The sequence below is a fragment of the Amycolatopsis sp. NPDC003676 genome, assembly GCF_053587275.1.
On record NZ_JBSFNS010000075.1, the window covers coordinates 1 to 42,020 of the forward strand.

Below are 42,020 nucleotides of genomic sequence, written 5' to 3' on the forward strand. Positions count from 1 at the left end.
ACCCAGACCACGATCCGCTACCCGGCCCGAGGCAGCGGTGCATTGTGGACAGCCCCCAAACGCCGGCATAAAAGCGATCCCGCACGCGGCGGCGGAGCCGACGCCAAAAAACCCAGCTGGTGAGCTACCCTGCCAACTCAAACACCACGGGCCGCCCCGTACGGAGCGGCCCGTGAAACGTCTTGCAGCAGAAGGTAAATCAGGCAGCAACCACACTCTGCGGCCCACGAACCACCTGACTAACAAACGCCCCCCGATCAGAAATCCAAGACAGCGCAGCGTCAGCCCGCTCCCCACGCACCCCCAACCGGAACCGAGCAATCGGCGTATCCCCAATACGGGTGAGCCCACCACCAATAGTGGCAAGTTCGACGTCGAAGCGACTAGCCGCCTCAGGCAGCAACGCACCCACCGACGCGAACCCGATCAGCACGACGTCGACCGCGCGGTCGTACTTCGCGGACTGGGCGCGCGAGGTCTCGATCGACGGCAGCACTGCCTGCGCGGTCCAGCTGTCCGGCGTCGAGATGAGGTCGAGCACCGTGCCGCGCTCGACGATCGCGCCGTTGTCGAGCACCGCGACGTCGTCGCAGACTCGGCGGACGACGTCGGCGTCCGGCGTGGTGACGACGACCGTCACGCCAAGCTCGGCGCGCGCCCGGTCGAGCACGGCGAGCACCGCGCCGGCGTCTTCCGCTGAAACTCCGGCGGTCGGGTCGTCGGCGAGCAGCACGGCCGGTCCGGCGGCGAGCGCCTTGGCGACCGCGACCCGGCGGAGCTGGCCGTCGGTGAGTTCGTCCGGCTTCTGCGCGGCGCGCGGGGTGAGGCCGACCAGGTCGAGCAGCGAGCCGACCCGGCTGCGCCGCTGTGGGCCGTCGACGCCGAGTTGCTCCAGCGGGCTGGCGATGTTGCCCGCGATGGTGCGCTCGGCGAGCAGCTCCGGCTTGGTCCCGACGACCCCGAGCTGGCGGCGGATCTCCCGCAGCCGCTTGCCGTCGAGGGTCGCGGTGTTGAGGCCGTCGAGCCGCACGACGCCGCGGTCGGGGCGCTCCTGCAGCGCGATGCAGCGGGCGAGGGTGGACTTGCCGGAGCCGGACGGACCCACGATTCCGAACAGCGAGCCGGCTTGCACGTCAACGCTCACGTCGCGCAGTGCGGCGACACGATTTCCGTGGAAGGGAAAGGACTTGGACACGTTTTCGACAGTGATCACGAAAGGGCTCCAGGCAAACGAGGCGCGGCGCCGGATCCGGGCGCGCCAAGGCGTCATCGAATTACCGTCCACAGTGGACGGCGCAAGAAACTGCGGAAAAAACGATCAGGCGATGACCATGGAGCGTTGACACGCGGATACCGTGCGGCGACCTTCGTCGACTACGCGCCGGCGGGTCAGCAGGAGCGGGCGGGTGACCCTCTTCATCGAAAACAGCCTCCATCGGTCCTGGCGGTAGCACCTGCCCTGCGGAGGGTGGTTGCTGCGACTTCGGCGAGCCAGGTCTCTCAGTCGCTCGGGATGGACGCTTTCGAGTAAAGCCGATCCCATTGGCTGAACGCAAGCGCGTTGGTGCAGATCACACGTCTGGTGGTGCCCGCATACCGGAACAGCCCGTCCAGGACCCGGAAACCCGGAACCTCGGTTCCCGAACATTGCCTCGACCTGTGGAACCCTCGCGACGGCCCCCGGCCACGAACGAGTTCGTTCCACTGTGGACGATCAAGAATCTTTGTGGAACAAGAGTTTTCCCGTTGTCAAGTGATGCGCACTCCCGGGCCTCGACGCCCGGGGCGCCGGGTCCGCGATCGGGTCGAGATAGGTCACCGAAGCGAAGCACCTCGAACCGGCGGCACTGAACAATCCGGGCCGGGGAGCAATCAGACTCCCCCGAATGCCACGGCCTTGACGAGCCGCCCGTCACAGGTAGCGGGCCATTTCGGCCGCACTCGCGCGATGACCGAGAGTAGCTGCGAGGCCCGGAATGCCCCACGATCAGCGACGACGCAAGATCATCAGGCAACGCACCGAAATCAACGCCCCGCACCCGGAATACCCGCCGCGCCGCCGCGGTTGGACGTCACAAGCGAGCGCCGTGGGAGGGGGGTCAGTTTCCGGCTGCCGCGATCCGCGCGAACGCGTGCACGTCCAGCTGCTCCCCGCGCGTCTTCGGGTCGATCCCCGCTTCGGCTAGCAACTCGCCAGCCCGCTCGGCGGAACCAGCCCACCCCGCCAGCGCGGCCCGCAAAGTCTTGCGCCGCTGCGAAAACGCCGCGTCGACCACCGCGAACAACCGCGCGCGATCCACCCCGGACACCGGGTCAGTCCGGGTGAACGAGACCAGCGCGGAGTCGACGTTCGGCACCGGCCAGAACACCGCGCGCGGCACCGCGGCGACCTTTCGCGCCGGTCCGTACCAAGCGAGCTTCACGCTCGGCACGCCGTAAGTCCGGCTGCCCGGCCCGGCCGCCATCCGATCGGCGACCTCGGTCTGGACCATCACGAGCCCGCTGCGCAGCGACGGCAGCTCGGCCAGCAGATGCAGCACCACCGGCACCGCGACGTTGTACGGCAGGTTCGCCACGATCGACACCGGCTCAGCCGGGAGATCGGCGGCCCGCACGCGCAGCGCGTCGGCGCCGACGACGGTCAGCCGCTCCGCCGCCTCCGGGGCGCGCTCGGCGACTGTCTGCGGCAGCCGGGCGGCCAGCACCGGATCGATCTCCACGGCGACGACCTGAGCGCCTGCGGCGAGCAGGCCCAGCGTCAGCGACCCGAGACCGGGTCCGACCTCCAGCACGACGTCCCCCGGCCGCACGCCGCCGAGTTCGACGATGCGGCGGACCGTGTTGGGGTCGTGCACGAAGTTCTGCCCGAGCTTCTTCGTGGGCCGGACGTCGAGTTCGTCGGCCAGCCCGCGGATTTCGGCAGGCCCCAGCAGTTCCACCACCGGACGAGCCTACCCAGCGCCGTCGCGGCTACGACAACGCGGCGGACAAAAGCAGGCGGCCGTGAGCGCGAAGCTCACGGCCGCCTGCCGGAAAAACCGAGGGTGCTCAGGCCTTGTAGCCGCAGCCCCAGGCGCTGTAGCCGCCGCGCGCGTCGCGCACCTTCTCGGCGGTCGCGATCTGCTGCTCGCGGGTGGCCTTGTCGGCCGTCGGGGCGTACTGCGTGCCGCCGTAGGCCGCCCAGGTCTGCTTGTCGAACTGGAGGCCGCCGTAGTAGCCGTTGCCGGTGTTGATCGACCAGTTGCCGCCCGACTCGCACTGCGCGATGCGGTCCCACACGCCGGTGTCGCCGATGGCCGGGGCCGGCGGCTTCTTGGTGCCGACCTTGATGATCTTGGCCTTGGCCTCGACCAGGGTCTTCTCCGAGATCTGCTCGCGCGAGACCTCTTCGCCGTTCTTCTTCGTGACCTTGTAGGTCACCAGCTTCTTGCCCGGCGTGCCCGGGTCCTCGACGCTCTGCTGGCCCTGCAGCTGCGTCGGGTCGTCGACCTTCTGCACCTCGGGGTCGATGGTCTCTTCCTGGTTGACCATCGACACGCCCATGCGGCTGACGTGGACCTCGGCGCCGTTCTTGAGGCTGACGTCGAGGCCGCCGTCGATCGCGTCGTCCGGGCCGAGGTTCAGCTTCAGGTCGGAGACGAGCTCCTTGGTGGTCACCGCGTTGGTGCTCACCTGGCGGGGCGCGTTGGTGCCGTCGAAAAGCGTGATGTGCTTGAGGGTCTTGACCTGGACGGTCGACCCCTCGAGCGGGAGGTCGCCGGACGACGGCATCGACGTCCACGCGCCCTGGGAAAGCATGCTGCCCATGCCGAGCTGGTTCATGGCCTCGCCGAGCGTGGTCGCCCGGACCCAGGAGGGCCGCGACACGCCGTCCACGACGAGGTTCAGCTGACGGCCGCGCTCGAGCTTGATGACGCCGCCGTCGCCGACCGCCGCCTGCGGCGAGGGCGAAAGCGCGTCGTGCTCGCCGACGGACAGGCCCGCGTCCTTGAGGACGTCGCCGACGGTGCCGCCGAAGCTGTGCACGGTCTGCTGGTGGCCGTCGACGTCGACGGTGATGCTCTTGTTCATCGCGAGCGCCGCCGCGCCGCCACCGCCGACGGTGACCAGCAGCGAAAGCACCGCGCCCTTGAGGAAGCGGCGCTTCCAGGTCTTGGTCGCCTCGCGCAGGCCTTCCTCGACCGCGGCCTTCTTGGCCTGCGGGGAGGCGGTGCGGTCTTCCTCGACCTCGTCCGGGAGGACGAGCGGGGGAAGCATCGTGGTTTCCGCGTTGATGAGGCGGATCAGCTCGTCGACGTCGACGTCGATTTCCGACATCAGCATGTCGGCGTCCGGGCCGAGCGCGGCGAGCACGTCCTGCTCGGTCACGCGGAGCTCGTCGGAGAAGTCAAGCTGCCCGTACGCGGTGTCCTCGAGCTCGCGGTCGAGCACGGCCACCGAGGACGGGGCGGAGGAGAAATACGCCGTACCCGCGTCAAGACGCGAGTCATCCTGCCGACTACCAGTCACCGGGTCGTTCCCTTTCCCAAGACATCGCGCGTGTTTCGCGCGTCGTCCTTCGTTCGCGACGCACCCTCGGGCGCGCCTCTCAAGTCCGACACCCCCAGCCAGCGCCATCGTCACGGTCCCAGGTCGTACCAACCCCGGTTCCGCTTCCCCGACGTGCACTGACGTGACTGGTGGGCGTATCAGCCGGGTCCGCTGCGCGGAACCGACCGGCACGATCACGGGACAGTAACGGGTGTTGGCAGGTTGCGCAAACACCCCCCGGAGTGTCGTGACTTGCGTCACTCATCAGGTGGACGAATGCACGGTCTCGAATGTCGCAATCCGTGCAACCCGTTGTGACACTGAGGAATCAGGCAGGCAGCTGATATGCGCGTTCGGCAGTGGTCCGGACCGCTTCGGCCACCTCGTGGACCGCTTCGCCGCGCAGCTGAGCGAGGAAGCGAACGGTGTAGGCGGTGCAGTACGGCTCGTTCGGCCGCCCACGGTAGGGATGAGGCGTCAGAAACGGCGCGTCTGTCTCAGCGAGGAACTGCCCACGCGGCACGATCCGCGCGGCCTCGTGCAGCCCGCGCGCGTTCTTAAAGGTGACCGTGCCCGCGAAGGACAAGATGTAGCCCTTGTCGATGCAGCGGCGCGCGATGTGTTCGTCGCCAGAGAAGCAGTGGAAGACGACCGTCTCGGGCGCGCCTTCCTCGTCGAGGATGCGAAGCACGTCCTCGTGCGCGTCGCGATCGTGGATCATCAGCGCCTTGCCGAGCCGCTTCGCGAGATCGATGTGCCAGCGAAACGCAGCCTGCTGCGCATCGTGCGGCGAGTAGTCCCAGTAGTAATCGAGCCCCGTCTCGCCAACCGCGACCACGCGCTCCCCCCGCGCCAACCGCTCCACTTCGGACTGTTCAGCGGTGCCGAATTCCTTGGTACGCGTGGGATGAATAGCCACCGCAGCAAACACCCGCGAGTCCCACGTGGACGCTTCAGCGGCCCAACGCGCAGCCGCAAGATCGTCGGCAACCGTGACAACCCGCGCGACCCCAGCCCGCTCGGCACGGTCGGCCATCTCGGCAACGTCAGCCGCAGTCTCCGCCCCGCACGCGTCGAGATGAGTGTGCGCGTCCACCACCGTCACCGGCAGCCGATCAGGAATCGGGGGAAGTTCGCGCTTCTCGTCACCCATGGCACCCAAGCTACTGCGCGGTGCCCCCAATGTGGCATTGGGTGCATGCCACGCACCGAACGCCACATTGGGTGCGTCTGACGCACCCAATGCCACATTGGGGCGCTAGCCCCGCCCCCAACCGCACCGACGCACCCAACGATCGAAGCACCCACACCGCCCCCAACCCCGATCCAACGCCGCCCTGCGGTTCGGGGGTGCTTGTCAAGGCATCTTTCCCGCCTTGACAAGCACCCCCGCGCCGTAGTCACACTCAGCTTCGGGGTGCCCCACGCAACCACTCACGGCAATGTCGCCGCCAGGCGACGAGCCGAACCCGAGAATCAATCCTCAGCCCGACGCCTCCGCCGAGGACTCCCCTCGGTCTTCCCATTAGCCGCAAGCAATTCCGTCACAGACCGCCCAGACGCATGGTGGCCGGTATCCGCAGCCCGCCGCCCATGCGAACCCTCTTCGCTCTCCTCCGCAGCAGCAGCCTCCCAAGCAGGAGGCTCCCCCTCAGGCCGCCGCCGACGCCCACCCGAAACCGGAGCAGGAGCCGAAGCAGCCTCAGCCTCCGGACGACGCCGCCGCCCCCCAGACCCACTCCCGACCGAACTCCGAACCGACTCCGGCAACGTCGGATTGACCGCATCCGCCCCCGGCGCCCCATGCCGCCCAGTAGGCGTGTCCTCAGCCAACGGCGACAAATCCGACCGGGAGAACTGCTCCAGCCGAGACGGCGCACGAGTCTGCGGCTCAGCCGCGGGCTCCTTCTCCACCACCGGTTTCTCCACCTTCTTCGGGGCAGGCTCAGCACGCCGATGCGCGACCGGCTCAGCAGGCCGGGAAATCGCAGTCTGCTCAGCAGCTTCCGGCCGCTCCTCAGCCCGCTGCGGAGCAGGCCGAGCCGCCAACCGAGGCACCGGCCGCTCTTCCTTGACCGGCGGCTCCGGCTTGCTCACCGGCGCGACAGTCCGAGTCGGCTGCGCCTCGGCAGCGGGCCGACGAGGCGGCTCCGGCGCGTCGTTCTGCGGCCGAGCGGCCCGCGGCGCCTGGCTGAACGAACCACGAGCCCGCTCAGCCTCCCGCGGCAACGGCTCAGTCACATTCCGCTGCCCACGCTCAGCAACGTCCTGCTCAAACGCTTCCGGAATCACATGCGAACCGGAATCACCAGCCGAACGACGCTCGGCTTCATACGGCTCCGGCGCACGATCGCCACGCGGCTTCGGCGCACTCCCACGAGGACCGGCCTCCGGCGCACCACCGCGACCAGGCCGCTCAGCATGCGCTTCCGGCGCGCCATTCCGCGGCTCACGCGCGGCGAACGCGTCCGCCACGCTGGCACGCCCCGCATGCGGGCCCGCGTCGGCACGAGGCACGAACGCCTCCGCCAAGTTGGCCCGAGGATCGCGGCCACCGCGCGGAGCCGGGCTCTCCGATTCGACGTCGTCCTCGAACGGCTCCGGCTCGGCAGGCGGTTCCGGGCGCTTCGGCTTCAACCGCGGCATCTGCTGGGTACGCAGCTGCGTCGACCGGTCGCCACTCGGACCGGAACCGTTCAATCCAGCGGCGATCGAGCCATTCGCGCCGGAAGTCCCATTGGCGCCATTGGTCTTCGCGGCCCCGTTGGCACCGCCGTTCACCGGCGGACGGCGCCGCTCCGCGGGCTTCGCGTCGAGCACCCGGTCCATGAATTCGGTCGGCCGCTCCGGAACATCGACCACCTGCTTCTTCGGAGCGAGCAGCTGAGCCGGTTTCTTGCCATTGCCGTTCTTGGTCTCGGAACCGGCGGAAACGAGCCGCTGCTCGTCGTTCAGCGAGCGCATCCGGGTCGCCTGCGCGGTGAGCGCGACGCGTTCCAGCAGCACCTCTCCGCCGAACAGCGAATGCAGGCTTTCGCGCAGCGCAGCCACTTCGGCACGCAGCGCATCCAATTCTTCGCGTGACTGTGCCTGCGCGGCCTCGCGCGTTTCCGTTTCGAGCTCGAGTTCGTACTCCCGCCGGGCCGCGATTTCGCGTTCCAGCTCCAGTTCGTACACCGCCTGCGCCTCGGCGGCCGCGTCCTCGCTGTGCGCCGCGTTCTTGCGGGCGCGAACAGCCAGGAAGGCGCCGATCAGGGCAGCCCAGAGCGCCGCGACGATCCCGAGCCGGAGGTACCGGAGGTCGTCGCTCAGCACCAAAACCACGGTGGCGCCGACGGCGAGGAGCAGTCCGGCGACAAGCCACGGCCTGCCAGCGCGGCGGCCGTGCGAGTCGTCACCCACGCCAGTCATGCCTGACACCGTACCTTCCGGTGATCCGAATGAGACCTAGTCGGTACTTCGAGCGGCGCCATCGACGCGTTAACCGGTCGGGGACCGACGGTCCTCCGGCGGCGTCCGGCAGCAGTGCTCGAGCCACAAAGCGGCAGCTACGAGCAGCGCCGACGACACCGCCCCGACGACCGCCGACTTGCTGTCCGAGACCGCGGCGACGAGTTCGTCACGTCGCGGGAAAACATAGAGGAAGGCGGCGATCCAGCCGCCGCCGAGAAACGCCCCGGCCAGCGAAGACGCCTTCGCCAGCGCGACCGCCCGGGCGATCCCGACCGCGTCGCCGTGGACCCGGCCCGACTTGATCCGCGACCGGGTCGACAGCGCCAGTCCGGCCTCGGCGATCGCGAGCACCGCGAAGGTCACCCCGGCGAGCAAGGGCAGCTGCGGCAGATCGCCGTAAGCGGCCTGGAACAGCACGTAGACCGCGGCGAGGCCGAGGACCGCGGCCACGATCAGGTCCCGGGACCGCGTGAAGTGCATGACTCCACCGTACCGAGCCCCTTCTGGCAGGCTTGACTCTCCAGCGACTGGAGACTCCACGATGCCTGACATGCCTGCCACCACGGTCTTCACGATCGGCGAACTGTCCCGGCGCACCGGGCTGCCGGTGAAGACCATCCGGTTCTACTCCGACGAGGGCCTGCTCCCGCCCACGCAGCGGACCGGCGCAGGCTACCGGCTGTACGACGCGCACGCGCTCGCCCGGCTGGAGCTGGTCCGGACGCTGCGCGAGCTGGGCATCGGCCTGCCCGAGGTGTCCCGCGCGCTGGCGCGCGAGACGACGGTGCGCGACCTGGCGACGAGCCACGTCGACGCGCTCGACGAGCAGATCCGGCGGTTGCGGCTGCGCCGCGCGGTATTGCGCGCGGTGCTGAAACGGGATTCCGAGCTGGAGGAAGTGAAACTGATGAATCGCATCGCCCAAATGCCGGACGAGGAACGCCGCCGTCTGGTGGACGAGTTCTGGTCCGAAATGATGGAGGGGCTCGACGTCGATCCCGAGTTCTACGCGCGAATGCAGTCGGCGAAACCGGATCTTCCGGATGATCCGGCTCCGGAACAACTGGAGGCCTGGATCGAGTTCGCCGAACTCGTGCGGGACCCCGAGTTCCGGCAGTCCATCCGCACGATGAGCGAGCGGCATTCGGCCACGCGGGAAGCGGGCGAGTACGAGCAGCCGACGAAGGCCCAGCAGGAAAACTGGGCCGCCTGGATGGCCGACGCCCGGTCCGCGCTCGACGCGGGCCACGCGCCGGACTCCCCGGCCGGACGGGCGCTGGCGGACGCGATCGCGACCGCCTCGGCCCGGCCGGACCAGGACCCGGCCGACCCGGCGGTCCGTTACAAGATGGCCGACGGAATCGCCGTGGGCGCGGATCCGCGCGCCGAGCGGTACTGGCAGCTGCTCGCGACGATCAACGGCTGGCCCGCCATCCCGAGCAGGCAGGAAGAGATCCAGTTCCTGCTGGCGGCGCTGCGGGCCTCGTAAGCGGCTGACGCCTCGTGAGTGGCAACCCCGGTTCTAACCGGGATTGCCACTCACGACAGGGTGAGGTCGGGCCGCAGGACGACGCCCGCCCGGTCTGCTTCCGGCAGCCGGGCGAGCAGGTCGGCGGCCCGGCCGTGCCCGGGAACCTCGGCGTCCGGGTCGATCTCGAGCCACGGGATCAGCACGCTCGCCCGGTCCGGGGTCCCGGGGTGCGGCAGGAGCAGCTCCGGATCGTCGGAGAGCACACCCTGCACTGTCACTATGTCGACATCCAGCGTCCGCGGGCCCCAGCGCAGTTCGCGCACCCGGCCCGCCGCCTGTTCGGCAGCCTGCCCGGCGCGCAGCCACGCCCAGTGGTCGCGCGCCGGGTCGTCGACGATGCACAGCGCGTTCAGGAAATCCGGCTGGTCCTCGACGCCCCAGGCTTTCGTCTCGTACACCCCGGACACCGCGACGAGCGCCGGGCGCACCGCATCGACCGCGCTACGCAGGTAGCCGAGCCGGTCGCCGAGGTTGGAGCCAAGCGACAGGACCGCGCGGCTCACCGCTCCCGCCGGATCGTGACCGCGACGTCGTCGAAGGTCAGCGGAATCGGCGCGGCAGGCTTGTGCACGGTGACCTCGACGGCGGTCAGCCGGTCGTCGCGCATGACCTCGTCGGCGATCTTCCCGGCGACGCTCTCGATCAGGTCGTACGGCTCCCCGGCGACGATCCCCGCCGCCAGCTCGGCCAACTCGCCGTAGTGCAGCGTCTTGGTCAGGTCGTCCGACGCCGCGGCGGGCCCGAGGTCGAGCCACGCGACGATGTCGATGCCGAATTCCTGCCCGTCGCGCTTCTCGTGGTCGAAGACGCCATGTCGGCCGAACACGCGCAACCCCGTGAGCGTGATGCGGTCAGCCATCGGCCCGTCCTTGCTGCCAGGCCGCGGCCACCGCCACGGCGTCCAGTGAAGCCCCCACCTCGTGCACCCGCACACCCCAAGCACCCGCCGCGGCGGCCAGCGCCGAGATCGACGCGGTGGCGACCTCGCGGCCGTCCGGCGGCCTCGGCACTCCGTCCTTTCCGGACAGCAGCCGACCGAGGAAACGTTTGCGCGAAGCGCCCACCAAGACCGGGAAACCCAAGTCCAGCAACGAATTCAGCCCGTGCAGCAACGCCCAGTCGTGTTCGGCGTGCTTGGCGAACCCGAGGCCGGGGTCGAGCACGATCTCGCTCTCGGCAACCCCGGCCGCGATCGCCTCTTCGACCCGCTCCAGCAGCTCGCCGCGCACTTCGGCGACGACGTCCGCGTACGTGGCCAACGCGTTCATGTCCTTGCTGTGCCCACGCCAGTGCATCAACACCCACGGCACCTTGGTCTCCGCCGCGACCCGTCCCATCGCCGGATCGGCGAGCCCGCCGGACACGTCGTTGATCACCTTCGCACCCGCCGCCACCGCGGCTTCGGCGACCGCGGCCCGCGTGGTGTCGACCGACAGCACGACGCCTTCGGAAGACAGCTGCCGGATCACCGGCAGGATGCGCGCGGCCTCGGTCTCCGCGTCGACCCGCGACGCGCCCGGCCGCGTCGACTCGCCGCCGACGTCGATCAGGTCCGCGCCGCGCGCCCACATCTCGCGCGCGTGCTCCAGCGCCTGGTCGAGGTCGAGGTACCGGCCGCCGTCGGAGAACGAATCCGGCGTCACGTTCAGCACACCCATCACGGCGCACCGCCCCGGCCGGGGGATCACCGGCGCCCCCGGATCAGCTCGATCGCCTCGGCACGCGACGTCGCCGACGACCGCAGCATCCCGCGCACCGCCGACGTGGTTGTGCGCGAACCCGGCTTGCGGATCCCGCGCACCGACATGCACAGATGCTCCGCCTCGACGACCACGATCACCCCGCGCGGCTCCAACCTCCGCACGAGCGCGTCGGCGATCTGCGAGGTGAGCCGCTCCTGCACCTGCGGACGCTTGGCATACAGGTCGACGAGCCGAGCCAGCTTCGACAGACCGGTGACCTTGCCCTCGCCGTTCGGGATGTAGCCGACGTGGGCTACACCGTGGAAGGCCAGCAGATGATGTTCGCAGGTCGAATACATCGGGATGTCCGTGACGAGCACGAGCTCCTCGTGCGATTCGTCGAACGTCCGCGCCAGCACCTCGTCCGGATCGGTGTAGAGGCCGGCGAACATCTCCCGGTAAGCGCGAGCGACCCGGGCCGGGGTGTCCTGGAGACCGTCCCGATCCGGGTCTTCGCCGCAGGCGAGCAGCAGCTCGCGAACGGCGCGCTCCGCCCGGTCCTGATCGAAGACCGGGCGGATGCCGTCTTTACTGCTTGTCTGATCCGTCGACGTCACGCCGATGCTGCCCCTCGTCCGGCTGCTGGCCGTTCGCGCCGTCGGCGAACCAGCCCTGCTCACGCGGACGGTCTTCGGCGGGGCGCCACGGCTGCTGGCCGCCCGGGGACGTCGCCGGGGTCCAGCCCGGAGGCGCCCCGTAGTTCGGCGGTCCGCTCTGCGCACCGCCAGGGCCACCGGGCTGGTAGCCGCCGCCTGCCGGACCGCCCGGCTGCTGCTGACCACCATACGGCTGGCCCCAGCGGCCGGCGCCGTTCGGCCCGCCGGTCGGACGGCCGCCGTTGGCCGGCGGGGCGTACGGGTTCGCGTTCGGGTCCGGAGCCTGGTACGGCGGGCCGCCAGGCAGCTCGCCCGCGCCCGGAGCCGTGCCGACCGGGGTCGGGGCGGGCTGCAGCGCGGGCTTTTCCTTCTCCGGAGCAGGCGGCGGCCACGGCTCGCCGCGCTCCATCGCCAGCTCGCCCGGGGTCTTGATCGGCGGCTTGTCCGACGGCGTGCGCTCGCCGAACTCGTTGAAGACGGTGATGTGCGGGCGCTTCTCGACGGTCGCGAAGATCCGCTCGAGGTCCTTGCGCTGCAGCGTTTCCTTCTCCAGCAGCTCCATGACCAGGTTGTCGAGCACGTCGCGGTAGGTGTTGAGCACGTGCCACGCCTCGGTGTGCGCGGTCTCGATGAGCTTGCGCACCTCCTCGTCGATCTCGTGCGCCACCTCGAGCGAGTAGTCGGCCTGCCGTCCGGCGGACCGGCCGAGGAACGGGTCGCCCTGCTCCTGGCCGTACTTCACCGCGCCCAGCCGCGCGCTCATGCCGTATTCGGTGACCATCGCGCGGGCGATCTTCGTCGCCTGCTCGATGTCCGAAGAAGCACCGGTGGTGGGCTCGTGGAAGACGAGCTCCTCGGCCGTGCGGCCGCCCATCGCGAAGACCAGCCGGCCGATCATCTCCGACCGGGTCATCAGCTGCTTGTCGTCCTCGGGCACCAGCAGCGCGTGCCCGCCGGTACGCCCGCGAGGCAGGATCGTCAGCTTGTACACCGGCTCGATGTCCGGCATCGCCCACGCGGCGAGCGCGTGCCCGCCCTCGTGGTAGGCCGTGATCTTCTTCTCCTTCTCGGAGATGATCCGGCTCTTGCGCGCGGGACCGCCGACCACCCGGTCGACCGATTCCTCGAGCGCGACGTCGGTGATCACGTGCCCGTTCTCGCGGGCGGTGAGCAGCGCGGCCTCGTTCAGCACGTTGGCCAGGTCCGCACCGGACATGCCGACGGTGCGCTTGGCCAGCCCGGTCAGGTCGGTGCCCTGCGCGATCGGCTTGCCCTTGGCGTGCACCTCGAGGATCGCCTTGCGGCCGAGCAGGTCCGGCGCGGACACCGGGATCTGCCGGTCGAACCGGCCAGGGCGCAGCAGCGCCGGGTCGAGGATGTCCGGGCGGTTGGTGGCCGCGATCAGGATGATGCCGCCGCGGGCGTCGAAGCCGTCCATCTCGACCAGCAGCTGGTTCAGCGTCTGCTCGCGCTCGTCGTGGCCGCCGCCGAGGCCGGCGCCGCGCTGGCGGCCGACCGCGTCGATCTCGTCCACGAAGATGATGCACGGCGCGTTCTGCTTCGCCTGCTCGAACAGGTCGCGGACTCGCGACGCGCCGACACCGACGAACATCTCGACGAAGTCCGAACCGGAGATCGTGTAGAACGGCACGCCCGCCTCGCCCGCGACAGCACGCGCGAGCAGCGTCTTGCCGGTACCCGGCGGCCCGTAGAGCAGGACGCCCTTCGGGATCTTCGCGCCGAGCGCCTGGTAGCGCGCCGGGTTCTGCAGGAAGTCCTTGATCTCGTACAGCTCTTCGACCGCTTCGTCAGCGCCCGCGACGTCGCCGAAGGTCGTCTTCGGCATGTCCTTGTTGAGCTGCTTCGCCTTCGACTTGCCGAAGTTCAGGACGCGGTTCCCGCCGCCCTGGGCGTTGTTCATCATCCACATCAGCAGGCCGAGCACCAGCGCCAGCGGGATCGCGAAGATCAGGATCTGGGTCAGCAGGCTCTGCTGGGTGACCTTGGTGGAGAACTTGATCGGATGGTTCGCCTGGTTGTCGACGTTCGCACCGAGGAGCTCTTTGTAGATGTCGTCGGTCGCGCCGCCGGGGAACTGCGCGACGACCTTGTCGGCCTGCTGGCCGTCGATGTCGATCGGCTGCGTGAGCAGCAGTTTGAGCTGCTGCTCCTTGTCCTCGAGGCTCGCTTCCTTGACGTGGCCGGCCTTGACCTGCTGCATCGCCGTGGAGATAGGAGCCTGGGTGTAGCCACGATCGCTGTCGAAGATCGTGTTGTAGGCGAACAACGCCAGCAACCCCGCGACGATCCACAGCAGTGGGTTCCTGAGCACGCTCTTCCGGTTCATACGACTCGGCCCTTGCGGCCTCGACCCTCCCTGGTTGGGCGGCTCTTGTGATACCCGCCATCGCGATCTTGACAACCCGCGGGCGCCGCAGGGCACCCGTCCCACCAGGGTACCGTCCGGTCGGGCGGGGAAGCCTGGCGAGCCTCTCGCAGGTCAACGGCCAATCCCGCGCGAGGGTTCCCGTTCCGGGACGACACGTCACCCGGCTACCAGGTGTCGACCGCCACTGAAGCCACCATTTCACCCAGCCTGCTCCGCAGCGTCGCCGGGTCCGCCGGGGCCACGGTGACCCATTCGCGGCCGTCCGAACCCGCCCTCGACAAGCTCAAATACCGTCCGGTGGAGGTGTCGAACCAGCCGAGAACCCGGGACCGCTGCCGGTGTCCCAGCTGGGATCGGCTGTTCGCTGCGAGCTGACCGCCGCGCAGCCGCGGCTGGCCCGCGATGAGCCCGTACGTCTCGCGCGGGTCGACAGTGGCGCGCTCGCTGAGCGACTGGCGTTTCGCCCGCCGTCCGCCCTTTTCCTCGGGCTGACCGCCGCCCGCGGCCACCGGCACCCGGATCGGCTGGGTGTGCAACGCCTCGTCCAGCGGAAGCGTGACCGACGCCTCACTGCCGCGCGGGCCGCCAGGCAGCAGTTCGACGATCGTGGACACCAGCGCGTCCGGCTGAGTCTCGCGCAGCCAGATGCCGTCCGCGTCCTGGATCGCGACCACGCCGGTGCGCTCGTCGCCCGCGGCGAGCAGCGCGACCGGATGCGCCTCGAACTGCGGGATGTGCAGCGCGTCGATGGAGTGCGGGGCGCGCGCGAGCAGCGTCAGCCAGTCTTCGACGTCCGGCTCGAGCCTGCCGCGGGAATCGCGGACGCCGCGGGCTTTCAGCTCGGTGTCGACCCGGTGCCGCAGCGACACGCGCTCGTTCTCGGTCGCGCCGTGCGAGCGCACGCGCAGCGGGTAGGGCAGCTCGCCCAGCTCGGCCGACTCCCACAGGAAGTCGAATGCCAGCGGCGAGAAGAACTCTTGGTGCATCCGGTGCTGCTCACCCTCCGGTCAACGATTTCCCCGGCCCAGCGTAGCGCCGGATCGGCAGTGTTCAAGCGCCCCAATGCCGCTTTGGGTGCATCCCGCGCACCGAAAGCGGCGTTCGGTGCGTCCCGCGCACCGAATGTGGCGTTCGGTGCGTTCAGCGCACCGAATGTGGCGTTGGTTGCGTCGGATGCACCCAATGCCGCATTGGGGCGGTTTCAGCCGAGCGGGAGCCGGGGCTGGTCAGCGCGGGTCAGTCAAAGCGAGTCAGGCGGTGCGGGTCAGAACGCGCCCGCGCTGGCCTGGTCGGCCACCCCGGCGAGCATTTCGCCGAGCCGGTGCCGCAAGGTCGCCGGGTCGGCGGGGGCGATGGTGATCCAGTCGCGTCCGTCGTGGCCCTGGCTGGCCTGCGTGAAGTACCGGCCGGTTTCGGTGTCGAACCAGCTCAGCACCGTCGACCGGCTGCGCCCGCCGAGCCGGTTGCGGGCGTTCGCGCCGATCTGGCCGCCGCGCAGGCGCTGCTGGGCGTGCAGCCGGGCGAGAGCCTTGCGGTCCTCGTCGACGCTCGCGCGGCCGGAGGCGTCGACCTGGTTGCCGCGCCGCTGCATGAAGTCCACTCCGGACGCGCCGACCAGCTGCTCCAGCGGCACGGTGATCGACTTTTCCGTTCCGCGCGGAGCGCCCGGCAGAAGCGAAATGATCGCCGTGGCCAGTCCGTCCGGCGCGCACGGGTGCAGGTGCAGCCCGCGCTGGTCCTGGACGGCGAACAGGCCGTCGCCGTTCGCGCTGCCCGCGACCGCGAGCAGCGGTTCGCCGTTCGGGTCGAGCAGCTGGACGGTGTCGAGGCTGACGTCCGGCGAGGCGAGGATGCCGAAGTAGTCCTCGACGTGCGGGGCGGGCCTGCCGCGATCGTCGGCGAGCCCCCGGTCAGCGAGCGCGCCGAGCGTGCGCGTGCGCAGCGCCGAGCGCTCGTCCATCGTCGCGCCGTGCGAACGGATCCGCAGCGGATACGGCAGCTCGCCCATCCCGGCCGACTCCCACAGGAAGTCCACCTCGATCGGCGCGAGCAGCTCCGCGTTCGGCATCGACCAACCCCCTACCCCGAGTGTTTGCGAACGCTCGCGGGCGCGTGACCGGTCCGGTCACGCGCCCGCGAGCACTGCGTCAGTTGTCGTCGTCCGACCACGCGCCGATGACCGGCGGCGGGGTGGCTTCGTTGGCCCCGAACGCGTCGTCCGGGTCCGGCTCGATGAGGAACGAGGCGTGCGTGTGCTCCTCGTCCTCCTGGCCCGCGCCGCCGTGCGCGCCCGCACCGCCCATGCCGCCCATCGGGCTCATGCCGCCCTGGGACTGGCCGATGGTGCCGCCCGCCGGGACCACGCCCTGCTGCTGCGGAGCCGCCGACGCGGCGCTCTGCCCGCTCTGGTGCTCGGACGCCGCGGAGGTCTTGCCTTCCTCCTCCTTGCGCGAACCGCTGCGGTTGCCCTCGCCGAGCTTGCCGCCGGCGAGACCGGCGCCCGCGCCGATGGCGCCGAGGCCGAGCGCGGAACCGAGGCCGCTGCCGCCCGTGCTCGCGGGAGCGGCCGGGGCTGGGGCCGCGCCGACGCCGGAACCGGCGCCAACGCCCGTGCCCACGCCGGTGCCGCCGGCGAGCGCGCCGCCCTCGAGACCGGAGGTGCCGTACTTGCCCGAGTCGGCCGAGACGTGCGCCGGAGCGCCGTGCCCGGCGACACCCGCACCGCCGACCGCGCCGTGCGCGCCGACCGTGCCGAAGCTGCCCGGGGAGCCGAGCGCGCCCGGACCGTCCGTGTGGCCGATGTTGTTGACGTTGGTGAACGAGTTGCCGTTGAAGTGGTTCGCGGTCGGCTTCATGCCGAGCGAGTCCGGGCCGAAGCTCGGGGTCGAGCCGTCGACCTCGGTCATCGCCTGGGTGTAGGCGTTGAAGAACGCGACCTGCTGCGCCTTGACGTCGTTCGCGGCGTCCGCCTGCGCCTTCTGGTCCGCGGCCAGCGCGGCCGGGCCGCCCGCGAGCGCGGCCGTCATGGCCTGCTTCGGGTCGTAGTCGCGCGGGGCCGGCATCTTCTTGACCTCGGCGGCCGCGGCAGCCTGCCGGGCGAGCTTGTCGGCCATCGTGTGCGCGGCGTCAGAGGCCTGCGTGCCCGAGTTGGCGATCGCCACGAGCGCGCCCTGCGCACCCGCCGCGCCCTGGCCGACCCAGGCGTGGCCCAGTTCGGTGATCGCGTTGTACAGGTCGTCGGACGCCTGCTTCAGCTCGGTGCCGTGCTTGGTCCAGTGCTGCCCGGCGGACTCGGCGGTGCCCGGGTCGTTGTCGGTGGTCGCGCCGACGTAGAGCTGGTGGCTTTCCTGCGACTGCCAGTTCGGCGGGTTGCCGATGGCGCGGTCGCCGCCGATCTCGAAGCCGCCGGAGCTGCTGCGCGCGGACGACACGATGTCGTTGGTCGCCGAGTTCGGGCCCATCGCGACGACGGAGCCGGGCGCGGGAGCCGAGGACGAGGTGCCGTAGCCGGAGGTGTTGTAGCCCGAGCCGTCCGGGCCCGAGGTGTTGGTGTTCGGTGCCATGACTGCGTGATCCCCCTAGGACGTCAGGCCTTGTTGCGGAACGGGTCGCCGGCGGACTGGTCGATCTCGTGGTAGCGGGCCATCGCCGCGACGATGCCTTCCTCCGCCGCCTGGTACTGGCCGAGCAGGTTCTGCAGCGCGGACGAGTAGGAGTCGCCGCCGCCGTCGGCGCGCTGCACGAACTTGGTCGCCATCGCCTTGCCGACCGGGTTCGCGCCGAGCTTCGGCGGCTGCGCGAGCGTGCCCGCGCTGTTCAGGAGGGCTTCGATCGCGTCCCGCCCGGTCCGGATCTTCTTCAGCACGGTCTGCGCGGCGTCCGGGTCGATGCCGACCTGGCCGTTGACAGCGGCGTTCTTGAACGCCGCGGCATCCGCCGAGCTGTTGTTGCCCATCTGCCCTCTCTCCGTTCCCCCGCGCGAGGACCAGCCCGTCGGCTGGTGTCACTCGTCCGCATGGCAATAGGTCTTCGCATAGGTTAACGCACCTGGTCGAGCCCTATGACGCGATTTCGGGCTTCCGGGTTCCGTACCTGAAAGGATTACCGCGAACCGGACTAACCGGACGTGTAGACGTGCGGATCGAGCGTGCCGATGTAGGGCAGGTCGCGGTAGCGCTCGGCGTAGTCGAGGCCGTAGCCGACGACGAACTCGTTGGGGATGTCGAAGCCGATGTATTTGACCGGCACCTCGACCTTCACGGCTTCCGGCTTGCGCAGCAGCGAGACGACCTCGAGCGAGGCCGGGTTCCGGCTCGCCAGGTTCTTCAGCAGCCAGGACAGGGTGAGCCCGGAGTCGACGATGTCCTCGACGATCAGGACGTCGCGGCCGGCGATGTCGCGGTCGAGGTCCTTCAAGATCCGCACCACCCCCGACGACGAGGTCGACGACCCGTAGGACGACACGGCCATGAACTCCAGCTGCGTCGGCACCGGAAGCGCCCGCGCGAAGTCGGTCATGAACATGACGGCGCCCTTGAGGACGCCGACCAGGAGGAGGTCGCCCTGGCCGTTTTCCGGGTGGTCCGCGGCGATCTTCGCCGCCAGCTCCGCGATCTTGTCTTTGATCTGCTGCTCGGTGATGAGCACGGAGGCGATCTCGCCCTCGTACACGGGTCATTCCCCTCGGTGGGTGGGTTCGGGTCCGGCAAGCGAAAGCCTGCCACGCCGCCGTCGAGCCTCCAAGTTGCCCGGCAGCCAGACCCCGCCCTGCCCCCGCCAGCGGGCCACGAGCGCGTCGACCGACCGGAGGTGCGCGTCGGTCAGCTCGCGGACCCCGGAGTCCAGCAGCCACCTGCGGAGAACCCGTCTGCGCAGCGCAGCGGGCTCGGCCGCGAGCACGGCTACGTCGAGGTCGTCTTCGCGGGCCGCGCGCTCGTGCACGCGCGCGGCGAGTGTGTCCAACGCCTCGGTGTCTTCGCGCAGCTGTGCGGCCGTACGGGCTAAAGCTGGAGCGACTCCACCTGACAGCACGTCCTCTAGGAGCGGCAGTGCTTCCGTACGCAGCCGTACGCGGGTGAAGCGTGGATCGGCGTTGTGCGGGTCTTGCCACGGCTCTAGGCCGAGTTCTGCACACGCCGCAACGGTTTGCGCGCGAGTGATGCCGAGCAGTGGACGGCCCCACGGCGGATCATGCCGACGCATTCCGGCCAGCGACCGCGGTCCGGAACCACGGCCTAGACCGAGCAGCACCGTCTCGGCTTGGTCGTCTTGAGTGTGACCGAGCAGTACGAGCCCTTCACCGTTTGGCAACGCTTCGCGAAGCGCGTGGTACCTCGCAGCGCGCGCGGCTGCTTCGGGACCGCCTTTGCCTACGACGTGCACAGCGTGCACCTCGACGACGTCGATGCCGACGCCCTTCACGACTGTCGCCGCTTCGGCGGCTACGACGGCTGAATCGGCCTGAAGGCCATGGTCGACGACGAGAGCCCGCGTACGGACGTCTCGATGTCGAAGGACGTACGCCGTCGCTTCAGCGAGCGCTAGGGAGTCCGCGCCGCCCGACACCGCGACGCACACTTCGCCGGGAACAGCGACCGTCGCGAGGAAATCGCGAACCGCTGTCCGGACCGCGGCGAGCGCACTCACCCGTGCAGTCGCCGCACCCAGGCCGCGGGGTCGGCGATCTCGGCGCGGGTCGGCAACGTGTTCGGCGAGCGCCAAACCTTGTTGAACCCGTCCATCCCGACCGCGTCGACCACGTGCCGCGTGAACTTCGCGCCTTCCTCGTACTGGCGGATCTTCGCGTCGAGACCGAGGACCGCCCGCAGCAACCGGTCGAAAAGCCCGCCGCCCTGGCGACGCGCGGTGAACCGCGCCCGGATCTGTTCGACGCTGGGCACGACCTGCGGACCGACCGCGTCCATCACGTAGTCCGCGTGGCCTTCCAGCAGCGTGGACAACGCCAGCAGCCGGTCGAAAACCGAACGCTCCTTCGGCGACTGCAGCAACTCCGCGATGCCGCCGCCCTTGCCGCGGTTGCGCAGCGCGTCGGGCAGCCTGCCGACCAGTTCGGCCAGGCCGTCGGTGGAACTCTCCGCGAGCCCGGACACGAGCCGTTCGACCTCGTCGGCGAAGTAGTCGCGCAGCCACGGCACCGCGGTGAACTGCAGCCGGTGCGTGCACTCGTGCAGGCAGACCCACAGCCGGAAATCGCGCGCGGGCACCTTCAGCGCGCGTTCGGCGGCCACCACGTTCGGCGCGACGAGCAGCAGCTCGCCCTTGTTCTCCTCGCCGCCGAACGGGTCGTACTGGCCGAGCACGCGAGACGCCAGGAACGCGAGCAGCAACCCGGTCTGCACGCCGGCGCCGGACGCCAGGATCGGCCCGAGCGGACCGCCTTGCGCCGCGGGCAGCGCGCGCCCGGTGAGCACGCCGAGACCGGACGCCGCGGACCGGACCCAGCCGGGCCGGTCCACCACGGTGCCGGGCAGCAGCGGCAGGTCGAGGCCGAGGCCGGTCAGTTCGCGGACGTGCCCCTCCGCCTCGGCGGTCAGCTCCCGCAGGTCGACCACCGCGCGGTCGGCCTCGCCGCGCGCGACCTGCGGGCCGCCGCGCACCAGCAGCGCGCCGGTGGCGGCTGCCCGGTCCCAGTCGACCATGGGCCGCCGTCGGGTCTCGGTTTCCTGGCTCACCCCTCCGACGCTACCTTCCGGCCCGGAATTGTGGGCAGCTCAGCCGAGCGGGTTCAGCGAGTCGGCTCAGTGCCGGCTACTTGCAGCCGCAGCCCCGCAACGCCGTCGCCAGCACGTCGAGCGCCGCCTGTCCCGAGTTCTTCTCCGAGCCGTTGGACATGAACGCGAAGGCGAGCACGCGGTTGTCGCTGTCGAGCACATACCCCGCCAGGGTGTTGACGCCGGTGAGCGTGCCGGTCTTGGCCCGCACCCAGCCCCTGCCCCCTTGGGTCTGGTCCGAGTGATACCGGCCGTGCAGCGTGCCTTCCGGGCTGCCCGCGACCGGAAGACCGGCCAGCAGCGGACGCAGCTTCGGCGTATTCGGGTCCTTGCCGTCCGGACCGGCCGCCGCGGCCAGCACCTGCGCCAGCAGCCTGGCCGGCACCTTGTTCTGATTGGACAGTCCGCTCGTGTCGAACAGCTGAAGGCCGTTGACGTCGAAACCGTGGTCCGCCAACACCTTCTTCACCGCGGCGGCGGCACCGGCGAACGACGCTTCCCCGCCGGTGGCCATCGCGACCTGGCGGCCGAGCGAGTCGGCGAGCACGTTGTCGGAGATCTGCAGCAGCGCGTACGCGAGGTCCGGCAGCGGAGCCGACTGGACTTCGCCGAGCACCTTCGCACCGTCCGGAGCCTTGGCGGCACCGGCCGGGCTCGCGCCGAGCTTGTCCGCGACGAGCTGGGTGAGCGCGGTCCCCGGGTTGCCCGAGCGCATGGTCTCGTCGACCTTCGGGTTGCCGCGTCCGCCGTCGGTCATGGCCGGGACGATCGGAGCGCCGTACAGCGACGGCGCGTCGCCCGGCTCCCAGCCCGGCGCGGTGTTCGGGCCGCTGAAGGCGCTCGCGTCGAGCTGGACCTTCGTGACGTTGCCGCCGGCCTTCTTGACCTGGTTGACGAGGTCGTCGACGTGCGCCGCGCCCGGGTAGAGCGGCGAATCGGTGCCGACCGGCAGCGCGGTGAGCGACGGGTCGCCGCCGCCGACGATGACGACCGTGCCCGGCTGCGCGCCCTGGACGATCTTGGTGGAGATCCGCTTCGTCGGCTCCATCGCGAGCAGCGCCGCGGAGACGGTGAGGATCTTCGTGGTCGACGCCGGGGTCAGCGGCGTGTTCGACGCGTGGTCCCACAGCACCGTGCCGTTGGCCGGATCGATCACACTGCCGCTGAGCTGGGAAAGCGCCGCCGCACCGGCGGGACCGGACAGCTTCGAGGCGACGCCGTTCGCGGACGGTCCCTGCGCCGAGGTGTCCGGGCCGTGCAGCGCGAGGCTGGCGTCGGACGGGTCCGGTTCGCTGCCCTTCGGCGCGTTCGGCGCCCACGGCAACCCGAGCCGGTTGGACACGGCGGGCACGGCCGACGCGCCACCCGCGGCGGCCAGCAGAAGCAGCACGACGAGCGCCAGGATCAGCACCTTCCGGCGCGGCTTCTTCCCCTCGGGACGCGGCGCGTCGTCCTGCGGCGGGATCGGCCCGGCCCCGGCGGGAGGCTCCGGGGGTTCCGCGGCGGCGCGCGGCTGAATCTGCTCCGGACCTGGGCGTTCCGCGAAGCCTTCGGCCTGCGCGGGAATGCCGACGGTCGCCTCGGACGGCCCCTGGTTCGCGAAGCCCTCGGGCGGCCGCGGGATCCCGACGGTCGCCTCAGCCGGGAACTGCCCACCGGCCGGATCGATCCGCATCGGCCGCACGTGCCCCGCGCCCGCGGGCGGGACGGTTCCGGGCTGCGGTTCGGGCAGCCCGGGACGGACCGGGATTTCGATCTGCTGCGACCACGGTTCGGAGCCGGATTCGTTGCGGTTGGCCTGTGACCCGTCCCCGGCACGGCTGGGCTGCGCCTGGTTGGAGCTGGCGGCCCAGTTTTCCCGCGACTCGTTCCCGGCACGGCCGGGCTGCCCCTGGTCGGCAGCCCAGTTTTCCCGCGACTCGTTCCCGGCACGGCCAGGCTGGCCCTGGTTGGCCCAGCTTTCCTGGGATTCGGCTCGGCCGGACTGGCCCGGGTTGAGCCGGGCGGCGGCGGATCCCGGGACCGGGCCGGAGTCGCCACGGAAGCCGGTCCGGTTCGCTTGCGATTCCTCGCCGGTTCGGCCGGACTGCGACTGGCCGGAGCCACCGGCTTCACCCCGGTAACCAGTCCGGTCGTCCCCGCCGCGACCCTGCTGAGCAGCGATGTCGCCCCGACTGGACTGAGCCTGACCAGCGGTGCCGGATTCGCCGGAGCCGGAGTCGTTGCGGAAGGCGCCCCAGCCCTCCTTGGGCGGTTCCTCCCCCTGCTCGTCCCGCGCGACGATCGGCCGGAACGCCGCCCAGCCCTGGCTGTTGTCGCCCGTTCCCGGCGTTTCGTCCCGGAACGCGGCGAACTGCCCCGGCTTGCCCGCGGGCTCGCCGGAAGCAGGCTGATCGGACTGACCAGGCTGGCCGGACTGGAACGGATTCCACCCCTGCCCGTCGCCCGAAGAACCAGGCCCAGCGGGCTCGAACAGCGAGTTCCCCGGCTTCCGCGCGGCCTGCCACGCGGGCGAAGAATCCTGCTGCTGACCGGGCGAGGTATTCGGCTGCGCACGGACCGTTTGCTCCGCAGCCCCCTCCGCGGACGGCTTCCGCTGCTGCTGCGAAACCTGGAAGGTCTTCTCCGCCGCCCCCTCCGCGGATTCGACCGTCGACGACTGCACGGTCGCCTCAGCATCTGGACGACCAGCGTTGTCCCCCGGTCGCGGCACCCCGGCCACGAACCGGGTCGGCCCCTCCACCGGCACCCACGGGGCCTGCGGTTTCGGCTCCTCAGCGCGACCGGACGGCGTGGGCACCGACGTGCCGCTCATCCGGTCCGCGAGGTTCGACCGGGGCGGTTCCGGCGGCGCGACGGGAGCGTCCGAGGGCGCGTTGAGGCCGGGCACCTCCTCGGGCGGGACGTTCGGCCGGAACCACGATCCCGGCCCGTCTCCCGGTGTGACGTTCGGCACGGAAAGCTGCGCGGTGGCTCCCGCGTCGCGCTTGGGCAGGGGGAGGCGGGAGGTCGCCCGGTCCGCCTGGGACGAGGTGTCCTCGTCGCCCGTGGGCCACCTCGGCTGGTCGTTTTCCGGCACCCACCACTCCTTCTCACCCGCCCCCGGAGGGGCCAAGGTCACATGCCGTCTGGCCGACATCGGCGCGACCCGCCGACGGGGCGTAGTCCACACTAGTGACGTCAACGAGGTCATTAGGTTGCCGCCCACGAGCGCGTGGGACACCGAGAGTCAAGAAGCAGCGAGGACGGCCGTGGAATTCGACGTCACGATCGAAATCCCCAAGGGGGAGCGCAACAAGTACGAGGTCGACCACAAGACCGGTCGCATCAAGCTCGACCGGACCCTGTTCACCGCGACCCAGTACCCGGCCGACTACGGCTTCATCGACGACACGCTCGGCCAGGACGGCGACCCGCTGGACGTGCTCGTGCTGGTCCAGGAGCCGACGTTCCCCGGCTGCCTGATCCGCTGCCGCGCGATCGGCATGTTCCGGATGACCGACGAGAAGGGCCCGGACGACAAGGTCCTCGCCGTCCCGACGAACGACCCGCGCCTCGAGCACCTGCGCGACATCCACCACCTGAACGAGTTCCACAAGCTCGAGATCCAGCACTTCTTCGAGGTCTACAAGGACCTCGAGCCGGGCAAGAGCGTCGAGGGTTCGTCCTGGGTGAGCCGCGCCGAGGCCGAGTCCGAGATCGCCCGCTCGTACGAGCGCGAGAAGGACCGTCTCGCCAAGGAAGAGATCAACGGCGAAGAGCACCACTGAGCCACGTAAAAAAGGGCCGTCCACCTGCCTGGTGGACGGCCCTTTTTTACTTCCCGCTCAGCCCGCGAGGGCGAGTTCGCCCGCTTCCTGCTCGGCGCGCTGCTCCATCGCCGACTTGTCCGAGAGCGGCTTCTCCCGCAGCAGCCAGACCAGCGCGAACCCGACGGTCAGCACCGCGCCGCCGATCAGGAACACCGTGCTCATCGAGCTGGAGAACCCTTCCAGGATCGGCCGGGCGAGCACCGGGTCGAGCTTCGACAGGAACGAGGTGTCGTTCACGTCGAGGCCGCCGCCGGCCAGCTGCCGGGCGAACTCCGGGTGCTGCGCCAGCGCCGCGGTGTAGGCCGGGGAGGCCATCGCCGAGCGCACCGCCGCCGCGATCCGGTCGCCGACCGTGCTGAACAGGATCGACAGGAACACCGCGGTGCCCGCCGTGCCGCCGATCTGCCGGAAGAACGTGACCGACGAGGTCGCGACGCCGATGTCGCGGGGCGAGACGTCGTTCGTGGCGGCCAGGGTCAGCGTCTGCATCGTCGAGCCGAGGCCCAGTCCGAGCACGAACGCGATGGCCATGACCACGCCGAGCGCGGTGTCCACGCCGATCATCGAGAACGAGTACACCGCCGCGGCCATCAGGCCGAGTCCGGCGACCGCGAAGCCCTTGTACCGGCCGGTGCGGGCGATGATCCGCCCGCTGCCGAGGCTCGCGACCATGATCCCGAGGGTGAGCGGCAGCATCTGCAGCCCGGCCTGGGTCGGCGTCGCGCCCTTCACGATCTGCAGGTACAGCGGCAGCGACATCATCGCGCCGAACATCCCGATCCCTTGGATCACCGTGACCAGCGTCGACACCCGGAACACCCCGTTGCGGAACAGCCGCAGCGGCAGCAGGGCGGCGTCGCCCATCCGGCGTTCCTGCAGGATGAACAGCACCACGCCGAGCGCGCCGACCAGGTACATCGCCAGCGACGCGGGCGATCCCCAGCCCCATTCGCGGCCCTGCTCGGCGACGAGCAGCAGCGGCACGAGGCCCAGCGTCAGCGCGCCGGCGCCGAGGAAGTCGACCTTCTGGTCAACCCGGGTGTGCGGGAGGTTCAGCACCTTGCTCACGACGACCAGCGCGGCGAGCGCGATCGGGACGTTCACCATGAACACCCAGCGCCAGCCGGTGAGGCCGGCGAACGAGTCGAGTCCGGCGAAGAACCCGCCGACGACCGGGCCAGCGACGCTCGAGACGCCGAAGACGGCCATGAAGTAGCCCTGGTAGCGGCTGCGTTCCCGCGGCGACGTGATGTCGGTGATGATCGCCAGCGCGAGCGACATCAGACCGCCGGCGCCGAGGCCCTGGAACGCGCGGAACGCGGCCAGTTCGTACATCGATCCGGCCATCGCGCTCGCCAGCGAACCGGCGAGGAACAGCGAGATCGCGGTCAGGTACATCGGCTTGCGGCCGAAGAGGTCGGACAGCTTGCCGTACAGCGGCGTGGAAAGCGTCGCGGTGATCAGGTAGGCGGTGGTGGCCCAGGCCTGCAGGCTCTGTCCGTGCAGTTCGTCGGCGATGGTCTTCATCGCCGAGGACACGATGGTCTGGTCGAGGGCCGCCAGGAACATGCCGAGCATCAGTCCGGACAGAACCGTGAGGATCTGCCGGTGTGAAAGCCGTCCGTTCGTGGTGGCGCCCCCTTCCGCAGTGGCGGTGTCGCTCATGGTGGTCTCCCTCAGTGCCGGGGTACTTGCTTGTATCCCTCAACTACTTGCTCGTCACAACTGTTCCCGAAAAGCTTGCATTCATCAACCAAATATCGTGTGACGCTAATCTCTCGCCGGGCGATGTCGAGAACGAGCGACCGGCTCCGTCCCTGGCGCGAACGTGACGGCAAGGAGCCGCCACCAGCACGGAGGAGAACCACAATGGCCAAGTACCTGCTGCTCAAGCACTACCGCGGCGCGCCGGCTTCGGTGAACAACGTCCCCATGGACCAGTGGACGCCCGAGGAGGTCACCGCCCACATCCAGTACATGCGCGACTTCGCGGACCGGCTCGTGGAGACCGGCGAGTTTGTCAGCGAGCAGGCGCTGTCGCCGGAAGGAACCTGGGTCCGCTTCGACGGCGAGGGCCGCCCGCCGGTCACCGACGGCCCGTTCGCCGAGACCAAAGACGTCATCGCGGGCTGGATGATCATCGACGTCGACAGCTACGAGCGCGCGATCGAACTGGCCGGCGAACTGTCCGCGGCTCCCGGCGCGGACGGCAAGCCGATCCACGAATGGCTCGAACTGCGTCCGTTCTACGGCGTCACGCCCTCGGTGACCGAATGAACGAGGAGTTGCTGCGGGAACTCGTGCCCGCGGTGATCGGCATCCTCGTCCGGCGCGGAGCGGACTTCGCGTCGGCCGAGGATGCCGTGCAGGAAGCGTTGATCCGCGCGCTGGACGCGTGGCGGGAAGATCCGCCGCGCGACCCGAAGGCGTGGCTCGTCGCGGCGGCGTGGCGCCGGTTCCTCGACGCCACGCGATCGGAATCTTCGCGGCGGGGCCGGGAAGTGGCGATCGACGCCGAGCCGCAGCCCGGTCCGGCGTCCGCAGTGGACGATTCTCTGCAGCTGTATTTCCTTTGTGCACACCCGTCTTTGACGCCGTCGTCGGCCGTCGCGCTCACCTTGCGCGCGGTCGGCGGGTTGACCACGAAGCAGATCGCGCAGGCGTATCTGGTGCCGGAAGCGACTATGGCGCAACGGATCAGCCGGGCCAAGAAGACGGTGTCCGACGTGCGGTTCGACGCGCCCGGAGACGTCGCGACCGTGCTGCGCGTGCTGTATCTGGTGTTCAACGAGGGCTACTCCGGAGAACTCGACCTCGCCGCCGAAGCCATCCGGCTGACCCGGCAGCTCGCGGCCGGTTTCGATCATCCGGAAGTGGCCGGTCTGCTCGCGTTGATGCTGCTGCACCACGCGCGCCGGGCCGCGCGGACGACGCCGGAAGGCAGCCTCGTTCCGCTCGCCGAACAGGACCGCAGTGCTTGGGACACCCGGCTGATCGCGGAGGGCGTCGACATCCTGCAGGCGGCGCTGGCCCGCGACCAACTCGGCGAGTACCAGGCCCAAGCCGCCATCGCCGCGCTCCACGCCGATGCTCTCGCGGCGGAGGAAACCGACTGGGTGCAGATCGTCGAGTGGTACGACGAGCTTCTCGCGCTGACGGACAGCCCGATCGTCCGGCTGAACCGGGCGGTCGCGGTCGGCGAGGCGGACGGACCTCGCGCCGGGTTGAAAGCGTTGTCGGAACTGGACGACAAACTGCCCCGGCACGCTGCGGTAGCCGCCTACCTGCACGAACGCGACGGCGACCTGGTCACGGCCGCCCGGCTGTACAGCGAAGCGGCGGGGAAGGCACCGAACCTCGCCGAGAGCGAGCACCTGACGCGCCAAGCCGCCCGCCTCAACACCCAGCTGAAAAGCTCGTGAGTGGCGATCACGGTTCTCACCGCGATCGCCGCTCACGACGTCACTCGGCGTAGCCCGGAATCGGGAACGGCTGCAGGAACTCGCGGATCTCCGCCGCGATCGCGTCCAGCGCGCCGTCCTGCTGCGCCGCCGCGGCGGTCACCGTCCGGTCGATCCAGTCCGCGACCTGCACCTGGTGCTCGGGCTTGAGCCCGCGCGTGGTGATCGCCGACGTGCCCAGCCGGATGCCGGACGGGTCGAACGGCTTGCGCGGGTCGAACGGCACAGTGTTGTAGTTCAGCTCGATGCCCGCGCGGTCCAGCGCCTGCGCGGCGGGCTTGCCGGGCACCGCCTTGTTGGTCAGGTCGATCAGGAGCAGGTGGTTGTCCGTGCCGCCGGAAACCAGGTCGTAGCCGCGCTCGACCAGCGCTTCGGCCAGCGCCTTGGCGTTCGCGACGATCGTGTGCGCGTAGTCGGAGAACGACGGCTGCTGCGCCTCCCCCAGCGCGACCGCGATGGCGGCCGTCGTGTGGTTGTGCGGACCGCCCTGCAGGCCGGGGAACACCGCCTTGTCGACGGCCTTCGCGTGGTCGGCGTCGGAAAGGATCATCGCGCCGCGCGGGCCGCGCAGCGTCTTGTGCGTGGTCGTGGTGATGACCTGCGCGTGGCCGACCGGCGACGGGTGCGCGCCGCCCGCGATCAGGCCGGCGATGTGCGCGATGTCGGCGACCAGCACGGCGTCGACCTCGCGGGCGATCTCCGCGAACGCCGGGAAGTCGATGGTGCGCGGGATTGCCGTGCCGCCCGCGAAGATCAGCTTCGGCCGGTGCTGGCGGGCAAGGTCGCGGACCTGGTCGAGGTCGACGCGGCCGGTTTCCTTGCGGACGCCGTAGCGGACCGGCGTGAACCACTTGCCGGTGGCGGACACGCTCCAGCCGTGCGTGAGGTGGCCACCGTCGGGCAGCGCCATGCCGAGCACGGTGTCGCCCGGCTTGGCGAACGCCAGGTACACCGCGAGGTTGGCCGGGGAGCCGGAGTACGGCTGGACGTTCGCGTGGTCGACCCCGAAGACGGCCTTCGCGCGCTCGATCGCCACCTGCTCGACCTGGTCGATGAACTGCTGGCCCTCGTAGTAGCGCTTGCCCGCGTAGCCCTCGGAGTACTTGTTGGTGAGCACGCTGCCGGTGGCTTCGAGCACCGCCTGCGAAACGTAGTTCTCGGACGCGATCAGGCGGATCTTGTCGTGCTGGCGTTTCGCCTCGTCCTCGACGAGACCGGCGATCTGCGGATCCGCCGAGGACAGTGCGGACAAGGCGGGCTGGTGTGTCATGGCGTACTCCGGCTCTGCAGTGGCCCTCACCCAGGCGCGCGGTGCCGGCCTCGTCGTCGCTCCCCGGTGGTGCTCCACCTCTTGAATGGCGCCAGTCGCTGCTGCGGGACGAAGTTTAGTGCACCGCGCCAGCCCGCGTCCGGTCCGCGGGAACGGGCTCAGACCTGCTCGAGACCGCCTCGGTGCCGCCGCGCGAGTTCCTGGTAGACCGCCGCGTTGTGCTCGACCCACACCCGCGCGGAATCGGTGAGTTCCACGAACTTCTTCGCCGGGCTGCCCATCGCGATCATCTCCGCCGGGACCTCGGTGCCCGGCGTGACCGTCGACCCCGCGGCGACGAACGCGCGCGGTCCGATCACCGCGCGGTCGAGGACCGTGGAACCGTTGCCGATCAAGGCCTGTTCGCCGACTGTGCAGTCGTGCACGAGGCACTGGTGCCCGACGGTGACGTTGCGGCCGACCTCGGTCGTCTCGGGTCCGGAGTGGATCACCGAGTTGTCCTGGATGTTCGCACCCTCGCGGATGATGATCGGGCCGAAGTCCGCGCGGATCACCGCGCCGTACCAGACCGAAGCGTCCTTCTCGACGGTCACGTTGCCGATCAGGGTGGCGGTGGGGGCGATCCAGGCGTCCGGGTGAACCTGCGGGCTGACGCCGTCCAAGGAGAACAAAGGCATGCCGGGAGCCTAAGCGGCGTCAGCGGTACCCGGCGAAGCAGAGCGCCTCGATGTCGCCGCGCAGGCTCGCGGACGACCGCGGCCGGACGCGTTGCTGCACCACCGCGCCGAGCAGGTAGCTCAGCAGAGAGCGGGCGCGGGCGCGCGGGTCGTCGACGTCGAGCGGGGCGAGGAGTTCGACGAGCAACTCGGTGATCGAGGTGAGCATGGCGTCGATCGCCTGCGGATGCTGCGCCCGGCCGGCGGCGATCCAGTACTCGAACCAGAGGAACGCGCCGCGCGGGTGGTCGGCGAACTCGGCGAGGTAGGCCTCGGTCACCGCGAAAAGCCGTTTGCGCGGGTCGGAGTGCTTGTCCGCGACCGTGCGCAGATTCGCCGCGAAAGCGTTGATGTGCGCGGCCATCGCCCGGTCGATGAGCACGTCGATGTCGGCGAAGTAGTAGTGGATCGCGCTCTTGGTGAGCGGTCCGGCCTCCGCGATCGCGCGTACCGTGCAGCCGCCGAGTCCTTCGCGGGCGAGGACCTTGCGAGCCGCTTCGACGATCTGTTCCTGCTTCTGCAATTGGTTGGGCGACAGCGTGGGGTTGCGGGCTGGCACGGCGCTCACGGTGATCCTCGTTACGTTTGTCAGGACGGCAGCCCTGAATCCTAGGCCAGTCGTCCCAACGTCTTCCGGCGGGTGAAAAACCGGATTGGCCACCCCGGTCCGCGCAGCGGACAATGCCCGGCATGGTGATCTCAGGGGACAAGGGGCTCAGCGAGGCGGCGCGCCGTCAGCTGGAAAAGGAAATCGCGGACCTGCGTGCGCAACGGGAGGCGCTAGCGCCGCAGCCGGGCGAGCAGGAACGCACGGGGGACGCCGCCGACCAGGCGGACGTGATCGACCGCGCCGAGGCAGCGGCGCGACTGGACCGGCAGATCGCCGACGTCACCGCGAAACTGGAGCACGGCGCGTACGACAGCTCGCTGCTTCCGGACGGCACGCGCGTTTCGCTGCGTTTTTCCGACGGTGACGAGGAAGAGTTCACCGTGGTGACCCTTCCCGGCGAGGACGCGGACGCGATCACCTCGGACAGCCCGCTCGGCATCGCGCTGTCGAAGGCCAAGGCAGGCGAGGAAATCAGCTACCGCACCCCGCGCGGGCAAGCCACCGCGACGGTGCTGAAGCTGACCCCGCCCGCCAACTGACCACAGAGGACAGACAGTGGCCGCCCCGGTTTTCCGGGGCGGCCACTGTTATTTGTCCGCGTTGGCCACTGTTTCGGCCTGATACCCGTACACGCCGTCGCTCTCGACCGCGACGTGCCAGCCGCCGCAGTCCTTGTCCATCCGCTTGTGCTCGCCCGCAGGCCACCAATCCGCGTTCAGCGTCGGGGATTTCGCTTCGGCCTTCCCTGGCTTGCAGATTGCGGGAAGATTGGACGGACCTGGTTGGTAGCGCAGGATCCGTTCCGAACCGGTGGTGCGGATCAGCTCGGTGACCGACTTCGCGTCGTCGGGCACCCACGACGGAAGCCGGGCGTCCGGGTTGGCCTTGCCCTGTTTTCCGGTGTCGTAGGAGACCGCCTTCACGTGGCCGTTCGACTTCTCCTCGATCGAGGAGCCGAGGCCGCACGACGCGACCGTGGCCAAAGCCGCGATTCCGGTCGCGGCCAGTACCGCCTTGTTCCGCACGCTGTTCATGGCTTCCAGTCAACCGAGACTGGTCCGCCCTGCCCTCGTTCTTCCGGCCCTCACTGCTTGGCCAGTCGGCCGACTCTGTCCCTCAGATGAGTGAAATCGCGGGTCATTCTTCGCCGTCGAGATGAGCCCGCAGCGCGGCGAGCGGACCGTCCCAGTCCCGGGCGAGCGCGGCGAGGAACTGCTGCGCGACCCGCATCGGCGCGGAATCGAGCCGGTACCGCACGCGGCGGCGCTCGCCGGGTTCCGCGGCGACCAGCCCGGCGTCGGACAGCAGGCCGAGGTGCTTGGCGATCGCCTGCCGCGTGATCGGAAGCCGGGCCGCGAGATCCGTCGCCGTCGCCGGCCCGCGTGCGGCCAGCTCGGCGAGGATCGAGCGGCGGGTCGGATCGGCGAGCGCGGCGAAAACCTGCTCGGCGACCGCTTCGGAATCAGCCGGCATCGAGACTGGCCGCCAGCTCGTCGAGTTCGCGCGCCCAGCCGTCGAGGTGCGACCGATAGGTGGCCGGGTACTGGCTGTCCGGCAGCTGCGCGAACCCGGATTCGACCACGGTGAGCTGGGTTCCGCCGTCGCGCGCCTGCAGGGTGAACTCGACATACGTGCGCCGCGGGTCGTCCTCCGGCATCCCGTCGACCTGCCAGGTGAAGCCGAACACCGCGGGTTCTTCAACGCGCTCGACCCGGATCTCGGCACTGCGCTCGCCGATCCACGCAACCCGGCCGAGACCGCCCGGACGCAGGTCGATCTCGGCCTCGTCGCCGAACCAGGCGCGCAGGCCGTCGCCCGTGGTCAGCGCCGTCCAGACCGTCGCAGGCGGCTGCGCCAGCTCGACCGTCCGCTCGATGCGGTCGGGAAACCCCATGCCGTGCTCCTTCCGGGCCGAGCCTAGGCAACCACACCCCATTGACGCAACCATTCGGTTGCCATAGTGTCGCAACCGTTCAGTTGCATTACCTCGCGAAAGGAAGCCCGATGAACTCCTTCACCACCGAACTGACCGTCGACCGCACCCCCGAGGAAGTCTTCGCCGCGGTCACCGACGTCCGAGCCTGGTTCAGCGAGTCGATCACCGGCACCGCGACCGCGGTCGGCGACGAGTTCTCGTTCATCGACAAGAGCATCCCGACGAGCCGGATCCGGGTCACCGAACTCACGCCCGGCCGCCGGATCGCCTGGCACGTCGAAGACGCGTACATCGCCTTCATCGACCAGCACGACGAGTGGACCGACACCCGGATGACCTTCGACCTCACGCCGGGCCCGGCCGGTACGACGCTGCGCTTCACCCATCACGGCCTCACTCCGGAGAGCGCCTGCTTCACCGATTGCTCCCGAGGCTGGACGAGCTGCGTCAACACGAGCCTGTACGCGCTGCTGACCACCGGCGTCGGGCAGCCGATCCCGAAATCCGAGGCCCCGGAAGGACATCTGGCCGAGTAATTCCCTTACGGGAGCTGGAGATCGGAGGTGTCGCGCTTGACGTGCATCTCCCACAGCGTCTCCGCGATGTCGGCGGGATCGATCTCCGGAAACTCGGAATTGGGCTCGACAACCCCGGATCGCAGTGCGGCGTCGACGGCGCTTCCCCGGATCATGGCTCCGATCTGAAGCGTCGCCGCGTGCACACCGTCGGAGGAGATTTCGGCCGCCAGACTCTGGATGTAGTTACGGGTCGCGGCCATCGCCGGACCGATGCCGCTGAGGACGGGCGCGGGCCGGGTGGCCGAGACGCTCTGGCTGATCAAAATGCTGCCCTCACCGCGGTCGCGCAGCTCGCCCAAAACGGCCTGAACCAAGGCGATCGGAGTGAGGAAATACAGGTCGAGGAGCCGCTGCGCGGTCGCGGGCGTCAGCTCGGCGGCGGGCGTGAACCCGTTCAGGTCCAAGGGCGCGTACGACACGACGTCGATCCGCGCGAAGCGGCTCCGGATCGCGTCGACCAGCGCCGGAATCTCCACCGGACGCGCGAGGTCCGCGGGAAACGCCGCGGCCTCGACGCCCTCCGCGGCCAGTTGATCAGCCAACGCAGCGAGCCGTTCACGGTTGCGCGCGACGAGCGCGATCCGGAATCCCTCGCGGCCGAAGCGCCGGGCGACCGCGGGCCCAAGGCCGGTGCCCGCACCGAGCAAGACCAGGGTTTTCGACACGGAACCTCCATAAGTTGATGACGGTCTCAACTTTGGCGCCAAGTTGAGACCGTTGTCAACTTTCTCGCCCGGACCTACGATGACCTGGTGAAAACGGAGGGGAAGCCCACGCTGCGCCGAGACGCCCGCCGCAACCAGGAACGGCTTCTCACCGCGGCGGCGGAAGCCTTCCGGGAGAAGGGTTTGACGGTGCCGCTGGAGGAGATCGCGCAGCGGGCGGGCGTCAGCGCCGGGACTCTCTACAACCGCTTCGGCGGACGGGAAGCGCTGATCGACGCGGTGATGCCCGAACTGGTCGCCGAGCGAATGGACGAGGCGATGCGCCGGGCGGAGGCGGTCGACGACCCGTGGGAATCGTTCGTCACCTACGTGACAGTGCTGTGCGAACAGCAAGCCGACGACCCGGCGTTCCGGGACGCGATCAGCCGGCAACTCCAGGACGCGCCTGAACTGACCGCGCGCTGCACAGCCGAACTCGCGAAGTCGGTCCGGCTGCTCGAACGCGCGCAACGGTCCGGGACGCTGCGCCCGGACGTCACGTCCGACGACCTGATGCTGCTGATCTTCACGAACGCGCTGATCGTGCGCGAGACCGTTGAGGCAACCCCGAACGCGTGGCGGCGCACGCTGTCGTTCAGCCTCGCCGGACTGCGCGCCGGTTGTGGTAGCTAGAAAGCATGCGAAGATCCTTTTCCTTTCTGGAAATCCGATGAACGATGACGTTTCCCAGAACCTCGTCGTCTTCCGAATCAACGGTCTCCCCGAACCCGTGCTGGCCAGCGCGCCCACCCAGTCCGAGGACGCTGTCGAGCAGGCGTGGGCGAGCGTCCGCCAGCAGCACAAGGTGCGCGGGTCCGCGGTTTCGGCGGTGTACAGCGAATGGCAGCCTTCCGCGGCCGACCAGAAATTCATGGCCAAGAATTTCCGGAAGGCCGAGTGCACCTACAGCTTCGCCCGGCCCGCTCCCGGTGATTGGGAGCGCGCGTTCGCCGAAGCCCGCGAGGTGATGGCGCGGAAAGAGGAGAGCGCCGAGGAGATACTGCCAATCCTCTGGAGCGCCTCCTCACCGCGCGCCGGGCTGCTCGAAGCCCTGCCGCACCAACCGCTCGTGCCCGGCAAGCTGTCGGTCGCGCTCGCGGTGGTGTCGCGGACTCCCGAGGGCAAGATCGGGATGCAGCACATCACCCTTCACGAGCAGGAACAGATGGGCGCACCGCTCGAGAAGATGTTCGACGTCGGGTTCGGCTGCCTGGCCCGCGGGCTGAAGTTCGAGGTCCGCACCTCCGGCGAGGACGTGCTGGTCTCGCTCACGAGGGAGAACCAGCTGGCGGCGTCCGCGCTCGCGCTGCCCGATCTGTACGCCCAGCTGTCGCCCCACCTCGGCGCGGGAGACCTGATCGTCGGCTTGCCGTGCCCGGACGAGATGCATGTCGCCAAGGTGGGTTCCCGCCCGGCGGAAATCATCCAGGAGCAGGTGCTCGCTTCGCCGTACGAGACGACGGAACTGGTCCCGTCAGTCCTGCGGCTCGGGTCCGGCGGGCTGGAACTGCTCGCCGAACGGACCGGCTAGGCGCGTTCCCCTAACGGGTGAATTCGGCGCAAGCCTGCGGACCGTCCGGAAACGAGTCAGGCCCCATCCGAACTGCTTCGGATGGGGCCTGATCTGCGGAGCCGCCTGGGGGAATCGAACCCCCGACCTATTCATTACGAGTGAATCGCTCTGGCCGACTGAGCTAAGGCGGCATGCCGCTGTGCGACGGTCATCAGTGTAGCGGAGCCATGGTGCGTCACCTTGCGGGGGCCGCGTCGTTAGGCTCCTATGACTTCGGTCTCACTCCCCGACCCGGCGATCATCTGGAGGACCCGGCACATGCAGCGAAGACTGCCCCGTGCGCTGGCGCTGCCCGCCACTGCCGCGTTGCTGCTGCTCCTGGCCGCGCCGGCTGGTGCGCAGGAGATTCCGACGACGCCGATCCCGCAGCCGAACAACCCCTCGCAGCCGCCCGCGTCCGCGCCCATCGGGCCGCAGCCGCTCGGGCACGCGGTCGGCGACGCGGGGACGGCGCTCGGCGTCCTGCGGCTGCTGCCGAACTCGGTCACCACGAGCACGATCCTTCCCGGCTTCGGCCAGACGCTGCCGAAGCAGTCCGCGCTCGAGGCGGGCATGGGCCTGTCCAGCGCGTCGGCGAACTCGGAGGCGTACCTGGCCTACGAGAAGTCGATCGCGCAGTCGTCGCCGTTCGGGCTGGCCGTCGGGGGCCAGGCTCCGCAGACGCCGGGCAGCCTCGTGCAGACCGCGCTGCCGGACAACCCGAAGGAGATCAGCGGGGGCCTGAACGCGCCGTCGAACCCGCTGCTGAACGTCGGGCTGCTCAACGGCACCGCGCACGCCCGCTGGAGCGAATCGCTCGGCCCGTGCGTGGACACGATCGCCGACGCCAGCACGTCCGTCGCGAGCCTGTCGCTGCTCAACGGCCTCCCGACGCTGCCGCAGGTCCCACTGATCGGCGGCGGCGGGCTGAACCTGCCCCAAGGCACCCAGCTCGCGCAGGGTTTCGACCCGAAGAGCGGGCTGCAGAGCCTCGGCGGCCTGCTGCCCGGCAGCGGACAGACGCCCGCCGCGGGCACCGGTTCGCTGCTGAGCCTGCCGAACACGCTGTCGTCGCGGTCGCAGGTCAAGCTCGTCGACATCCCGGGCTCGAAGAACAAGGCCGTGCAGTCGAGGTCCACGCTGCAGGCGGCGGACATCAACATCCTCAAGGGCACGCCGCTCGAGCTGAACCTCAAGGTCGCCAGCCAGCCGACGCTGACCGTCACCTCCACCGGCGACGCGAAGACGTCCAAAGTGGACTACCAGGCGCCGGTGATCACCATCGGGGCCGGCGGCAAGACGCTGTACACGCTCGACGCGGCGCACCCGACCAAGGACATCCCGATCGGCCTGCCGCTCGCGCCACTGAGCCAGCAGTTCGGTGCGCTGGACAACGTGCCGGTGGTCGGCGGCCTCGTCGCCACCGCGACGAAGGGCCTGCAGCAGCTCGGCGACACCACCGGGAAGGTGCTCGACCTCGGCGTGCTGCGGCTGAGCATCGCGAACCTCGACCAGAAGCAGTCCGAGGCGACCACGCCGTTCAAGGGCTACCAGCTGGGCGCGGCCGCGCGGCTGCTCGACGTTCAGGTCCTGCCGACGCAGAAGCTGAAGGAGCTGCTGCCGAAGCAGGCGGGCGACAACTTGCCGTCGTCGCTGGCGCAGCTGTCGCTGGGCGAGCAGATCGCCCGCGCGTACGCCCCGACCGGCGGCGTCGTGTGCGGTTCGACGACGACTCCGCCCGCTCCGCCGCAGGGCGGTGCCGCACCGGCTGGTCCGGTGAAGCACCTGGCCTACACGAACGGCGCGTACGACACGGTGCCGCTGTTCTGGACGGGCACGGCGATGCTGCTGATGGGCGTCGTCATGGTCGCGGCGTTCCCGAACCGGCGGCGTCCCGCGCTGGTGCTGAAGCGGCCGTCCAGCGGTCCTGACGCACCGTTCAAGCCGTCGCCGCATCCGCGCGACTGACTCTCGCTAGTCACGGAAACGGCCCTCTCGCTGCTGGCGAGGGGGCCGTTTTTGTTGGTGTTTGAGTCAGCCTTGGCGAAGCGTGGTGACCATGGCTTCCACCGCGATCCGCGGCTTCACGTTCAGCCCGATCGCCTCACGGCACTCCAGCACCGCTTCCAACCGGCGCATCGTCGATTCCGGCGACCAAGCCGCCGCGGCCGAGTTGATCTGCTCGGCATGGTCGGGATGCGTCAGCGTCGCGCCGGAACGCGAAGTCGTCACGAGCACGTCGCGGTAGAACCCCGCCAGGTCCACCAAAGCAATGTCGAGCGTGTCGCGCTGGGTTCGCGTCGCACGGGACTTCTGGCGCTTCTCCAGCTGCTTCACCGCGGCCTCGGCGGCACGTTTCGCTCCGGCGACGCCCTTGCCGGTGCCATCGCCGCCCATCGCGGTGCGCAGTTCGGAACGTTCCTGCTCGTCGCGACCCTTGCTCTCCTCGCCCGCGTCCGCCTCCGCAGCGCTGATCAGCTGGTCAGCGCTGGTGAAAACGTCGTCCGGACGGCGCAGCCCGAGCGGAATCCGCAGCACGGTGGCGCGACGCTGCCGAGCGGCTTCGTCGGTGGCGAGCCGGCGCGCGCGGCCGACGTGGCCGTTGCACACTGCCGCGGCCCAGTTGGCGCGCTCAGGATCGACGCCGTCGCGGGAGATCAGCACCTGCGCGATGGCCTCGGCGGGCGGCGTGCGCAGCGGAACCAGCCGGCACCGCGAGCGGATGGTGACGGAGACGTCCTCCGGGTGGTCCGACGGTGCGCAGAGCAGGAACACCGTGCGCGCCGGCGGCTCTTCCACGGCCTTGAGCAGCGCGTTCGACGCGCCCTCGGTGAGCCGGTCGGCGTCCTCGATGATCACGACCTGCCATTCGCCGGTCGTCGGCCGGCGCGCCGCGGCTTGCACGAGCGCGCGCATCTCGGCGACCGAAATGGACAGTCCTTCCGGGACGACCAGCCGCACGTCCGCGTGGGTACCGGCCATCGTCGTGCGGCAGCCGGGGCACGCGCCGCAACCGGTTCCGGTGCTGCACTGCAAAGCCGCGGCGAACGTGCGTGCGGCGACCGAACGGCCGGAGCCGGGCGGTCCGGTGATGAGCCAGGCGTGCGTCATAGCCGCTGGCGCGACCGCTTCTCCGGCAACGATTTTGGCCGCCGCCGACGCTGCCGAGGACAGCGTTTCCACGGCAGGCTCCTGGCCGACGAGTTCGGTCCAGACGCCGATCGGAGTCGTCACCGATCCTCCACTTTGGACACTACGGGCAGTGCGTCCGCGCCGTTCTGCGCCGCTTCCGCTTCGGCCGCCTCGACGACGTCCGCCGCGGCGGCGTCTTCCGGCAGCTCCGGTTCCTCCTCTGCCGGTTCCGCGGGGGCGAGCGCGGCGAGCGAACCGACGAACACCGACTGGACGGCATTGCGGACCCGGCCCGCGACGTCGCCGTCAGAACCCTCGGCGTCGACCACCACGTACCGGTCCGGGTCAGCCGCGGCCATCTCGGCGAGCAGCTTCTGCACCCACAGCTGGTCGTCTTTCAGCGACGGCTGCGGATCCTCCGCGTGTTCGGAGTCGAGAAGCACGGTGAGATCCGGGCGAAGCCGTCCGGTGGCCCAGTCGACCAGTCCCTCCAGCTCGCCGCGGTCCAGCTCGCCCGCCGCGGACAGCGACGCGAGCGGGGAGTCGACAAAACGCTCCATGACGACGACGGACCCGGCGTCGAGCGCGGGCTGGATCTGGCGTTCCACCAGCTCGGCGCGCACGGCCGCGGCGACGAGCGCCTGCGCCCGTACGCCGGTGAGGGCGGCGTCCGAAACGAGCGTGCGGAAGCGCTGCTCGCCGAGCGCCGGGTCGGCGGTGAGGACGACCGGCCGGGTGCCGGTGCCGAGCCAGCGCGCGAGGCGGGCGGCCTGCTCGGCGGTGTTGACCGCGGTGGTGCCCTCGATGGCGATCAAGAAGCCGTTGACGCGGCGCGGGTTGCGGCGCAGCGCGTTGCGCAGGTCGCTGAAGATCTTCTCGGTGCGGCGCTCGTCCATCTGCCGGTAGGCGATGATCCCGAGCAGCACGGCGAGCAGGCCGCCGCCGAGGATGACCGGACGGGTGCCGTCGACGATGATCGGAGTGCCGAACAGGTCGACCTGGCGCTGCCGGACCAGGCCGATCAGCACCGGCGTGACCACCGTCGCGCCGAACAGCACGATCTTGAGCATCGCCTGGTAGATCGCGTTGATCCGGCCGCGGATCGCGTCCTCGACGCGGGAGCCGATGATCGTGACGCCAGTGAGGAAGGCGGTGCCGGCGCAGACGCCGACGAAGGCGACCGCGGCCACGGAGATCGACAGGTGCGGCGACAACGCGACGACGCCGAGCGCGAGCCCGGCGAGGACGATCGAGATGCCGAACAGCCGGTCGTGCGGGAGCCGGTGCGCGAGCTTCGGGGCCAGCGCCATGCCGGTGGCCAGACCGATGAAGACGGCCAGCATCAGCAGGTTGAACGCCGCGTCGCCGCCGAGCAGGGAGGACGAGTACGGCTTGGCCGCGCCGATGACCGCGCCACCCGCGGCGAAGGCGCCGAAGGCACCGATCAGCAGGCCGCGGACGATCGGCGTGCTGCGGACGAACTTCAGCCCGTCGCGCATCATCGCGCCGAAGCCGAACTTCTCCTCGTCGGCCCGCTTGACCTTCTGCTGCGGCGTCGAGTGGACGTCGCGCAGGGACAGTTCGGGGATGCGGGTGGCGACGATGATGCCGCTGGTCAGGTACAGCAGGCCGGTGATGACGACGACGACCTTGGCGATGTACAGGTCGACGCCGGGGCCTTGGAACAGGTGGAACGTCGAGTTCGCGCCGAGGATCAGCGCGTTGGCACCGGCGGCGGTGATGACGGCGAGGCCGTAGGTCATCACCATGCCGAGCTGGTTGGCGGTCTCGACCTGCTCGGGGCGGCGCAGCAGGTTCGGCACCGCCGCGTCCTTCGACGGGATCCACATGATCGAGCAGCTGCCGACCAGGAAGTTCGCTACGAACAGCCACCACGGCGCGCCGACCACGGCGATCGAGAGCAGGAACCCGCAGCGCAGCAGGTCGCAGATGACCATGATCTTGCGCCGGTCGAACCGGTCCGCGAGCAGGCCGCCGAGCGGGGCGAAGAGCAGGCCGGGCAGCAGCGCGGTGACGATGACGCCGACGAACGCGTAGTTCTGCGCGGAGTAGTTGTCGAGGAGCTTGGTGCTCAGGCTGGTCAGGTTCAGCAGGTTCAGCCAGTCGGCGACACTGCACAGATACGTGACGCCCCACAGCCGACGGAATGGCTTGATCGCCAGCACTCGGCGGGCCCGGTGGATCGTGGACGTGCCGCCCGATCCGCCCGAGCCGGTGCCCGGCACCGACCGTACGCCCTCGCTGATACGCCCACCCCACTTGTCACGGCGGAGTCAGGCGACCCCGGCGGATCCCCCGACCGTGTAGCAGCCAGGGTAGTCCCGCCGCGGAGGCGAGCAGGGCACGCCCCGTGATATACGAGGTCAGCCAGGGTCAGCCAAACAGCCCCTTCACACTGCTCACCAGGCTAGCGATGAGCTCGATCGCGACAATTCCGAACACGATGAGCAACACCACAGCGAGCACGACGCCCGCCGTGCTGCTGGAGGGACGGCCGAAGCTGGGCATGCTGAGCGAGGGCATCCCACGTCGGCTCTGCCGCTCGGCGAGCTCCTCCTCGATGTCGTCGTCGGCGATCTCGGTCACCCGCTTCGGCCGCGGCCGGGGCACCTTCTTCAGCAGCTGAGGAGCCTTGGTCGGCCAGGTCCGCTGCCGGGGCAACAGCCCGAGCGGAACAAGGTCCGGCCGCTCGGACGGCGGGATCGGATTCGGCGTCTTGACGACTTCCTTCTTCTTGGCTTCCTCTTTCAGCGCGGCCTCGACCATCCGCTTGACCGCCTCAGGGTCGTGCTCGACCGGCTTGGCAGTGGGCAACGGCCGCGGCGCGCGGGAAGACATCTCGAACCCGGACAACGGATCGGAGAACCGCTCGCCTCCAGCGTCACCGGCCAACGTCCCGTCCCGGTCGGGCCCGGAGGCGGGAAAAAACGGAGTCCCGTCGCTCGTGCTCATGGTGACCACCTCACTACGGAATGTCCGCCGCGTCCAGTGTCGGCGAGAGTACCGTCCCCCGCATCCACCCAATGGCCGCAGAACCACTACTGCCCGCGCCCGAGCGGAGGCCCGTCCACCCAGGCCAGCGACCGCCGATAGACGGCGGTGTGCCGGTATTGCGGGGAGGGCCAGGCGCAAGTTCAAGGGCACCAGACCAGACGGCGCCGGCATCCGGGCGGGCGGGACGCCCGCCCGGCAGCCGGCACCACGCCCAGCCAGCCCCCCCGGTGGCAGATAGGAAGGGCGTGGGGGAGGGGAAGAG

The 42,020-nt window shown here is 70.0% G+C and carries 39 protein-coding genes, 1 tRNA gene and 1 riboswitch; of the genes, 9 read left to right on the forward strand and 31 right to left on the reverse strand.

Translation table 11 applies throughout. From position 1 onward, the window contains the following. Positions 1-199: 199 nt before the first annotated feature. The 6 genes from ACWDNU_RS31735 to ACWDNU_RS31760 all read right to left on the reverse strand — a co-directional run bounded on the left by ACWDNU_RS31735 (position 200) and on the right by ACWDNU_RS31760 (position 8,463). A complete protein-coding gene (locus tag ACWDNU_RS31735; protein ID WP_449671587.1) occupies positions 200-1,213 on the reverse strand; it encodes a methionine ABC transporter ATP-binding protein in 1,014 nt (337 codons plus the stop codon). 216 nt (positions 1,214-1,429) lie between these two features. After that, positions 1,430-1,520, reverse strand: a riboswitch (SAM riboswitch). A 579-nt stretch (positions 1,521-2,099) separates the two neighbouring features. Further along, a complete protein-coding gene (rsmA, locus tag ACWDNU_RS31740) occupies positions 2,100-2,942 on the reverse strand; it encodes a 16S rRNA (adenine(1518)-N(6)/adenine(1519)-N(6))-dimethyltransferase RsmA (protein ID WP_344280340.1) in 843 nt (280 codons plus the stop codon). Positions 2,943-3,048: 106 nt separating this feature from the next. Then, positions 3,049-4,431, reverse strand: coding sequence for a transglycosylase family protein (locus ACWDNU_RS31745; RefSeq protein WP_370940659.1), 1,383 nt, complete (start codon positions 4,429-4,431; stop codon positions 3,049-3,051). A gap of 427 nt (positions 4,432-4,858) precedes the next feature. Further along, positions 4,859-5,683, reverse strand: a complete 825-nt coding sequence (locus ACWDNU_RS31750) for a TatD family hydrolase (RefSeq protein ID WP_449671588.1) — start codon at positions 5,681-5,683, stop codon at positions 4,859-4,861. A gap of 323 nt (positions 5,684-6,006) precedes the next feature. Continuing rightward, positions 6,007-7,941 (reverse strand): DUF6779 domain-containing protein, encoded by a 1,935-nt coding sequence (locus tag ACWDNU_RS31755; protein ID WP_449671589.1) that lies wholly within the window; start codon positions 7,939-7,941, stop codon positions 6,007-6,009. Positions 7,942-8,010: 69 nt separating this feature from the next. Next, a complete protein-coding gene (locus tag ACWDNU_RS31760; RefSeq protein ID WP_449671590.1) occupies positions 8,011-8,463 on the reverse strand; it encodes a DUF3180 domain-containing protein in 453 nt (150 codons plus the stop codon). A 70-nt stretch (positions 8,464-8,533) separates the two neighbouring features. On the opposite strand from ACWDNU_RS31760, the gene ACWDNU_RS31765 reads away from it, so the two are divergent. Further along, positions 8,534-9,472 (forward strand): helix-turn-helix domain-containing protein, encoded by a 939-nt coding sequence (locus tag ACWDNU_RS31765; protein WP_449671591.1) that lies wholly within the window; start codon positions 8,534-8,536, stop codon positions 9,470-9,472. 50 nt (positions 9,473-9,522) lie between these two features. On the opposite strand, the gene folK is transcribed toward ACWDNU_RS31765, so the two are convergent. The 13 genes from folK to dacB all read right to left on the reverse strand — a co-directional run bounded on the left by folK (position 9,523) and on the right by dacB (position 24,051). Further along, on the reverse strand, positions 9,523-10,017 hold the full coding sequence (gene folK / locus ACWDNU_RS31770; protein ID WP_182895794.1) for a 2-amino-4-hydroxy-6-hydroxymethyldihydropteridine diphosphokinase: 495 nt from the start codon (positions 10,015-10,017) through the stop codon (positions 9,523-9,525). Then, the gene (gene folB / locus ACWDNU_RS31775; RefSeq protein ID WP_116206794.1) at positions 10,014-10,373 is read right to left on the reverse strand and encodes a dihydroneopterin aldolase; all 360 of its coding nucleotides are present in this window, start codon (positions 10,371-10,373) and stop codon (positions 10,014-10,016) included. Before folB ends, folK begins: the two co-directional genes overlap by 4 nt. After that, entirely contained in the window at positions 10,366-11,172 is an 807-nt protein-coding gene (gene folP / locus ACWDNU_RS31780) for a dihydropteroate synthase (protein ID WP_449671592.1), read from the reverse strand. The genes folB and folP overlap by 8 nt, the downstream gene beginning before the upstream one ends. 26 nt (positions 11,173-11,198) lie before the next feature. Further along, positions 11,199-11,813 carry a GTP cyclohydrolase I FolE gene (folE, locus tag ACWDNU_RS31785; protein ID WP_449671593.1) on the reverse strand — a complete coding sequence of 205 codons (615 nt, stop codon included), beginning with the start codon at positions 11,811-11,813 and terminating at the stop codon, positions 11,199-11,201. Then, positions 11,785-14,199 (reverse strand): ATP-dependent zinc metalloprotease FtsH, encoded by a 2,415-nt coding sequence (gene ftsH, locus ACWDNU_RS31790; RefSeq protein WP_449671594.1) that lies wholly within the window; start codon positions 14,197-14,199, stop codon positions 11,785-11,787. Before ftsH ends, folE begins: the two co-directional genes overlap by 29 nt. 206 nt (positions 14,200-14,405) lie before the next feature. Then, on the reverse strand, positions 14,406-15,227 hold the full coding sequence (locus ACWDNU_RS31795) for an ESX secretion-associated protein EspG (RefSeq protein ID WP_449671595.1): 822 nt from the start codon (positions 15,225-15,227) through the stop codon (positions 14,406-14,408). Positions 15,228-15,505: 278 nt separating this feature from the next. Beyond that, positions 15,506-16,309, reverse strand: coding sequence for an ESX secretion-associated protein EspG (locus ACWDNU_RS31800; protein WP_043827135.1), 804 nt, complete (start codon positions 16,307-16,309; stop codon positions 15,506-15,508). Positions 16,310-16,388: 79 nt separating this feature from the next. Beyond that, a complete protein-coding gene (locus ACWDNU_RS31805; protein ID WP_449671596.1) occupies positions 16,389-17,804 on the reverse strand; it encodes a hypothetical protein in 1,416 nt (471 codons plus the stop codon). 23 nt (positions 17,805-17,827) lie between these two features. Continuing rightward, the gene (locus tag ACWDNU_RS31810) at positions 17,828-18,196 is read right to left on the reverse strand and encodes a hypothetical protein (protein ID WP_370933599.1); all 369 of its coding nucleotides are present in this window, start codon (positions 18,194-18,196) and stop codon (positions 17,828-17,830) included. A 161-nt stretch (positions 18,197-18,357) separates the two neighbouring features. Further along, positions 18,358-18,912, reverse strand: a complete 555-nt coding sequence (gene hpt, locus ACWDNU_RS31815) for a hypoxanthine phosphoribosyltransferase (RefSeq protein ID WP_037369179.1) — start codon at positions 18,910-18,912, stop codon at positions 18,358-18,360. A gap of 3 nt (positions 18,913-18,915) precedes the next feature. Next, positions 18,916-19,887 carry a tRNA lysidine(34) synthetase TilS gene (gene tilS, locus ACWDNU_RS31820; RefSeq protein WP_449671597.1) on the reverse strand — a complete coding sequence of 324 codons (972 nt, stop codon included), beginning with the start codon at positions 19,885-19,887 and terminating at the stop codon, positions 18,916-18,918. After that, positions 19,884-20,900, reverse strand: a complete 1,017-nt coding sequence (locus tag ACWDNU_RS31825; RefSeq protein WP_344266689.1) for a zinc-dependent metalloprotease — start codon at positions 20,898-20,900, stop codon at positions 19,884-19,886. Before ACWDNU_RS31825 ends, tilS begins: the two co-directional genes overlap by 4 nt. 109 nt (positions 20,901-21,009) lie before the next feature. Continuing rightward, positions 21,010-24,051 (reverse strand): D-alanyl-D-alanine carboxypeptidase/D-alanyl-D-alanine endopeptidase, encoded by a 3,042-nt coding sequence (dacB, locus tag ACWDNU_RS31830; RefSeq protein ID WP_449671598.1) that lies wholly within the window; start codon positions 24,049-24,051, stop codon positions 21,010-21,012. Between the two features lie 172 nt (positions 24,052-24,223). Here dacB and ACWDNU_RS31835 point away from each other — a divergent pair, with 172 nt between their 5' ends. Continuing rightward, entirely contained in the window at positions 24,224-24,742 is a 519-nt protein-coding gene (locus tag ACWDNU_RS31835) for an inorganic diphosphatase (RefSeq protein ID WP_009084318.1), read from the forward strand. 57 nt (positions 24,743-24,799) lie between these two features. On the opposite strand, the gene ACWDNU_RS31840 is transcribed toward ACWDNU_RS31835, so the two are convergent. After that, complete coding sequence (locus ACWDNU_RS31840; protein ID WP_370933596.1) at positions 24,800-26,449, reverse strand: MDR family MFS transporter; 1,650 nt, start codon at positions 26,447-26,449, stop codon at positions 24,800-24,802. Positions 26,450-26,653: 204 nt separating this feature from the next. Between ACWDNU_RS31840 and ACWDNU_RS31845 the strand changes: the two genes are divergently transcribed. Next, positions 26,654-27,061 (forward strand): YciI family protein, encoded by a 408-nt coding sequence (locus ACWDNU_RS31845; protein ID WP_370933595.1) that lies wholly within the window; start codon positions 26,654-26,656, stop codon positions 27,059-27,061. Next, positions 27,058-28,206 (forward strand): RNA polymerase sigma factor, encoded by a 1,149-nt coding sequence (locus ACWDNU_RS31850; protein WP_449671599.1) that lies wholly within the window; start codon positions 27,058-27,060, stop codon positions 28,204-28,206. The genes ACWDNU_RS31845 and ACWDNU_RS31850 overlap by 4 nt, the downstream gene beginning before the upstream one ends. Positions 28,207-28,246: 40 nt before the next feature. Here the strand turns inward: ACWDNU_RS31850 and ACWDNU_RS31855 are convergent, their stop codons facing one another. From ACWDNU_RS31855 to ACWDNU_RS31865, 3 genes are all read right to left on the reverse strand, one after another. Next, a complete protein-coding gene (locus ACWDNU_RS31855) occupies positions 28,247-29,515 on the reverse strand; it encodes a serine hydroxymethyltransferase (RefSeq protein ID WP_449671600.1) in 1,269 nt (422 codons plus the stop codon). Positions 29,516-29,673: 158 nt separating this feature from the next. Next, on the reverse strand, positions 29,674-30,192 hold the full coding sequence (locus ACWDNU_RS31860; RefSeq protein ID WP_370933592.1) for a gamma carbonic anhydrase family protein: 519 nt from the start codon (positions 30,190-30,192) through the stop codon (positions 29,674-29,676). 19 nt (positions 30,193-30,211) lie between these two features. Next, positions 30,212-30,799, reverse strand: coding sequence for a TetR/AcrR family transcriptional regulator (locus ACWDNU_RS31865; protein ID WP_370933591.1), 588 nt, complete (start codon positions 30,797-30,799; stop codon positions 30,212-30,214). Positions 30,800-30,921: 122 nt separating this feature from the next. Between ACWDNU_RS31865 and ACWDNU_RS31870 the strand changes: the two genes are divergently transcribed. Further along, on the forward strand, positions 30,922-31,380 hold the full coding sequence (locus tag ACWDNU_RS31870; RefSeq protein WP_449671601.1) for a GreA/GreB family elongation factor: 459 nt from the start codon (positions 30,922-30,924) through the stop codon (positions 31,378-31,380). 48 nt (positions 31,381-31,428) lie between these two features. Here ACWDNU_RS31870 and ACWDNU_RS31875 read toward each other — a convergent pair whose 3' ends face one another. From ACWDNU_RS31875 to ACWDNU_RS31885, 3 genes are all read right to left on the reverse strand, one after another. Further along, entirely contained in the window at positions 31,429-31,875 is a 447-nt protein-coding gene (locus tag ACWDNU_RS31875; protein WP_449671602.1) for a hypothetical protein, read from the reverse strand. A 103-nt stretch (positions 31,876-31,978) separates the two neighbouring features. Then, on the reverse strand, positions 31,979-32,314 hold the full coding sequence (locus ACWDNU_RS31880; protein ID WP_037369195.1) for an ArsR/SmtB family transcription factor: 336 nt from the start codon (positions 32,312-32,314) through the stop codon (positions 31,979-31,981). Continuing rightward, complete coding sequence (locus ACWDNU_RS31885; protein WP_449671603.1) at positions 32,304-32,735, reverse strand: SRPBCC domain-containing protein; 432 nt, start codon at positions 32,733-32,735, stop codon at positions 32,304-32,306. The genes ACWDNU_RS31880 and ACWDNU_RS31885 overlap by 11 nt, the downstream gene beginning before the upstream one ends. 110 nt (positions 32,736-32,845) lie before the next feature. Here ACWDNU_RS31885 and ACWDNU_RS31890 point away from each other — a divergent pair, with 110 nt between their 5' ends. Continuing rightward, positions 32,846-33,313, forward strand: a complete 468-nt coding sequence (locus ACWDNU_RS31890; protein ID WP_370933588.1) for an SRPBCC family protein — start codon at positions 32,846-32,848, stop codon at positions 33,311-33,313. A gap of 5 nt (positions 33,314-33,318) precedes the next feature. Here the strand turns inward: ACWDNU_RS31890 and ACWDNU_RS31895 are convergent, their stop codons facing one another. Continuing rightward, positions 33,319-34,020 (reverse strand): SDR family NAD(P)-dependent oxidoreductase, encoded by a 702-nt coding sequence (locus ACWDNU_RS31895; protein WP_370933587.1) that lies wholly within the window; start codon positions 34,018-34,020, stop codon positions 33,319-33,321. A gap of 87 nt (positions 34,021-34,107) precedes the next feature. Between ACWDNU_RS31895 and ACWDNU_RS31900 the strand changes: the two genes are divergently transcribed. Beyond that, positions 34,108-34,692, forward strand: coding sequence for a TetR/AcrR family transcriptional regulator (locus ACWDNU_RS31900; protein WP_449671604.1), 585 nt, complete (start codon positions 34,108-34,110; stop codon positions 34,690-34,692). A 37-nt stretch (positions 34,693-34,729) separates the two neighbouring features. Beyond that, positions 34,730-35,590: a hypothetical protein gene (locus ACWDNU_RS31905; RefSeq protein WP_449671605.1), complete on the forward strand. Its 861-nt coding sequence runs from the start codon at positions 34,730-34,732 to the stop codon at positions 35,588-35,590. Between the two features lie 99 nt (positions 35,591-35,689). Here the strand turns inward: ACWDNU_RS31905 and ACWDNU_RS31910 are convergent. Then, positions 35,690-35,763, reverse strand: a tRNA-Thr gene (locus tag ACWDNU_RS31910). Between the two features lie 127 nt (positions 35,764-35,890). Here ACWDNU_RS31910 and ACWDNU_RS31915 point away from each other — a divergent pair. Next, entirely contained in the window at positions 35,891-37,579 is a 1,689-nt protein-coding gene (locus ACWDNU_RS31915) for a hypothetical protein (RefSeq protein WP_449671606.1), read from the forward strand. Positions 37,580-37,645: 66 nt separating this feature from the next. Here the strand turns inward: ACWDNU_RS31915 and ACWDNU_RS31920 are convergent, their stop codons facing one another. From ACWDNU_RS31920 to ACWDNU_RS31930, 3 genes are all read right to left on the reverse strand, one after another. Continuing rightward, positions 37,646-38,845, reverse strand: coding sequence for a DNA polymerase III subunit delta' (locus tag ACWDNU_RS31920; RefSeq protein WP_370933583.1), 1,200 nt, complete (start codon positions 38,843-38,845; stop codon positions 37,646-37,648). Continuing rightward, positions 38,842-40,989, reverse strand: a complete 2,148-nt coding sequence (locus ACWDNU_RS31925; RefSeq protein WP_449671607.1) for a bifunctional MFS transporter/dTMP kinase — start codon at positions 40,987-40,989, stop codon at positions 38,842-38,844. Before ACWDNU_RS31925 ends, ACWDNU_RS31920 begins: the two co-directional genes overlap by 4 nt. A gap of 148 nt (positions 40,990-41,137) precedes the next feature. Then, positions 41,138-41,716 (reverse strand): hypothetical protein, encoded by a 579-nt coding sequence (locus ACWDNU_RS31930; RefSeq protein WP_370933580.1) that lies wholly within the window; start codon positions 41,714-41,716, stop codon positions 41,138-41,140. Between the last annotated feature and the right edge of the window lie 304 nt (positions 41,717-42,020).

Excerpts from the sequence above, each read along its gene's own strand:
- ACWDNU_RS31750 (WP_449671588.1), bottom strand. The coding sequence starts at position 5,683 with ATGGGTGACGAGAAGCGCGAACTTCCCCCGATTCCTGATCGGCTGCCG.
- ACWDNU_RS31755 (WP_449671589.1), bottom strand. The coding sequence starts at position 7,941 with ATGACTGGCGTGGGTGACGACTCGCACGGCCGCCGCGCTGGCAGGCCG.
- ACWDNU_RS31760 (WP_449671590.1), bottom strand. The coding sequence starts at position 8,463 with ATGCACTTCACGCGGTCCCGGGACCTGATCGTGGCCGCGGTCCTCGGC.
- ACWDNU_RS31765 (WP_449671591.1), top strand. The coding sequence starts at position 8,534 with ATGCCTGCCACCACGGTCTTCACGATCGGCGAACTGTCCCGGCGCACC.
- folB (WP_116206794.1), bottom strand. The coding sequence starts at position 10,373 with ATGGCTGACCGCATCACGCTCACGGGGTTGCGCGTGTTCGGCCGACAT.
- folP (WP_449671592.1), bottom strand. The coding sequence starts at position 11,172 with ATGGGTGTGCTGAACGTGACGCCGGATTCGTTCTCCGACGGCGGCCGG.
- ftsH (WP_449671594.1), bottom strand. The coding sequence starts at position 14,199 with ATGAACCGGAAGAGCGTGCTCAGGAACCCACTGCTGTGGATCGTCGCG.
- ACWDNU_RS31795 (WP_449671595.1), bottom strand. The coding sequence starts at position 15,227 with ATGCACCAAGAGTTCTTCTCGCCGCTGGCATTCGACTTCCTGTGGGAG.
- ACWDNU_RS31800 (WP_043827135.1), bottom strand. The coding sequence starts at position 16,309 with ATGCCGAACGCGGAGCTGCTCGCGCCGATCGAGGTGGACTTCCTGTGG.
- ACWDNU_RS31805 (WP_449671596.1), bottom strand. The coding sequence starts at position 17,804 with ATGGCACCGAACACCAACACCTCGGGCCCGGACGGCTCGGGCTACAAC.
- ACWDNU_RS31810 (WP_370933599.1), bottom strand. The coding sequence starts at position 18,196 with ATGGGCAACAACAGCTCGGCGGATGCCGCGGCGTTCAAGAACGCCGCT.
- ACWDNU_RS31825 (WP_344266689.1), bottom strand. The coding sequence starts at position 20,900 with ATGGTCGACTGGGACCGGGCAGCCGCCACCGGCGCGCTGCTGGTGCGC.
- ACWDNU_RS31840 (WP_370933596.1), bottom strand. The coding sequence starts at position 26,449 with ATGAGCGACACCGCCACTGCGGAAGGGGGCGCCACCACGAACGGACGG.
- ACWDNU_RS31845 (WP_370933595.1), top strand. The coding sequence starts at position 26,654 with ATGGCCAAGTACCTGCTGCTCAAGCACTACCGCGGCGCGCCGGCTTCG.
- ACWDNU_RS31850 (WP_449671599.1), top strand. The coding sequence starts at position 27,058 with ATGAACGAGGAGTTGCTGCGGGAACTCGTGCCCGCGGTGATCGGCATC.
- ACWDNU_RS31855 (WP_449671600.1), bottom strand. The coding sequence starts at position 29,515 with ATGACACACCAGCCCGCCTTGTCCGCACTGTCCTCGGCGGATCCGCAG.
- ACWDNU_RS31860 (WP_370933592.1), bottom strand. The coding sequence starts at position 30,192 with ATGCCTTTGTTCTCCTTGGACGGCGTCAGCCCGCAGGTTCACCCGGAC.
- ACWDNU_RS31870 (WP_449671601.1), top strand. The coding sequence starts at position 30,922 with ATGGTGATCTCAGGGGACAAGGGGCTCAGCGAGGCGGCGCGCCGTCAG.
- ACWDNU_RS31875 (WP_449671602.1), bottom strand. The coding sequence starts at position 31,875 with ATGAACAGCGTGCGGAACAAGGCGGTACTGGCCGCGACCGGAATCGCG.
- ACWDNU_RS31880 (WP_037369195.1), bottom strand. The coding sequence starts at position 32,314 with ATGCCGGCTGATTCCGAAGCGGTCGCCGAGCAGGTTTTCGCCGCGCTC.
- ACWDNU_RS31885 (WP_449671603.1), bottom strand. The coding sequence starts at position 32,735 with ATGGGGTTTCCCGACCGCATCGAGCGGACGGTCGAGCTGGCGCAGCCG.
- ACWDNU_RS31890 (WP_370933588.1), top strand. The coding sequence starts at position 32,846 with ATGAACTCCTTCACCACCGAACTGACCGTCGACCGCACCCCCGAGGAA.
- ACWDNU_RS31905 (WP_449671605.1), top strand. The coding sequence starts at position 34,730 with ATGAACGATGACGTTTCCCAGAACCTCGTCGTCTTCCGAATCAACGGT.
- ACWDNU_RS31915 (WP_449671606.1), top strand. The coding sequence starts at position 35,891 with ATGCAGCGAAGACTGCCCCGTGCGCTGGCGCTGCCCGCCACTGCCGCG.
- ACWDNU_RS31930 (WP_370933580.1), bottom strand. The coding sequence starts at position 41,716 with ATGAGCACGAGCGACGGGACTCCGTTTTTTCCCGCCTCCGGGCCCGAC.